Origin of the sequence: Salinisphaera sp. Q1T1-3, from assembly GCF_003602005.1 — a bacterium.
Taxonomy (GTDB): domain Bacteria; phylum Pseudomonadota; class Gammaproteobacteria; order Nevskiales; family Salinisphaeraceae; genus Salinisphaera.
In genome coordinates this window covers 1-55,186 of the sequence record NZ_QZWD01000011.1, presented here as the reverse complement: position 1 = coordinate 55,186, position 55,186 = coordinate 1, and the positions used below count along the sequence as shown (strand labels likewise).

Genomic DNA, 55,186 nt, shown 5'->3' with positions numbered 1-55,186 from the left:
AGGCGACAGAGTATATCCGCTTATCCGGATAAGCGAAAAATTGCGTATTGCGCCCGGCGTGTCGAGCCCCTAGCATGCAGAGCGTCACGGGTGCCGTATCGGGTCGCGATACGGGTAAACGGGAAATCGGTGCGGATGCGTTTTACAGGCGTATCCAAGGCCGATACTGCCCCCGCAACGGTAAGCAACACGAGCGTGGTCTCGTGCGACGCGACAAGCCACTGACGATGCCGTCGGGAAGGTGCGTCCAGGCTCTGGCCTGACTGCGAGTCCGGATACCGGCCGGTGACAAGGGGGCCCGTCCACGCACGGGTCGTGTCTGGGTGTGCGGATGGGCGCGCCTGCCGACCGGAAACTGTTATGAATATTCGTCTGAAGACCAGCCATGTTCTGGGGCTCGGTCTATGCACCGTGGCCGGCCCGGTCTGGGCTGCTCCGCCCATGTCCGATCTCGACGATGTGGTGGTCACGGCCACGCGCACCCCGCAATCCGCCGACGATACGCTGGCCGCGACCTCCGTCATCACCCGCGCGGACATCGAGCGCCGTCAGGCGACCAGTGTGGCCGAGCTGCTCGCCGATACGCCGAGTCTGGCGATCACCAACAACGGCGGTCCGGGCAAGCAGACCTCGATCTACATGCGCGGCATGGACAACAACCAGGTGCTGGTTCTGGTCGATGGCGTGCGCTGGGGTTCGGCAACCAGCGGTCAGGCGGCGATCCAGGATTTTCCGGTCTCGCAGATCCAGCGCATCGAGATCGTACGCGGGCCACGGTCGTCGCTCTACGGTGCCGATGCCGCCGGCGGCGTCATCCAGATCTTCACCCGCGACGGCCAGGGCAGTGCGGGCCAGGGCCCGACGCCTTATTTTTCCGCCACCGGCGGCACCTACGACACCTGGAAGGGACAGGCCGGTGTGTCCGGGGCCACGCCCCACGCGCATTACAACGTGAGCATGACCGGTGCCTACACCGGCGGTTTCGATGCCTGTCGGGGCCGCCCGTTCGCGAGCCCGGCCGGTGGCGCCGGCTGCTATGCCGACCAGCCCGACGACGATGGCTATAACCGTGTCGGCGGCTCGGCCAATGCCGGTTACACCTTCGACAACGGCGTCACGGTCGATGGCCACTATCTGCGGACCGAGGCCGATACCGAATACGATGGCACCACCACGAACGGTGCCCATTCGGTCCAGGAGGTCTATGGCCTCGATCTGGGGGCGCCGCTGACGGCGATATGGCGCAGCAAGCTCTCGCTTTCACGCAGCCGCGATCAGTCGCGCAACGATTTCGACGACCGTCGGGTCAGCCGGTTCGATACGCGCCGTGATGCGCTCAACTGGCAGAATGATTTCGCGATCACCGACGCGCAGACGTTCACGCTGGGTCTGGACTATCGCCAGGACGAAATCACCAGCTCGGCGGATTACAAGGAGACCAAGCGCGACAACACCGGGCTCTACGGCGAGTATCAGGCCCGGTTCGGCGCCCACGAGATCGATCTGGCCGGCCGCGGCGATCACAACGAGGCCTACGGCGATCACGCCACCGGCTCGATCACCTACGGCTATCACATCGATCCGACCTATACCGTCACGGCCGCCTACGGCAACGCATTCACGGCACCGACCTTCAATGATCTCTATTATCCGGACACGCCCGGGTTTGCGCCGGCCTCGAATCCGGATCTGAACGCCGAGAAATCGCGCACCGCGGAGCTGGGCCTCAAGGCACGACCGCGCTGGGGGCACTGGTCGATCCATGCCTATCAGACCGATGTAGACGACCAGATCGCGCTGAATGCGGATTTCACTCCGCTCAACCTGGATTCGACGCGTATCCGCGGTATCGAGGGCGAGGCGACGGCCTATGTCGGTCGCTGGCGTGTCGGTGCGAGCGCCAACTGGCTGGATACCAGGAACGAAACCACGGATGCGGACTACGGCAACGAGCTCGCCCGACGGCCGGACTACTCGGCTTCGCTGAGCCTAGACCGAGACCTGTACAGCCGTTTCTCGGCCGGTGCGGACGCCCAGCTCGTCGGTGCACGCTATAACGATCTGGCCAACACGAATGAGCTGGGCGGCTATGCCCTGTTCGGCCTGCGCGGCGAGATGCGCGTGACGAAGGCGTGGAAAGTCCAGGCTAAGCTATCCAATCTGTTCGATCGCGATTATCAGACGGTCGACTTCTACAACCAGCCCGGCCGGACGGTGTATTTCACCGTGCGCTATGCCCCGGGCGATACGTAATCGACGAGGCCCCATGACGGATTCGAAAAGCGATGCACGCCACAAGAAGGCGATGCAGAAACAGAAGGAAAAAGTCGACTCGGCGATCGCTGCGGCGGACACCGAACGCGGCGTCTTCGTGTTCATCACCGGCAAGGGCAAGGGCAAGTCGAGCTCGGCCTTCGGCATGGTCATGCGCGCGCTTGGCCACGGCCAGAAGGTGGGCGTGGTGCAGTTCATCAAGGGCGTGCAGCTCTCCGGGGAGGAGATGTATATCCGGGATCACTGTCCCGAGGTGACGTTCTACCAGATGGGCACCGGCTTCACGTGGAACACCCAGGATCGCTCGGGCGACATCGAAGCCGCCGAGCGCACCTGGGCCCAGGTCGAGCCGATGTTGCGTGATCCGGCCTACGATCTGGTCGTCATCGACGAGCTGACCTATATGCTCGGCTACAAGTATCTCGACGACGACAAGGTTCTTGAAGCCATCAAGAACCGGCCGGCCGCACAATCGGTGATCGTCACCGGCCGCGGCGGCGGCTCGGCCCTGCGCGAGGCCGCCGATACGGTCTCCGAGGTCGACAACGTCAAGCATGCCTTCAAGGCCGGCATCAAGGCACGTGCCGGCGTGGACTATTGAACCTCGCGCACCGGTCAGGCCGTGGATCGCGGCCATGGTGACGCGCGACACGCTGTGGCAGCCCGGACAGCTGGTCGCCGGCGGGACTTATATGCCGGCCGCTTGTCTACCGAGCGGATGGTGTGGCTATGTCGATGCCCGAGGCGTGCATACCGTGGCCGAGCAGATGCAGCAGAGCCTGTCCTCGGCGCCGCTGCTCGGCGGTGTGTCGCAGGCAGAGGCCTGGTTCAATCACTGCGTCGATCCCGATGAACCGCTCGATATGCTGGCCCCGGATGTGTTGCTCGATCGCGCGGCCGCGATGCGCGGGCTGCCTGCCAGGGTCCTGGGCATGATGACCGCGGCTTCGATGGCCTCCCTGCGGGTGGCCAGCGCGCCGTTGGCCGGTGATCGCACGAGCGTAATGGTCACCTGCGATACGGACAACGCGGCGCGTGTAGGCGAGCCCGCGACGGCGGGCGCGGAGCCGGGCACCGTCAATATGGTCGTGCTGCTGCCGGTGGGCCTGAATGAAGCGGCTCGTGTGGATTGCGTGGTCACGTTGACCGAGGCCAAGACAATCGCCTTTGTCGACAGCGATGTTGCCGGCGCCCGCCGCAGGCGGCAGGCCAGCGGTACGGAGACCGATGCGGTCGGCGTCTTCTGCCCGCAGGTCGGGCCGCGTCTGGTGGCGGCCGGCAAGCATACCGAAATCGGCGAGACGGTTGGCCGTCTGGCAGTCACGGCTCTGAAATCCGCGATCGCGGGCAATCGTCGTGCGTCGGCACATGGTTGAATCGACGATGGCGGCACGCACGCTGATGATCCAGGGCACGACCTCCGACGCCGGCAAGTCCACGCTGGTGGCCGGCCTGGTTCGGGCCTGGGCGCGACGCGGCGTGGCGGTGGCGCCGTTCAAGCCCCAGAACATGGCCCTCAACAGTGCGGTTACTGTCGACGGTGGCGAGATTGGACGATCTCAGTATCTGCAGGCCCAGGCCGCGCGCATCGCGCCGACGACCGACCTGAATCCGGTGCTTTTGAAGCCGTCGAGCGATGTCGGTGCCCAGGTGATCGTGCATGGTCATGCGGTGGCCGCCATGAACGCCGGCGATTACCACCAATACAAGCGACAGGCGATGACCGCGGTGCTCGCCTCGCACGCGCGTCTCTGCGAGCGGTTTACGCGCGTGATCGTCGAAGGCGCCGGCAGCCCGGCCGAGATCAATCTACGCGATGACGACATCGCCAACATGGGGTTCGCCGAGGCCGTCGACTGTCCCGTGATCCTCGTGGCCGATATCGACAAGGGCGGTGTGTTCGCCCAGCTCGTCGGTACACTGGCGCTGCTGTCGGCCTCCGAGCGCGATCGTGTGACGGGTTTCGTGATCAACAAGTTTCGCGGTGATCGGGCATTGCTGCAGCCCGGACTGGACTGGCTGGAAGCACATACCGGCAAGCCGGTGCTGGGCGTGCTGGAACATCTGGCTGGATTGTCGCTGGACGCCGAGGATGCGATCACGACCGATCAGACCGTGGGCGACGAGACGCTGGTCGTCCAGGTGCCGGTCACGCCGCGTATCAGCAACCACACGGATTTCGACGCCCTGCGCGCTCATCCGCGTGTGGATCTGCAATTCGTGCGGCCCGGCGAGACGCCGGGCCCGGCCGATCTGGTCGTGCTGGCCGGTTCCAAGAACACGCGTGTCGATTGCGACTGGTTGCGCCAGGCGGGCTGGGGCGAGCGGCTGAAGCGCCATCTGCGCTACGGGGGCAGAGTGCTGGGTATCTGCGGTGGTTATCAGATGCTCGGCATCGATATCGCCGATCCGGACGGTATCGAGGATACGCCCGGCACCACGGCCGGTTTCGGACTGCTCGACCTGAATACACGGCTCGATGCCGACAAGCATCTGCAGAACGTGACCGGTGAACTGGTCGGTGGCGGCGTGATCGCCGGCTATCGTATCCACTGCGGGCGGACGCAGGGCGCCGGGCTCGCACGGCCGTTCGTGCGACTCGCCGACGGGCCGGACGGCGCGCTGTCGGCCGATGGCCAGGTGGCCGGCACTTACCTGCATGGCCTGTTCGATACCGGGGCCGGCTGTGACGCGGTGCTGGCCTGGGCCGGTCTGCCGGACGGCGGCGCGATCGATCACGCCGATCGTCGCGAGGCCAGCCTCGAACGTCTGGCCGACGCGATCGAGGCCGCGATCGACATCGAGGCATTGCCGTGAAGCCGGCCGGGTTCATCGTCGGCCTGGCGCTTGCCACGCTGCTGGCTTTCATGGCGGCGCTGGTCTTTGGCGCCATCCGGCTGGGACCGGTCGCTGTGCTGGGCGCGTTGTTGCATACCGGCACGGCCTCGTCGAAGACCACGCTGATCGTCGAGGCCATTCGGTTGCCGCGGGCCGTGCTCACGTTGCTGGTCGGTGCGGTGCTGGCGATCTCCGGTGCCGCCATGCAGGGCCTGTTTCGCAATCCGCTGGCCGATCCGTCGCTGATCGGCGTAACCGCCGGTGCCTCGGCCGGGGCCAGTCTGGCGATCGTGTTCGGCGGTGCGCTGGCCGGCTGGGCCGGGCTGTCGCTGGTCTCGATGGCAGCCTTCGCCGGCGGCGGCCTGGCGGTGTTGCTGGTCTATGTGCTGGCCACACGGGCCTCGGGCACCTCGGTGGCCACCATGCTGCTGGCCGGCATCGCCATCTCGGCGCTGGCCGGTGCCCTGACGTCGTTGCTCGAGTTCTATGCCACCAACGACATGTTGCGGCGCATCAGTCTCTGGCAGATGGGCGGGCTCGAAGGCGCGAACTGGTCACGCGTGACCGTGCTCGCCGTCGTGGCCGGCGGCGTGCTCGTCGGTCTGCCAATGCTTGCCCGCGCGCTCAATGCGCTGTTGCTGGGCGAATCGGAAGCGCGACATCTCGGTTTCGCGGTCGGGCGGGTCAAATACGTGCTGATCGGTCTGGTCGCGCTCGGGGTCGGGGTATCGGTGGCGCTGGCCGGTGCGATCACCTTCGTCGGCTTGGTGGTGCCGCATATCGTGCGGCTGGCGATCGGGCCCGATCATCGCCGCCTGTTGCCGGCCTCGGCCCTGGCCGGCGCGTGCCTGCTGCTGGTGGCCGATACGCTGGCCCGTACCGTGATTGCGCCCACCGAGCTGCCGGTCGGCCTGTTGACGTCGGTGCTCGGTGCGCCGTTTTTCATCCTGCTGCTGCGCGGCACGCGGGACTACGCGCTGTGACGCTTGAAATCGATCAGCTGACGGTCGGCCCGGCCGGGCACGAACGGCTCGTCGATGTCTCGTTGCGCGTGGCGCCGGGCGAACTGCTGGCGGTGATCGGCGCCAACGGGGCAGGCAAGTCCTCGTTGCTGCAGGCCATCGTCGGCGACGTGTCGCCTGTGGCCGGGCGTGTGGTGTTCGCCGGCCGTGCCATGGATCGCTACCCGCGTCGCGAGCGGGCAATGCGCGTCGGCGTCCTGGCCCAGGCCAGCCCGTTGGCGTTTCCGTTTTCCGTGCGCGATGTGGTGGCCCTGGCGCGCAGCCCGCATGGCACCGGGCGTCGTGTGGATTGCGAGATCGTCGAAGCCGCCGCACAGGCCACCGATATCGTCGCGCTGCTGGATCGGGCCTATACCCGGCTGTCCGGCGGCGAGAAACAGCGGGTACAGCTGGCCCGCGTGCTGGCCCAGGTCTGGCGCGCCGAGGACGCCGGCACGCGACTGCTGCTGCTGGACGAACCCGTGGCTGCGCTGGATATCGGGCATCAGAGTCTGGTCATGCACACCCTGCGCCGGGTCGCGGCCACCGGCGCGGCCGTGGTGTTCGTCGCCCACGATGTCTCGCTGGCGGCCGCGCATGCCGATACGATGCTGGCGCTGGCCGACGGGGCGTCCGTGGCCTGCGGGCCGCCGGCCGCGGTCGTGACGGCCGAGACCATGACGCGGCTCTATGCAGCCGAGACCCGCATCATCACGCATCCGACCACGGGCACGCCGGTGGTGCTGCATGGGTAAACATCATCTGGTTCTGGGCGGGGCGCGCAGCGGCAAGAGTCGTCATGCCGAAGCCGTGGCGTTGGCCCTGCCCGCAGCCGATCGTCATGTGTACGTGGCCACCGCCCGGGCCCACGACGCGGAAATGGCCCGCCGTATCGCCGCCCATCGGGCCGAGCGCGATCCTCGCTGGCAGACCGTGGAAGCGCCGCTTGCGCTCGGCGATTGCTTGGCGGGCATCGATGCGCCCGGCACCGTCGTGCTTGTCGACTGCCTCACGCTGTGGCTGTCCAACGCGCTGGCAGCCGACTGCTGGGCCACCGAGCGGGACCGTTTTCTCGATGTGCTCGACTGCTGCGATGCGTGTGTCGTGCTCGTGTCCAACGAAGTGGGTTCCGGCGTGGTGCCGCTGGGGCAATTATCCCGGGCGTTCGTGGACGAGGCCGGTTGGTTGCATCAGGCGCTGGCGCGTTCCTGTGAGCGGGTCGAGTTGGTGGTGGCGGGATTGGTGTTGGATTTGAAGCGATCGGCTGGTGCTTGATGAGCACATCGATTGGCGGGCTGTTTTGTCGATGAGCGCGATGACTCGCTTACGGGGCGCCCCTGGCGCCGGTTTCGCGTTGCAGCGCGAGTCACGTTCGTTTGCGTGTCCAAACGAACGTAGCCCAAGGCAAAGACACCCTCTCAGCCGCCCGCTTCGCGGGCCCACACCGATGCTCGGTCCCGGCGGATGCGGCAAAAGCTCAGGCCGCTTGTCGCGCCGGTCCCGTCATGCGGCGACGCCGATGTTTTGTCTCGCACTGGGCCGGCGCAGCCGGCGCCGACCCGGGTGTCTTTTTCCTGGTGCCGTCTTCTGGACAAACGGCAGTACGAAACCGGTGCCAGGGGTCCCGTGTGAGCTGTTTCTCTCGACTTGCGAAGAAAGGCTGAACGGCTGAATTCGGCTGCAATTCCCGACCCACTGAAAACTGCGATCCCATGCCCAACACCGAATGGCTATGCCAACCGACCGCGACACCCAACGAGGCGGCCCGCGCGGCCGCGATCGCTCGCCAGAATGAGCTGACCAAGCCGCCGGGCTCGCTCGGTCGGCTGGAGACAGTCGCCACCGATTTCGCGGCTTGGCAGGGCGTCGAAAAACCGGCGCTGGATACGATCACGCTGGCAGTATTTGCCGGCGACCATGGTGTGGTGACGCGCGGCGTATCAGCGTTTCCACAGAGTGTGACTGCTCAGATGATCGCCAATTTCGCAGCCGGTGGTGCGGCGGTGGCCGTGCTCGCGCGCGAAGCGAGGGCGGCGATGACGGTCGTGAATCTCGGCACCGTCACGCCCACCGACGACATCCCGGGCGTCATCAATCATCAGCTGGCGCCGGGCACGGCTGATTTCACCGCGGATGCGGCGATGCCCCTGGATACGCTTGCAGACGCGCTGGCGGTCGGGGCGGCAGCGATCGATCCCGGGGCGAGCCTGTTCGTCGGCGGCGAGATGGGCATCGGCAACACCACGAGTGCGGCTGCGGTGCTTGCCGCACTCATCGGCCTCGACGGCGCGGCCACGGTCGGCCGCGGGACCGGCGTGGATGATGCCGGGCTTGCGGCCAAGCGGGCCGCGGTCGATGCCGGCCTGGCCCGGCACGCCGCGCGCTGGGCCGGTCTGGATGCGCCCGACGCCGCGCTTGCCGTGTTGGCCTGTGTCGGCGGGCTCGAAATCGCGGCCCTGACGGGCGCCTACGTCGCCGCCCCGCAGGCCGGCGTGCCGGTGCTGATCGACGGTTTCATCAGCAGCGTGGCCGCCTTGGCGGCCGTACGCATCAACCCTGGTGTCGCGGACTGGCTGGTCTTTGGGCATCGCTCGGCCGAGACCGGCCATGCCCGTGCGCTCGCGGCGCTCGGGGCCGAGCCGATCCTCGATCTCGGCATGCGGCTCGGTGAGGGCAGCGGGGCCATGACGGCCGTGCCGGTGATTCGCGCGGCACTCGCCGTTCACGCGAAAATGGCCACCTTTGCCGAAGCCGGCGTCGGGGCCTGATGCCCGCCCGCCGGCCAACGATGATGTGATCCGTCGAGACCAGGCGCCGTGCCCGGCGCCCCGATGTCGACCTGAAAGACGAGAGATGCGCGAATGCCAGAATTCAATATGCCGACCACGCAAGTGGATGTATTGCGCCACGCCGAGTGCGAGGGCGGCAGTATCTTCCGGGGCTCGACCGATGTGCCCTTGTCGGATGCGGGCTGGGCGCGGCTCAAGCGCGTGACCGAGCCGTTGTCCGGCTGGGATACGATCGTGACCTCGCCATTGACACGCTGTCGGGCGTTTGCCGATTGGCTGGCCGAGGCGCGCGGTCTGGATGTGGTGGTCGATCCGCGTTTCCGCGAGATGAATTTCGGCGACTGGGAAGGCGTGCCGATTACCGATGTCTGGAACAGCCAGCCGGAACTGGCCCAGGCCTGGTATGTCGATCCGGGCAATCACGAGCCGCCGAACGCCGAAAAGCTGGTCGATATCCGGGCGCGTGTGGCCGAGGCCTGGGCCGATCTGGTCGCGACCCATGAGGGCCGTCATGTGCTGTTGGTGTGCCACGGCGGGGTGATCCGCAATCTGGTCTCGCACGTGCTGGATCTGCCGCTGGGCGCGACCAACCGTTTCGGCATGCCCTACGGTTGCCGGTCGCGCATCGATGTGACCCATTCGCCGAGCGGCAGCATGGCACGCCTGATGGGCTACAACCTCGACAACGCCGAGTAGCCGTGCGCGGTCGCATAACGCCACTGCTGCTGGCGCTCGTACTGCTGACCACACTGCCGGTCGGCCGCGCGCTCGGGCCCGATGTGTCCGCGCGTGACGTCGGGCGCTCGGTCGCCTGGTACCCGGCGGTTGGTGGCATCATCGGGCTGTTGCTGGCGCTGGTGGCGGCGTTGACGGCCACGGCACCGGCCTCGGTGGCCGGCGCCCTGTTGCTCATCGCCTGGATCGGGCTGACCGGCGGACTGCATCTGGACGGGCTGGCCGATGCCACCGACGGTGCATTGGCCGGGCATCGCAATCGCGATCGGACGCTGGCGGTGATGGCCGAGCCGACGGCCGGGCCCATGGCGGTGATCGGGCTCGTGACGATACTGCTGACCAAATATGCCGGACTCGTCGCGCTTGTCTCGGCGCCGGCGGGTGCCGCGGTGGGTAGCTGGTTCTGTGTGCCGTTATTCGCGCGGGCTGCGGCCGCCGCCTTGATGACGAGCACGGCCTATCGGCGTCGCGACGGTATCGCCCGGGACCAGGCCGCCTGGCGCTCGGCGCCGCGCATCTGGGGGGCGATCGCGATCAGTCTGTTACTCGGTATGCTGCTGCTCGGTCTGTGGACGGCCCTGTTGCTTGCGTGTCTGAGCGGGCTGACGGTCTGGCTCTGGCGTGGTTTCTGGCAGGCCCGGATCGGCGGCTATACCGGCGACGTGGCCGGGGCCCTGATCGAGATCGTCGAGGCGGGGCTGCTGGTCGCGCTGGCCTGGGGCAGCGGATGGGCCTGAGTCTGGCCATACTCGCCGGGCTGATCACCGATGCATTGCTCGGTGAGCCGCGCCGGGCGCATCCGCTGGTGTTCTTCGGCCAGTGCGCCGAACGCTGGGAACGCCACTGGCACGCCGATCGCGTGGCCACCGGCGGCGGGGCGCTGGCCGCACTCGTTGTACCGCCGGTCATAGTCGCGGCATGGATGGCGGCCGTGTTGCCGTTGCCGCTGGCCTGGTTCGTGGTCGCCGTGCTGGTCTGGCTCTCGATCGGTCGACGCAGTCTGGCCGCGCACGCCCGGCCGGTGGCGACAGCGCTGGATGCGGGCGATCTGGCCGGCGCGCGTCGCCGGGTAGCAGCACTTGTCTCGCGCGAGACCGAGGCGATGGACGCCGACGGCGTCTGCCGTGCGACGCTCGAATCGGTGCTGGAAAACAGCAGTGATGCCGTGACCGCGCCGCTTGTCTGGGCCGCACTCGGCGGCGGGCTGGCCGGGCCGGCCGGTGCGGCGGCGGCCGTGGTGGGCCATCGGCTGGTCAATACGCTCGATGCGATGTGGGGTTATCGCACCGCGCGGTTCGGGCGTTTCGGTCGCGTGGCGGCACGCCTCGACGATCTGCTGAACTGGCTGCCGGCGCGCGTGACCGCGCTGGCGTTCGCGGTATTCGGCGACGGGCGCGCGGCACTGGCGTGCTGGCATCGTCAGGCACGGGCCTGTGATAGCCCGAACGCGGGGCCGGTCATGGCCGCCGGCGCCGGGGCACTTGGCGTGCGTCTGGGGGGGCCGGCGATCTATCACGGCGCCTGGCGGGATCGGCCGACGCTCGGCCGGGGGCAGCCGCCGACGCCCGCCGATATCGAGCGCGCCCTGAGTCTGGTCGATCGGGCCGTGGCCGGGCTTGTTGCCGTCGTGCTGCTGCTGGGGCTGGCATGAGCGAAGCCCGTCACGGTGGTTGTCTCAGCGCGGCGGCACGGCGCTGGGGCCTCGCGCCGGCTGCCTGGCTGGACCTGTCGACCGGCATCGCACCGTGGTCCTGGCCGGTGCCGGAGGTGCCGGGCGAGGTCTGGGCGCGTCTGCCCGAGCCCGACGATGGCCTGGAGGCAGCGGCTGCGGCCTGTTACGACGTGCCCCGATCCGATCTGCTGGCGGTACCGGGCAGCCAGTATGCGATTCGGGCCCTGCCGCGCCAGGTCCCGCCGGGCTGCGTGGCCGTGCCGCGTACCGGCTATACCGAACATGCGGCTGCCTGGGCGGCGGCCGGTCACAGGGTCTGTCATTACGACGACACGGCCGCGTTGGCCGGGATGGTGTCCGGGCTCGATCACGCGGTGGTGATCGCCCCCAACAACCCGACCGGTGAATGGCCACCCGCGGATCGGCTCGCGGTCATTGCCGAGGCGCTGGGTCCGCAGCGCCTGATCGTGGATGCGGCCTTTGCCGGCTGCCGCAACGTGCGGCCATCGTTCCCGGAGACAGCGATCGTGCTGCGCTCGGTCGGCAAGTTCTTCGGCCTGGCCGGCCTGCGACTCGGTTTCGTCAGTGCCGCAGCGGCGACGCTGTCGCCGCTGGCCGCGGACATCCGCCCCTGGGGCGTGTCGCATCCGGCCCGCTGGATCGGCGTACGGGCATTGGCCGATGGGCAGTGGCAGTCCATGCAACGCCATCGAATCGCCCGCGCCGAAGACGCGCTCGTCTCGCGACTGCGGGCGACGTTCGGTTCGGCGGCCGGTATTGTCTCCGGCGGGCTGTTCGTGAGCGTGTTCTTCGATGCGCCCGGCCCGGCAGCGGCCTGGCATGAGGCGTTGGCACGGCGCGCGATTCTCACGCGTCTCGGAGACGATGGGCACTGGTTGCGTTTCGGTCTGGCACCGGACGACCAGGCCTCGCGGTTGGCCACGGCACTGGCTGCGGCCGCGGATGAGGCCCCGGCGTCCTGATGACGCGCCCGGGTTTTCCACAGGCAATCCAACTTATGCACAGAGTTGTTCTACATCGCCGTTGGGTGCGATTGGCAACGATCGGGCTGGTCGCCTGGGGCGCGCTCGTGGCGGCTTCAGCCGCCCAGGCCGCGGTTTCAGCGACCGATTTCACCGGACATCGCGTGACGCTGGCGCGTCCGGCCGAGCGCATCGTCGCGTTGACGCCGCATCTTGTGGAAAACTTGTTCACAGCCGGGCTGGGCGATCGGCTCGTCGGCGCGGTGCGTTATAGCGACTATCCGGCGGCTGCGCAAAGGATACCGCGCGTCGGCGGGTATCGGTCGGTAAGCCTGGAAGCGATCGTCGCCCGGCGGCCCGATCTGGTGGTGGCCTGGGCGCAGTCCGATACGGCCGATGTCGTACGCCGGTTACGCGGGCTCGGTATCGCCGTCTATGTCGATGATCCGACCGATTTCGCCGGTATCGCCCGCACGATCCGCGATCTTGGTCGGCTCGGCGGTACGGAGGCGACCGCCGAGACTGCGGCCACGACGTTCACGAACCGGATGCATGCGTTGCGATCCCGTTACGGCAAGCAGCGGCCGGTCTCCGTATTCTATGAGGTGGCCATGGACCCGCTGATCACCATCAGCGGGTCCAGCATGATCGGGGCGGCGATCCGTCTGTGTGGTGGGGCGAATATTTATGAAGACGCACCAACCGCGGCGCCCCATATCGGTATTGAATCGCTGATTGCACGCAATCCCGATGCGATCGTCTCCGCCCAGCCGGCGGACGACGATAAAAGCTGGCAACGCGCCTGGCAGCAATGGCCGACGCTGGATGCCGTGGCCCGCGATCATTTCGTGACCGTGCCCCGCGGCGCGATGAGTCGGCCGACCGTGCGGATGGCCGAGGCCACGACGCGCCTGTGCCAGGGTCTGGAGCGCGTACGCCGCGATTCCCCGAACGCTGATACGCCTGATCAGGCGCGTCCATCATCGCACGACGCGTCCTGATCCCGACATCAACACACGCCGCTCGTCAGGCATCCATGGCGCCGGCACCCTTGTCTCGGCCGCCGCGTTGGCCCATCAATCGAGCCTGAAGCGCTTCCAGCGAAACGCCCTTGGTCTCGGGCATCAGGAACGCCACGAACAGCACCTGCAGGATCATCATGGCGGCAAAGAAGGCGAACAGGGGGCCGCCGTTGAAGGCCGACAACACCCAGGGGGCCACCAGGGTGATCAGCGCGGCGAAGCCCCAGTGGGTCACACTGCCGATCGACTGACCGCGGGCGCGCTCGCGGTTGGGGAAAATCTCGGAGATGAACACCCAGATCACCGTGCCCTGGCTGATGCCGTGAGCGGCCACGAACAGACACAACAGTACGGGCACGAAAAGCCCGCCGAGATTGTTCGTGAAGAACGCGTGCGAGATGCCGGCCAGTGAGATCAGATACCCGATCGAGCCGATATACATCAACGGGCGTCGCCCGACGCGATCGATCAGGAACAGACCCAGCAGGGTGAACAGCAGCATGATCAGGCCGATGCCGGCGGTCGACAGCAACGCGGCCGAGGCGCCGAGCTGAGCGGCCTCGAGAATACGCGGCGCGTAATACAACACGAAGTTGATGCCGGTGAACTGATTGAAGAAGGCCATGAGAAAGGCCAGTACGATCAACGGCCGGTAGCGCGCCGACCAGAATCGGCTGTGGTGCTGTTGGTCGGACTCGTCAGCCTGGGTGATTTCGGCGATCTTGGCCTTGATATCGCCGCGCGGGTCGATCCGGCGCAGGATGGCCGCCGCCTCCTCGCGTCGGCCGGCCTTGAGAATCAGCCAGCGCGGGCTGCGCGGCACGGTCAGCACCAGCAGGGTGAAGATAAGCGCCGGCACCGCCTCCACGCCGACCATCCAGCGCCAGGCATCGGCATCCAGCAGATTGCTCAGCAGTGCGTTGGAGACGTAGGCGATGAAAATGCCCAGGACCACGTTGGCCTGGTATAGCGCGACCAGCGCACCGCGGCGCGAGGCCGGCGCGATCTCCGAGATATAGGCCGGGGCCACGATCGTCGACATACCGACGCCGAGCCCGCCGATCAGACGGAAGATGGAGAACCAGGTCGGATCCGGTGCCAGTGCCGAGCCAACGGCGGAGACGAAATACAGTATGCCGATCACCAGCAGCATGTTGCGTCGTCCGAAGCGGTCGGCCGGCCAGCTGCCGGCCAGTGCACCGATGACCGTGCCCCAGAGCGCCATGGAGACGATCAGCAGGCCGTGCATCAGATCACTCAGGCCCCAGAGCGCCTGTGTGGGCTTGTCGGCCCCCGAGATCACGGCCGTATCGAAACCAAACAGAAAACCGGCAATGGCGACGAACAAAGACCACTGGAATATCGGCGACATGGCGCGCTGTCGTGTTGGGTGCCAATGAAACAGACATTGTCGGCAGTCATTCCGTTTTGATACCCGACATTCGTCGGAAGGCATGGCTTAAAACAACATAAATAAACAAATATTCTTTTTTTGTTTGACTTATGTCGTAGCCCCAGCCGGTGCCATGCTGGTTATGCTGGCCCGGTCATCCGTCAACCCATGAATCGATATGCGACGACTCGGCATTCACTCTTTCGTCTGGACCGCCGGCCAAAGCCAGGACGGGCTGGAAATGGCGCTCGAGCGCTCGGCCGAGCATGGCTATGCCCTGGTCGAGCTGGCGAATCTGCGGGCCGCGGACTTCGATCTAGACCGGCTCGGGAACAAGGCCAGCGACCTGGGGCTGGGCGTGACCATGACCATGGGTCTGGCCCCCGATGCCGATGTCTCGAGCGGAGACGAGACTGTCGCCGCGCACGGTCGGGCCGAGCTGGAGACCGCGATCAAAGCCGCCCGCGACGTCGGGGCGACCTCGCTGGGCGGCATCATCTATTCGGCGCACCAGAAATACACGCACATGCCCAGCCCGGATCAGTGGCAACGCAGTCTGGCGGCGGTAGGCCAGGCCGCCGACATCGGGTGCGAGTGCGGCGTGAGCCTCGTGCTGGAGATCGTCAATCGCTTCGAGACCAATCTGCTCAACACCACGGCTCAGGGGTTGAAGTTCCTCGACGCGCTGGGCGATGACGCGGTCAAGCTGCACCTGGACACGTTTCACATGAACATCGAGGAGACCGATCCGGAAGGCGCGATCCGGATGGCCGGCGACCGGCTCGGCTATTTCCACGTCGGCGAGAACAACCGCGGCTATCTCGGCGATGGCGTGATCGATTTCGACCGGATCTTCGATGCACTGCTGGATATCGGCTACGACGGCGATGTCGTCTACGAGAGTTTTTCCAGTGCCGTGGTCGATGAAAAACTCTCGCGTGCCTGTGCCATCTGGCGTGATACCTGGACCGAGAGCGCGCCGTTGGCCGCCCATGCCAGGCAGTTCCTGGCGTTGAAATACGACGAGGCCCAGCGACGGCGGCGCAACCTGCGGGCAGCAGGCTGAATCGAGCCCGTAGCCGGCCACCGCGCATCGGAGCGTACGTCGCCCCGGATGGGGTCGGTCGTCAATCCAGCGCCAGCCAGATGCCGACGCCGATGATCAGTGTGCCGGCAATACGATTGAGCACGCGCACGTTCGAGCGTTTTTCCAGCAGGGCGCGGGCGGCCGAACCGCCGGTGGCATAGAGCGTCATGCAGATCAGCTCCATGGTCAGGATCATCGACAGCAGTAATGCGAGCTGGGGCGCGAGCGCCCGATCGAAATCGAGAAACGGCGGCAGCAGAGCAATGAAGAACGCCCAGCCCTTTGGATTGGCGATCGCCGTGACGAAGCCCTGACCGGCGAGCTGACCACGGGGCGGCGGTGGCGCGTCATCGTCGATCTCGGGGATCGCCAGATTGCCGCGCGAGCGCCACATACCGATGCCGAGCCAAACGAGATAGGCACCCCCCACCCATTTGAATGCGGTGAACAGCATCGGATAGCGCAATAACACGGTCGCTACCCCGATCACCGATAGAACGGCGACCAGCCCGACCCCGAGCATCTCGCCTATCATCATCCAGCCGGTTCGGCGGACGCCGACGGTCATGCCGAGCGACAGCGCGAGCGTCATGCACAGGCCCGGCGTGAGCGAGACGAGAAAGAAGGTCGGGATGAACACGGACAGGGTTGCAAGAGTCATGACGTCGCAAGCGACCAAAGAACGCGCGCCACTATAAGCGGCCTGCAGCGTGCGTCCAATCCGGGGTGGGTGCGTCGCGCCCGGTCTAAGCCTTAACCAATGCAATGTCAGGTTTTGTTGACACAGCGTTTGATGGCGCTTAATGTCAAGTAAACCTGACACAAGGCGATAATGCTTTTGAAAAATTGTCTACGCGCGTTACGAGCCGAGCGGGGCTGGAGTCAGGCTGCCCTGGCCGAGCGCCTGGACGTGTCACGACAGGCGATCAATGCGATCGAAACAGGCAAATATGATCCGTCGTTGTCGTTGGCATTTCGGATCGGTGCGCTGTTCAAGCGACCGATCGAGACGATCTTCGGTGCGCCGGCCGACGGTGCACCGGACGTTGACATACAGGAGTGACGAGCATGCAGACGCCATCGGAAAACAGTCCGACGACATACCGACGCAAGACACGGAACACCTGGATTCTCATCGGGTCGATAGCCGCCATCGGCTTTCTGACAGGCTATTTCGGCGGTGTCGGAATGGTCGGTGGCATCACGCCGTCGTTGACGCTCGGTCTAGGTGCCGGCGTCTTGCTGCTTGCAGCGCTCTGCTTCTTTGCACATGCGCGAACCGACGAACACGAACAACATCTGGATCGCGTCGCGGTCGCTATCGGCGGCGCACTCGTGATCACGGTCTACCCCGCCTGGCTTGTGCTGTCTCTGGGCGAATGGGTCGCGCCGCCCAGTGCGCTAGGCTTATGGGGGCTGGCCGTCATGGCCATGCTGGGCGTCTTCGCCGTGCTCCGATATCGCCACATGCGAGCCTAGCCGCGTCGTCGTTCGACGCAGGGCGGTGATGCCATTCTGTGAGGTACGCACAGCGAAATACGGGCACGAAAGGGGCGCGGCCGCCATCCGGCGCGGCGATAGCGATCGGTACGACGCCCTAGCGCATCAGCCAGTCCACTGCGGCGAGATAACCATACGCTCCCATGCCGGCCAGTACCGCGTCGGCCCGGGCCGAGATATAAGAGTGATGACGGAACGCCTCGCGCCGATGGATGTTCGACAGATGCACCTCCACCACCCGGCCTTCAAACGCATTGAGCGCATCGAGCAACGCGATCGAGGTGTGCGACCAGGCCGCCGGATTGATGATGATGGCATCGACCGTGCCACGCGCGGCATGGATGCGATCGATCATCTCGCCTTCGTGATTGGTCTGGAGCGCGGTCAGCGCCGCCCCGCGGGCTTCGGCGTGTGCCTGCGTGGTTGCCTCGATATCGGCCAGCGTCTCGTACCCGTAGATGTCGGGTTCGCGTTGACCGAGCAGATTGAGGTTCGGTCCGTTCAGCAGAAGCAGATTCATGACACGGGCGCGTTGGGTCGATACCCGCATGATACGGATCGCGACCGGCACCGGGGCAAGTAGTACGGCGCGACAGCGCCGACGCCATCATCGCGCTCGTCGTTCAGGGGCCGGTGCGATCGGATTTCGGTATCACGAACTCGACCCGGTCACGTTGCCAGTGACCGGGGGCACCGGCGGCGGCGTCGCAGCCGACGCGCACTGCCACAGCCTGCGGGGCGAGTACGGTCTCGAACCGATGCGGGCCGCCGCTCGGCGCTGCACGGCGGCGCAATACGATATGCAACGGGTAATTCTGGGCCTGATTGGCGATATAGAGCGCGCCCGGCGGCGCGCATCCGGGCGCGCTTCGATGCTGGCGCGTCAGGTGCCGGGCCGGATGCGCCGGCATCGGCCCCAGCCGGATATAGGCGGGGGCGCGCTGTGGCTGACTGCCGCCGCCGGGGGCGGCCGAGAACGCAGCCTGAAACGGAGCGCACAGCATCGCGGCGGCGAGAACGAGCTTGCGCGATCGGTTCATCGCTGGCCGCGCGTCAGCAGCGTCTGGACATGAGTCGCAGCCGAGGCCGCCAAGGCATCCAGTGCATAACCGCCCTCGAGCACGCTAACCACGCGTCCATCGCAGTGATGCGCGGCCATATCCAGGATGCGCTCGGTGACCCAGGCGAAATCCTCGGCTTCCAGATTCAGATTGGCCAGCGGATCGGCTCGGTGCGCGTCAAAGCCGGCCGAAACCAGAATCAGCTCCGGCGCGTGGTCATCCAGCGCCCCCAGCCAGTCGCGCTCGATGGCGTCCCGAAAGACACGCCCGGCGGTGCCGGCCCGCAGTGGGGTCTTGATCAGCTTGCCCGGTACGCAGGTGTCGTCGGTGTAGGGAAACAGCGGATTTTCGTACGACGAGCAGAACAGCACACGGGGTTCATGGCGCAATACATCCTCGGTGCCGTTGCCGTGATGGACGTCGAAATCGAGAATCGCGACCCGACTCAGGCCGTGCGCGGCGAGCGCATGGGCAGCCGCGATGGCGATGTTGTCGAAGAAACAGAATCCCATCGCCTTGGCGTATTCGGCGTGGTGGCCGGGCGGCCGCGTCGCACAGAAGGCATTGGCGGCCTGGCCGGCCATCACTGCATCCACGGCTGCGATGGCAGCGCCAGCACTGCGTCTTGCCGCTGGCAACGAGCCGGCCATCAGGGTGGTGTCGCCGTCCAGTGGGACCCGCCCACGCGTCGGGGCGATAGCGAACAGCTCGTCGACGTAGAACGGGTCATGCACGCGTTTGATAGCGTCGAGCGAGGCCTCGGGTGCCGCACAGCGCCACAGCGCGTCCTGAATGCCGACGACTTCCAGGCCCTGTTCGATGGCGGCCAGTCGCCCGGGCTGTTCGGGATGGCCGGCCCCCATGTCATGCCCGCGACAGATGTCGTGGGCCGAGAAATAGGCTGTGGTCACGGCGGCGTGATCAGCTGGCGTGCAGAGCGGTGATGCGATCGACCAGGTTCGCCGAATGTGCTGCGGATGCGGGATACAGGGCCGCGTAGTGCGACTGCATCCACGGTCCGAAGTCGACAGGATCACGCTCGAGCAGCGCCGCCAGCGCGGCCAGATGCTCGCCCTGCCCGCGGGCGGCTTCGCGTTGCAGGGCAAGATGCTGGTTGTCGGCGAAGTCGTGGGCGCGGGCGAGATCGTCCTTGTCGTGCTTGCCCACGATGTAGGCCGTCGTTCCCGCCGTGCTGGCCGTGGTCGTGAAATCGCGCCGATCAAGGGCACTGGCCAGATTCGGCGTCAGGGCGGCGCCGAGTACCGCGATACCCAGCAGCCAGGCAAACCGTTGCATGGTCTTCTCCTCGTTGTCCGATGGGGGCGCGCGCGGCCGACGGACGCCGGCCGCGCGATATCGGTTCTTATTTGTAGAGCTTGTGACCGCCGTCGCGAAATTCGGCGGCTTTTTCCTCGAGTCCGGCCTCGATCGCATCCTCGGCGGAATGAATGCCGCGATCATGGGCGAACTCGCGCACTTCCTGCGAGATGCGCATGGAGCAGAACTTCGGCCCGCACATGGAACAGAAGTGCGCCACCTTGGCGCTGTCCTTGGGCAGGGTCTCGTCGTGATAGCCCTGGGCCTTCATCGGATCCAGCCCGAGATTGAACTGGTCTTCCCAGCGGAACTCGAAGCGCGCCTTGGACAGGGCGTTGTCGCGGATCTGGGCGCCCGGATGGCCCTTGGCCAGATCGGCCGCATGGGCGGCGATCTTGTAGGTGACGATGCCCTCGCGGACGTCATCCTTGTTCGGCAGACCCAGATGCTCCTTGGGCGTGACATAGCAGAGCATCGCCGTGCCGTACCAGCCGATCTGGGCCGCGCCGATCGCCGAGGTGATGTGGTCGTAGCCGGGACCGATGTCGGTGGTCAGCGGGCCCAGCGTATAGAAGGGCGCCTCGTGACAATCGGCGAGCTCCGCATCCATGTTCTCCTTGATGCGCTGCATCGGCACATGGCCCGGGCCTTCGATCATCACCTGCACGTCGTGCTGCCAGGCGATCTCGGTCAGCTCACCCAAGGTGCGCAGCTCGGCCATCTGGGCTTCGTCGTTGGCATCGGCAATCGCGCCGGGGCGCAGGCCATCGCCGAGCGAGAAGGCCACATCGTAAGCCTTCATGATTTCGCAGATCTCCGAGAAATGCTCGTACAGGAAGGATTCCTGGTGATGGGCCAGGCACCACTTGGCCATGATCGAGCCGCCGCGGGAGACGATGCCCGTCACGCGATTCACCGTCATCGGCACGAACGGCAGGCGCACGCCGGCATGGATGGTGAAGTAGTCCACGCCCTGCTCGGCCTGTTCGATGAGCGTGTCGCGGAACATCTCCCAGGTCAGTTCCTCGGCTTTGCCGTCGACCTTTTCCAGTGCCTGATAGATCGGCACCGTGCCGACCGGCACGGGGGCGTTGCGGATGATCCACTCGCGAGTCTCGTGGATATGCTTGCCGGTGGACAGATCCATGATCGTGTCGCCGCCCCAGCGGGCGGCCCAGACCATTTTTTCGACCTCCTCGGCGATCGAGGAGGTGACCGCCGAGGTGCCCATATTGGCGTTGATCTTCACCCGGAAATTGCGGCCGATGATCATCGGCTCGGATTCCGGGTGATTGATATTGTTGGGGATGATCGCCCGGCCGGCCGCGATCTCGTCGCGCACGAATTCCGGCGTGACATAGTCCGGAATGTGGGCGCCGTAGCCCTCGCCGGGATGCCGGCGCAACAGGCGCGAATCCTTGATGGCCTCGATGCGGGCGTTCTCGCGGATCGCCACGAACTCCATTTCGGGCGTGACGATGCCTTGTCGCGCGTAATGCATCTGCGAGACGTTGGCGCCGGCCCTGGCGCGACGCGGGGCGCGCACGTCGGGAAAGCGCAGGTGCCCGGTCGCGGCATCGGCGGCGCGGTCGCGGCCGAACTGTGAGGACAGGCCGGGCAGCACTTCGGTGTCGCCGCGCTCGTCGATCCAGGCCGCGCGCAGCGGCGCCAGGCCTGTGGTCAGGTCGATCGTGACCGCCGGGTCGGTATAGGGCCCCGAGCAGTCATAGATCGTGATCGGCGGGTTCTTTTCCACGCCGAAGGTCGCCGGTGTGTTGGACTGCGAGACTTCGCGCATCGGCACGCGAATGTCCGAGCGCGATCCGGTGACGTAGATTTTGGCGGACTGGGGAAAGGGCACACGCATTTCGTCGGCAAGACGTGCGCCAACCGCGAGATCCTTGGGGACGGCACTCATGGCAAGACACCGGGCTGTGGAAAGGGACTAGTCTAGTCGCAATCTAACAAGCCCGAGACCCAAGTAAAACACGGACATGGCCGCGTCGTGGGATTGACGCGTGGCGATTCGCGGATTCCACCCGTGGATGCGCGGTTGCTCGGTGCGGAATACGCGCCGCGTATCGTCGGCGTATGGGCCGGAATTGGCGGTGAGGCTATTCTGATGTGCCGGCCCGGTCGGTATATCGGCTGCACTCGGGAGAATCGATGGAAAACCCGATGCCAACGAGCGGTCTGTCGTCGGTATCGCGTGACAGCAGAAGCGGCTCTTCGACGAGGTACGTACCGCCATTCTGTGCTCGATCGATCAGGCAGATCGCGAGATCTGCGAGGGCCTGTTGATGTGTCGTTCGAGCGCCGCGTTGGCGTTCGCAAATCGTGTCCCGCAAGGCGCGAGTCGACGCGTCGCGGCGTGCCACGGCCAGGACTGGCAACCCCGCAGGCAGGGTTTGTCGCACAACAGCGCTTGGTGCGGACTCGTATGAAACATCAACAGGCCTTGGACGGTCCCCGTTGAAATCGCCGCGTTTGAAGTCGGTCAGCGCGAAATACCTGTCGGACGAATCGAAGACCGGCGCGTCGCCGGTTTGTTTCGAGGGCCGCATATCGAGGTCCGCGACGTGATGATCGCCGGCGGTGCGCCGCGGACCCAACGCGCTTCTGAATGACCCGATATCCGGATATCGATCGACGAAGGCGCCGAGATCGTGAGCCGGGACGTGCGAAGTCTGTATCTCGGCCGGGTCGCCTGCGGCCAGGGCCGGGATGCTCGCGCTCGTCACGGTACGGCCGCGAGCATGCCGGATGCGAGGTGGTACCGCGTGCTCAGGAGATAAGCTGTACCGTGGTGCCGATCCTGGCGCCGGCCTCGTGCATGAGCTGAATCGCGGCGTCGGTATCGCCGGCGGTCATGTCGACGCCGCGCACGCCGTCGGTGATCAGCGTCACGACAAACCCCTCGGCCAGCGCGTCGAGCACCGTGAATTTCACGCATACGTCTGCGGCCAGGCCCATCACGAACAGATGGCGACTGCCCCGCGCGTGGAGCGTGTCGGCCAGGCCGGTGGCCTTGCGATGGCCGTTGTCGTGAAAGGCCGAATAGCTGTCGATACGGGCGTCGTCACCCTTGCGCACGACGTGGTCGATGCGAGCGATATCCAGGCCGCTGGCAAACGAGGCGCCGGGCGTGTGCTGCACGCAGTGGGTTGGCCAGAGGATCTGTTCCAGACCGTCGAGTTCGCCGATATCGAAGGGTTTCGTGCCCGGATGATGCGCCGCGAACGAGCCGTGATCGGCGGGGTGCCAGTCCTGGCTGGCCACCACGTGGCTGAAGTGCGGCATCAGCCGGTTGGCGATCGGCACCACGGCGTCGCCTTCGGGCACCGCGAGGGCGCCGCCCGGCAGGAAATCGTTCTGGATATCGACCAGCAGCAGGGTGTCATGCATCGGTACCACCTTCGCGGAAGGACGCGCCGTCGGTGTGCCGCCAGGCGAGCCAGTCGCGCAGGGCATCTGTGGATTCGTCCAGATAATGATCGATCAGCGCCGGATAATTCGGACGTGCAGCGAAGTAGGCGAACTGCGACTGGGCGTAATCGCGGATGGTCGACAACGCCGGGGCGGCCTCCAGGCGAACGCCGTCGCGCACCATGGGCTTGAGCAGGTCGACGTGCGGATCGTCGGCGGCGAAATGGCGTTCGTACTCGGCAACGCCGCCGGCCCAGGCGGTCGACCAGGAGGCTTCGTCGAAGAGCAGATCCGCGACCGGCTCGCCCGATGTGTCGGTGAAGCGACGCACCTGCTGCAACCCGGGCCGGGTGAGCTTGCCGGGCGTGTCGCTCATCTTCATCCGATACGACCAGCGCCCGGAATCCTCGCGGATCGCGCCGAGCTTGTAGACCCCGTCGAGGGCGGCATCCGGCTGGGCAGTGATCAGTTTGGTACCGACGCCCCATAGCACGATCGGGGCCCCGCGAGCCTTGAGATCCGCGATCACGCTTTCGTCGAGGCTGGAACTGGCCGCGATCTTCGTGTGGTGGAAGCCGGCTGCGTCCAGGCGACGCCGTGCCCGACGCGACAACTGTGCGAGATCGCCCGAATCCAGGCGAATGCCGGCCATGTCGTAACCGTTGGCCCGCAGTTTCTCGCCGGCACGAATGGCGTTCTCGATACCCTCGACGGTGTTGTAGGTATCCACCAGAAACACGCAGTTGTTGGGCAGGGCCCTGGCATACGCATCGAAGGCATCAATCTCTTCATCGAAGGCCATGACCCAGCCGTGGGCGTGCGTGCCCGAGACCGGTACACCGAACAGCCGTCCGGCCAGCACGTTGGAGGTTCCCGCGCAGCCCCCGATATAGGCTGCGCGGGCGGCCGAGACGCCGCCATCGATGCCCTGGGCCTTGCGCAGGCCGAAATCCAGCACCGGGTCGCCGCCGGCGGCGTGCGCGATGCGTGCGGCCTTGGTGGCGACCAGGGTCGGAAAGTTCATCAGGTTGAGCAACGCGGTTTCCAGCAGCTGGGCCTCGATGATCGGGCCACAGACGCGCAGCATGGGCTGATGCGGGAATACCGCCGTGCCCTCGGGGACGGCATGGACCTCGCCGGAGAAGGCGAAATCGCGCAGATAATCGAGAAAGCCCGAGTCGAACAACGGACCGCCCGCGTTGTCCTTCAACGTGGCCAGATAGGCGACGTCTTCGTCGGTGAAGCGCATTTCCGTGACGTAGTCGATCGCGGTCTGCACGCCGGTGGCCAGCGCGAACCCGTTATCGAAGGGGGCCTGACGATAGAACAGGTGAAACACGGCCTCGCGCTGGCCGGTGCCGCCTGCCCAGTGGGCATAGGCCATCGTCAGCTGATAGAGATCGGTCAGCAGGGCGGGCGCGTGGCCGTAGAGTTTTTCGATTGCGGACATGCAGGGCGCTCGTTTGCGGCACGATCGGCAGTCTGTCGGGGGCCGGTCGGCGATCGGTTAGTCTATGGTCGGTCTGGTCCCCGCGTGGCGAACGAGCACCGCGCGGTTTACACGAGCCCCAAGTCTAACGAGTTCACCGGCCCGCATCAGGGTCGCGATCCAAGGTTGGTATGAGTCGTCAATCCCGCGCGCATCAGCAACGCACTGCCCGCACCGCCCTGTCGAGACGCCAGCGCGTGTTTGTCGCCGTCATGGCACCGCTCGTCCGTGGGCTCGCCCGGTTGCTGGTGGCCACGCTGCGTCCTGTCGGCGTGCGCGGTGCATCGCATCTGGACGCCCTGACGGATGCCGGGCAGCCCGTGCTGCTGTGCTGCTGGCATCAACGGCTCGTCTACAGCGTCGGCTGGCTGCTCTCGCGACGGAGCGCGGGTCTGCAGCCGGGATTTCTGGTCTCGCCCTCACGCGATGGCGAGTTGATCGCTGCTGTCGTCGACGGCTTCGGCGCCCGGGTGATCCGCGGCTCGGCCAACCGGACCGGAGCGCGCGCGCTGCGCGACATGTACGGCGTGATCCGCGAGGGGGTATCGCCGATCATGCATCCCGACGGCCCGCACGGGCCGGCTAAGGTGGCCAAGCCGGGTACGCCCAGTCTCGCCCAGCTCACGCGCACGCCGATGCTGCCGATGAGTTTTGCCGCGGACCGCTACTGGCAGCTCGGCTCATGGGATGCGCTGATCATCCCGAAACCGTTTGCCCGCGTGGTCATCCATATCGGCGCGCCGATCGAGATGACCCGGGGCGATGACGCCGAGGCGCGTGCCGCGGTACTCGGCGACCGGTTGGCCCGGCTGGACGTCGCCGCCGACGGGGAATTCGGCGTCAGCCCCGCGCCCGGCCGGCGCTGATCCGGGCGGCTTCAGGCCGTCGTGCGATCGTCGAGAAAGTCCGCGAGATCGTTGATCGTCGGGTAATCGAACAGATCGGTGACTTCAAGCCGGTCCGGCCAGCGCGCCTCGATGCCTTCGTGGATCTGCGCCAGTTCCAGTGAAGACAGGCCGATTTCGAACAGACTGTCGTCCGGGCCGATCTGCTTGTCCGGAGCCACCTCGTCGCAGATCGTCTTCAGGATCGCCGCGGTGTCGGCCCGGTCACCGGCTGTCGGGGCGTCTTCGCTGTCGGCGGGGGCCATCAAGGCGGCCAGTTCGGCGACGACCGCGTCGTAGTCGCCGCGTGCGGCCTCACGGGCCAGCTCGGCGCGTTGCGGTTTGCCGCTGGTGGTCTTCGGGATCTGGCGCACCGGGATCACGCGGTCGACCGCCAGGCCGGTGCCCTGGTTGACCGCTTGGGCGACGTCGCGAGCGATCGGTACGAAGTCCGGCGTGTGCCCGCGAAAGACCACGAACAGCACCAGCGCGTCGGCATCGGCGCCGGGCGCCCGGATGCCGGCGGCGGCGATCTTGCCGGCTTCCACGGTCTCGGCGTTGGCGGCCACGGCCTCGATGTCCTGCGGGTAGTGGTTGGCGCCGTTGACGAAGATGATCTCTTTCGCACGGCCCGTGATGAACAGATGGCCTTCGTGAATGAAGCCGAGATCGCCGGTATCGAGCCAGCCGTCGCCGACCAGGGCGGCCGCATTGGCTTCGGGATTCTCGTGATAGCCGGCAGTGACGTTCGGGCCGGTGATCCGGACGCGACCGACCGTATCCTCGGTGAGTGGCATCCCTGCGGCATCGGCGATCCGTAGATCGGCGCCGACCACGGGTGTGCCCAGATCGACCAGCTCGATGGCCTGTTCCGAATCATCGAAGCGGACGTTATCGCCCACACCCAGCTCGTCACGGGCGACGCGCACGCTGGTCAGCCCTCCTCCGGCCGGCGGGAACGTCGCCGCCAGGCTCGCCTCGGCCAGCCCGTAGACACAGAACATGACGTTGTCGGCCAGGCCGGCCGGTGCCAGCGCCGCCGTGAATTCGCGGGCCAGAGCGGCCGAAACCGGCTCCGCGCCGTTGTAGATCAGGCGTACGGCCGATAGATCCAGATCCTCGGGCATGCCGCGGGCTGCCAGCGCGCGCAGGGTGTGGCGATAGCCGAAATTCGGCGAGCACAGCAGCGTGGCCCGTTTCTCGCTGGCCTTGTCCAGCCACAGCAGCGGGCGCCGGGCGAACAGATCCGGGGCCATCAGATAGTGGTTGAAGGCCTGTACCACGAGCGTCAGATGGAAGCCGATCAGGCCCATGTCGTGGGTCAGCGGCATCCAGGAGACGGCGACTTCGTTATCGGCGAAGTCCGACCCTCGGGCGATCGCCTCGATATTGGCCAGTACGTTGGCGTGCGAGAGCACCACGCCCTTCGGATCGCCGGTCGAGCCGGAAGAGAACTGGATGAACGCGGTGTCGTCCGGCGCTGGCGTGGCGCGCCGTGCCGCGCTCTCCACACCGGGTGGCTCGTCGGAAAGCGCCCGGGCGGCCAGACGTTCGGCGGCTTCGGCATCCCCTTCGGCTTCGAGGTGGGCCCGTACACGGGCCAGATGCTTGGCATCGATCACCACGCGCGCCTCGCCCATGTGGCGCCATACCTTGACCAGCTTGGCCAGATGCGCCGGCGTGGCGCCGGCGGCGACCGGCACCGGCGTGATGTTGCCGTAGATCGCCCCCCAGAAGAATTGCAGGAAACGCAGATTGTCCGGCACGAACAGGATGAGCGGCTCACCGGCTGTCGCCCCCTCGGCCTGCAATACGGCCAGCATGCGCTCGGCCGCGCGCGAGAGCAGGCGGAAGCTCAGGCGACGCTCGTCGTTGGCGCCGTCGATGAAGCCGATCTCGGCGTCGGTCTTGGCCGCGGCGTCGAGCGCCTCGGCGAGTGTGGAAAACGAAGTCATGGGCGGCTCACCGGTGGGGTCGTCCTCAAGGCGTGTCTGATGGCATGCCCGCGACACTCGCGAAACCGGTCCGGCCGGGGTGCAGGCATGCCCGTGCCGACGTCGTTCGTGTGCCGCAGGCACTCGGCGCTCCCGATGTCCTGCCGGTCGCGGAACCGGCACGTTGCCACCAGAAGTGCCTCAACGGGACGACAATTGTAAAGGGATTCCGTCGGCGGGCCGTAGATTGATCGCGGATTCGAGCCGCGGCGTCGTCCTGCCCCGCCATTCGGGGGTGAAACGGGACAGCAGCGTGGCCAGATGCACGCGCATTTCGGTGGCGGCCATGTGCTCGCCGACGCAGTGGCGCGGCCCCGCGGCGAAGGGAATGTAGGCCAGGCGATGACGATTCGTATCGGTCGCAGCGAAGCGATCCGGATCGAAACGGTTCGGATCCGGCCACTGCGCCGGATGGCGATGCAGCATCCACGGACAGATGAAGACCTGCGTGCCGGCTGCGACGGGGCGCCCAGCCAGTTCGTGCGTGCGCGTGGCCCGACGTGACAGCAGCCAGCCGGGTGGGTAAAGGCGCAGGACTTCGGCGATTACGTGATCGGTATAGGCCAGCGTGTCGCGCGCCACACCGCCGGTTTCGCGCAGGCGTGTCAGGTCGGTGGCATCGGCTTCGGCCTGGAGTCGGTCCCGTACCGTCGGATGGGAGGCGATCAGATACCAGGCAAAGGCCAGCGCGCTGGCTGTGGTTTCATGGCCGGCCACGATCAGCGTGAGCACCTCGTCGATCAGCGCCGCCCGGCTCATCGACTCGCCGTCGCGCGTGCGTGCGGCCAGCAGATAGCCCAGGAAATCGAAGTCGGTCTTCGGCTCGGCCAGGCGACGCTCGATGAGATCGTTGACGACCGGTCGCAGGCCACGAAAACGCGCAGCGAACTTCAGGTCACGCGTGGATTCCTCGGTCAGCAGGGCGAACGGGTCGCGACCGGCGGCCACGAGCTGTTCATAGTCGGCGCCGAAGATGGATTTCAGCACGATGATCAGCGTCAGTTCGCTGGTTGCGGCTTCTGCCTCGACGCTGTGGCCGGCGGTGGCCGCCTCGGTCCAGCGCTCGGCCAGTGCCATGTTCTCGTCGAAGATCATGGCATTGAAATCGGCCAGACGCGTCGGGCGGAAGGCCGGCTGCATCAAGCGCCGCTGACGGGCCCAGAAATCCCCCTCGCTGACCATGATGCCGTTGCCGAGCAGGATCTTGACGCGATCCAGCCCCATCCCCTTGGTATAGGATCCGGCCTGTCGGACCAGCACCTGCTGGACGAGCGCCGGCTCGTTGACGACCCAGTGGGGCATGCCGCCGCGCATATCGGGCACGCAGAAGACATCGCCGTAGCGGCGCTGCCAGCCGGCGAGCGCATCACGCGTGGCATCGTCCGGGGCAATGGGAAATGGCTCGGCCGGCCCGGGGGGGCGGCTCAAGGTGTCAGAATGGCTTGTTGTCATCATCGGGACGAATCGCGCGGCGGCCACGGTCGATGAATTGTAGGCACCGCGTAAAGAAAACGTTAATCAATGCGTGTATTCTACATCCTGCTCAATCAGGCGCGCGAGGCCCGGTTTGCCGCCACGGCGTCCGAGACGCTGCCCTCGGCCTATCGTGATCGGGTCGCTGCGATGACGAGTCCGGCCGCTCGGGCGCGCACCGTGGCCGGGCTCTGGTTGCTCGGGCGCGGTCTGGCCGCCACCGGCGACGACGCGGCGCGGCTGGCCCGGATCGGTTTCTCGGCGACCGGTCGGCCCGAGATCGCCGGTGGGCCGTGGTTCTCGATTTCGCACTCCGGCGCGCTCGTGGCCTGTGCGGTGAGCGCGATCGGCCCGATCGGGCTCGATGTAGAACAGCGTCGCGACGGCATCTCGTCGCGACTGGTCTCGGCGATCGCTGCCGAGACGCACGATTTCTTCGCGGCCTGGTGCGCCCGAGAGGCCACGGTCAAGGCCAGCGGCCGCGTGGGGCTGGCGCGGGTGCGCGCCATCACGCTGACCGCGGATCGTGCACGGCTCGACGGCCAGGACTGGCCGCTGGCGGCACTCGGTCTATCGTCCGGTTACGCCGGCTGTCTGGCCGTGGCCCCGGACGCCGGCGCCGCGCTTTCGCGCACGCCGGCGTGTGTCGATCTCACCGGCGCCTCATGAAGCGGTCTCGGGCCGGCATCGAATGAAGTACAGCCCGGTATAAACCTTCGGATCGACCGGAATACCGGCGGCCTCGCGTTCGGCCAGCCAGGCATCGACGTCGTCCAGGCCGATCGTGTGCACGGTGATGTCCTCGCTGTCATCGCCGCCGCCGTCGCCCACGCGGGTCAGCGAGATGGCCCGAAAGAACCAGAGTGTCTCGCCGGACAGACCGGCACTGGGCGGGCCGCCGGTCAGATAGCGCATGCGGTCCGGCCGCCAGCCGGTTTCTTCCTCCAGCTCGCGGGCGGCTGCCGTCGCCCGGGCCTCGTCTTCGGCGCCGGGTATATCGCCGACCAGCCCGGCCGGCAGCTCGATGACCGGTCCGCCGAGGGCCGGTCGCGGCTGTTCGACGAGCAGCAGCTCGTCGTCCGGGGTGACCGCGACGATCACCGCCGCCCCCTGGGCATTCACGCGCTGGACGTATTCCCATCGTCCGGTGCGGCACAGACGCAAGAAGTCTCCGGAGAAAAGCGTTTCCTGTTCGGACATCGATCGGTCCCGAAAAATCGTGAGGGCCTATCCTAGGGTCTGTCGTCGGTACATACGAGACCGGCGTGTCGACGACCGAGCCCGGCAGGCTTTTTGCTACCCTTTGCGCCGCCAGACCACACAACAGGCCGGATCAGGGCGAGTGATGAACCAATCGACGCAGCGCATTCTCATCGTGGGCAACGGCGGGCGCGAGCATGCGCTGGCCTGGAAGCTCGCCGCTTCGCCACGCGTGGAAAAGATCTATGTCGCGCCCGGCAATGCGGGGACGGCGATCACGAACGGTGTGGAGAACGTCAATATCGCGCTCGATGCGCTCGACGCTCTTGTCAACTTCGCCCAGGACGAAGCGGTCACGCTCACCGTCATCGGCCCGGAAGCCCCGCTGGCCGCCGGCATCGTGGATGCGTTCGAGGCGGCCGGCCTGGCCTGTTTCGGCCCGCGTGCCGCGGCTGCCGAGCTCGAGGCGAGCAAGACGTTCTCCAAGGATTTTCTGGCGCGTCACGCGATCCCGACGGCCGAGTATCGCAACTTCGCCGACTATGCTGCCGCCGAGGCTTATATTCGGGAGCGCGGCGCACCGATCGTCATCAAGGCCGACGGTCTGGCCGCGGGCAAGGGCGTGACACTTGCTCGTGATATCGAACAAGCACTGGCTGCGGCCCGCGATATGCTGCAGGACAATGCCTTCGGGGATGCCGGCGCCCGGATCGTTGTCGAGGATTTTCTCGAAGGCGAGGAAGCCAGCTTCATCGCTCTGGTCGACGGGACGAACATCCTGCCGTTGGCCAGCTCGCAGGATCACAAGGCGGCCTTCGATGGCGACGTCGGGCCGAACACGGGCGGCATGGGCGCCTATTCGCCGGCGCCGGTGGTCACCGATGCGGTGGCCGAGCAGGCGATGCGGGAGATCATCGAGCCGACGGTCAAGGCGATGGCAGCCGAAGGACGGGCCTTCACCGGCTTTCTCTATGCCGGCCTGATGGTGGAGCCGGACGGTGCCTCGAAAGTGCTCGAATTCAATGTCCGCCTGGGCGATCCGGAGACCCAGCCGATTCTGATGCGGATGGATTCGGACCTGCTCGATCTGATCGAGGCCGCGCTGGCCGGCCGCCTGGATCAGGCCAGCGTGCGCTGGCACGACCGGGCGGCAGTCGGTGTGGTTATGGCGGCCGGCGGTTATCCCGGCGCCTATGCCAAGGGCGATGTGGTGCAGGGTCTCGAAGCCGTGGGCGATGCGGATACGGCGGTCTTTCACGCCGGGACCAAGCTCGACGAGCTCGGCCGCGTCGTCACGGCTGGCGGTCGCGTGCTGTGCGTCTGTGCGCTGGGCGACGATGTGGCCGAAGCCCAGCAACGTGCCTACGAAGGGGTGGCGGCCATTGAATGGCCGGGGGCGACGTATCGCCACGATATCGGCCATCGCGCGATCGATCGCGAGCGCTGATCCGATCGATGGCGGCATGGCCGTTGCGGTTGTCGCCTGGAACCGGCAGAAGGCAACCGACCGCCGAGCCAACTGATCATGGCTGGTCGATGTCAGGCCCGGATTCCGCGTTGATGCGAGCCGGGCGATAGGCCAATCGATCGGCTGTCTCGGTACGACGGGCGGTTCGGGGACAGGAGACGTCCTGTGTGTGAGGTCGACAGCCTGCTCGGTCGTTCAAGTCTTGCGTGTACCGGCCTGTCCCGGCCTGCATCGAGCGCCGCGGCCGGCATGCGTCAATCGTGTTCTGCAAGGCGCGAGTTGCCGCCCCGTGGCGTGTCATGATCCAGACCCGCAACGCTGCGGGGCGCCCATACCCGAATCGTCATGGGCGGCCCAATTCGTCGGGACTAGTCTTCAATCAAGAACACGACGGCAATGCTGCGTTCCTGCAGACCGGCGCGGCATCACTGTACGAGGTGTGCTACGCCTCATCTAAGGAACCTCTGATCTATTCATCTACGGTCGCGCCGGTGTCTTTTGCGCGCGTCTGACAAGACGCCGCGAGCGCCGTTTGCTGAATGCAAATGAGCGAGCGGCAACGCCGCTCAGGCGCGCGCAAAAGCCCGGCCGCCAAGCGGTTTGGCCCAAAAGGCCGCGCTACGGCGTTGCATGGCTGGATCATAGAGTGGCTATGACGCGGCGCCATGCGCCTTGTATCGTGGCCTTTTGGGACTCAAACGCGACCGTGGATGAATAGATCAGAGGTTCCCTAACTGCAAACAGCTATTGGCGTGGGTCGGCAGGCCCCATCAGCAGGCAAAAAAAGGGCGTCCCCGATGGGACGCCCCTTGTTCTTGATCGAGTCCGTCGGCTGTGGCCGACGGGTCAATCGATCGCTTACTTGACGAGATCGCCGTCGAAGTAGATCGCAGCCGTCAGGTTGAAGCGCGGATGCCAGTCGCCGTCGTTCGGACCGACGAAGGTCATGGCCGAGTTCTTGCCGATCAGCATGTCGGCCCAGATGTAGACCGGGCCGGCAACCATCTCGCCGCCCACGGCATTGAACTGGACGTCGCCGATACGATTGCCGAACTCGTCGTAATCGCCTTCACCCGAGTGCAGGTAGCTGTAGTTGTTGTAGACCTGGAACTTGTCGATCGGGCCCATGTTCTGGACCGGGAAATCACGTGCGACGTTGAACGAGTAGATCTCGCCGCTCGCCGGCACCTGATAGCCAAAGCCGTAGTTCTCGACCGTGATGGCCTGCGTCGACAGCGCCGCACCGTTGAACGAGCGATCGTCCGGGATGTTGTACTTGTAGCCGACGACCTGGCCCTGCACCGTCCACAGGCCGATACGCGCATCGGCGGCGACCGTGGCTGCCCAGCGCGTGCCGTTGTCGTTGGAGTTGCCGACTTCCAGCTGGCCGCCACGGGCCGCGGCCGAGACGTCGACCCAGTTGTCGCCGTCCTTGTTGAAGGTATAGCCGATACGGCCGTTACCGCCGTTGATCTGCTGGTAGCCCTGGAACGGGTTGGAGCCGTACAGGCTGTTCTGCTGCAGGTCGTCGTTCTTGAAGGCATCGAGATCGACGCGCCAGCCGCCGTTCTCGTACTTGTAGCCCAGACCGGCTGCCTGGTTGTCGGTGAACCCGGCGAAGTAGGTCAGGTTACCCCAGAAGGTCTGGTACCCGATGTCCTTGACCATGCCGAAGGGAACCTGGAAGTAGCCGCCCTTGAGCTGATTGTGGTCGTTGAAGTCGTAGGCGGCCCAGCCGTAGTGGAGGAAGCTCGAGTCCGCGAAGTTGACGGTCGAGAAACGTTCCTCGGCGGCGTAGGTCAGCTTGCCGTACTGCCCGGAGAAGTTGAGCGAGAAATAGTCGAAGATCAGGTTGCCGCCGTCACGCTGGTCGGGCGCGGCATCGTGATCCTGGACCTGATACTCGACCGCGACACCGCCGCCGACGTTGAGCGATTTCTTCGGCCCTTCGCTGGAAGCCTGCTGCGGCGCGGCACCGTTGTTCGACGAGCTGGTCGAAGCTGCCTGCGTCTGCTGGTTCTGCTGCTGGGTCTTCATGTCCTGGACCTGCTGCTGCAGCTGCTGAATCTGCTGCTGGAGCTGTTCCAGGCTCGGCTGGCTGCTGGTCTGCGCGCTGGCCTGAACCGACCACAGGGCGGTGCAGCCGGCCACGGCCAGGGCCAGGGTCGTTGCTGGGTGTTGACGCATGATTGTCCCTTCTCCCTCGGTGACGATGACGCGGAGCGACATCAGATCCCCCGCTCCGTCGTACAGTGTGCGACGCCATCCGAGGTGGGTTCGAAGCGTGTTTCCCCGCTTGCAGCGTGTGCTGCGCGCTTCATGGGCACACGCAAGTCGCGTGGCGATGAAGCGCCCGGCGTGGTGCCGGATGCGATTCTTGCCCCCTGGCATGGCGCGCGGATCCCTAATCCGCTCGGTGAATATAGCACTAAAGTTTGATCTGTTTGAAGTTTTTTGATGTCGGCCCAGTCATTTCCGACAGACGGTGCCGTTTCACGGGGCCGTACCCGGCACGTATCGCGTCGTGCCGCAGGCGGTTACGAGCGGCACGACGACCGCTTTTCAAAAGATCGTCCGGTCGCCAGGGGCGCGCTGATGCGGATACGGATGTTCGGCCGGTGATGCGCGCCGATGGCGACCGCCGGGGCGTCGGTTGTATGTCGTCGCCCGCGCCGGGATACTGCGTTCATGCCTGCCTTGATCGAACCCACCGATCGCGGCCTTTACTGTGCGGCCGGCGATTTCTATATCGACCCGTGGCGCCCCGTTGAGCGCGCCCTGATCACGCATGCACACGCCGATCATGCCCGGGCCGGGCACGGTCATTACTGGGCCGAGGCCAGCGGGGTCGCACTGCTGAGGCATCGTCTCGGCGCGAATATCGCGATCAGCGGCGTGGCCTACGGTGAGGCGCTGACATTCGGCGAGACGACGGTGTCGTTTCATCCGGCCGGCCACGTGCTCGGCTCGTCCCAGATTCGGGTCTCCGACGGTCACGAGACCTGGGTGGCCTCGGGCGACTACAAGCGTGACCACGATCCGACCTGTGCTGATTTCGAGGTCGTGCCCTGCGATACGTTCATCACCGAGGCCACGTTCGCACTGCCGGTCTATCGCTGGGCGCCCTGTGCCGAGGTCGCAGCCGAGATCGTGGCCTGGTGGGCGGATAACGCGGCCGCAGGCCGCACCACCGTCGTGTTCTGCTATAGCCTCGGCAAGGCACAGCGGCTGCTCGCCGAGATCGGCCGGCTGACCTCGGGCATGGCGTATCTGCACGGCGCGCTGGTGCCGCTGACCCGGCTCTATCGCGAGGCCGGGGTCGAGATGCTGGCCAGTTGCCCGGTCAGCGAGTGTCCGAAGGAACATGATTTCTCGCAGGATCTGGTGTTGGCGCCGCCCTCGGCCGCGGGTTCGCGCTGGATGCGGCGTTTCGGCGAGCATCGCACCGGATTCGCCTCCGGCTGGATGCGCATTCGCGGCAATCGCCGACGGCGTGGCTACGATCGGGGCTTTGTCCTGTCCGATCATGCCGACTGGCCGGGCCTGATCGATACCATCGCGGCCACGGGGGCACGACGCGTGCTCGCCACCCATGGGCGAACCGATGTACTCGTCAATTTCCTGCGCCAGCGCGGTATCGATGCGGCGCCGCTGGCCACCGATTATGCCGATGGCCCGGAGGCGGCCGAGTCGTGACAACAGACCCTAGGGTATGATCGAAGCCTCGATGCACTGTGCGAGGGGCTTTGCATGACCAGTGCCACGTTTGCCATGGGTTGTTTCTGGAAGCCGGAAGCCATCTTCCGGGCCCGGCACGGCGTTCTGGATACACGCGTGGGCTATGCCGGCGGTCACGTGGAAAATCCGACGTATCCGCAAGTCTGTGGCGGCCAGACCGGCCATGCCGAGGCGGTGCGTGTGGTCTTCGATCCGACGCTCGTCGGCTACGCGGATTTGTTGACGGTCTTCTGGGCCCACCACGATCCCACCACGCGCAACCGGCAGGGCCCGGATATCGGCCGCCAGTATCGGTCGGTCATCTTCGTCGTCGACGAGGCGCAGCGAGCGCTGGCTCGTGCCAGTCTCGACGCCGAACAGGCCCGGCTGAACCGGCCGATCACGACCGATATCGAGACCCTGACGGCCTTCTATCAGGCCGAGGCCTATCACCAGCGCTATCTGGAAAAGACCGGCGCCGTCTGTCTCTGAGCGTGACGAGCACAGTACGAGTCAACCGGGACGCGGCCGTCGGCCGGCCGACATGACGGATAACCGGGGTGACGAACGCGGCCGGCTGGCGCTGCAGCGCATGGAGCGCGCGCTCGTGCGGGCGCGTCGCGCGTTGCCGGACCGGATCGCCGATACCGACTATGCCGCGCTGCGCTATGCGCTGGGCCTGGCGCGCATGCATCGGTTGTGTCTGCCCGACGGCACGGATCTGACGCTCGATCCACAGCCCATCGATTCGCTGCGCGACTGGCTGCTCAATCACCTCCACGATGCGCTGCGCAGCCCGGCGCCTGAGGAAGAGAAGCTCGCGGTGGCCGTCGAGGCGGCCGGCGACGTCCGGGTGCGGGCCCGACTCGCCCGGGATGCGCTCTTGGCCAGCCATGCCGCGGTGTGTGATGCCGAGACCATTGATCGCGAGGCCGCGCAGCGCGCGCTCGTCGTGGTCGCCGGCGGTGGCGGCGGTGCCGGCTATGTCTATGCCGGTGCGTTCGCCTGTCTCGACGAGGCCGGGTTGATCCCGGATTACATCGTGGGCAATTCGATGGGCGCGGTCCTCGGGCTGATGCGGGCCCAGCGCCGCCACGCCGATCTGGCCGAGCACGTCGACTTTGCCGCTGCGCTGACCAATCGGGATCTGTTCTCCGCGGCCCGTCGCCGCGCTGAATTCGGCATGCCCGGTCTGTTGCATCTGCATCTGCGCGCCCTGCATCAGCGATTGTCGGTCGGCGAATTCCGGCGTCCGGTCCGGCTCGACGAACTGGAAATCCCTCTCGATGTCGTGGTTGCCGGGCTCAAGCGCCAGCCCTATGAGCGTGTGATGACCGATCAGCTGCGCAGCGAGGGCCGAGCGACGCGCTGGCTGCCGCTGCGGCTGCGCGTGGCGGCGCGGTTGACCCGTCTGCTCACGTTCTTCCGTTCGGACATGGTCGAGCCGATCGTGCTCGGGCGCGATGCGCTCACCCGCTCGATCCATGCGGTCGATGCGGCCGGCTTCTCGGCGGCGGTGCCGTCGATACTGCAGTACGAGCCGAGCCCTCGGGCCGGTGTCACACGCGAGATATTCGCCGAACTCATGTCGCGCGACGAGCTGGCGGCGATCGTCGATGGCGGGGTGGCGGACAACGTCCCGACCCGCGCAGCCTGGCGCGGCGTGGCGAATGGCCGGGCCGGGCTGCGCAACGGCTATTACCTGGCCTTCGACTGTTTCGTCCCGCGCATCGACCCGAAGAACGCCTGGCTGTGGCCGATTACCCAGACCGTGCAGATGCAGATGCGCATCAATCGGGTCTACGCGGATACGATGGTGCGCTTTCGGCGCACGCTGTCGCCGATCAATCTCGTACCGGGCCGATCGGGCCTGGAACTGGCTGTCAACTGGGGCTATCAGACCATGGAAAGCCAACTGCCCGAAGTCCGTGCCATGCTCGAGACCGTGTCCGTCGAGGCGGCCGGAGTTCGTTCGTGACCATGCGCGAGCGCACGCCGACGCCGGCCGACATGCTCGACGCCCAGCGCTCGCCGGCCGAACGCGTGCTGTTGATCTGGGATCTGGCCATCGTGGCGCTCGTCTGTATCAATCTGGCGCTCATCGTCTTCGATCTGGCCTATAGTCTCGGCCCGGTTGCAGACGGGCTGAATGCCATCGCGCCGAATGCAACGCACTGGTACGGCGAGACCATCCATGCCCGCTTCGGCCAGATCGATCTGTTCTTCGTGGCGGTCTTCGTGGCCGATGTGCTGGCCGGCTGGACGTTGGCGATCGTCCAGAAGCGTTACCACCGCTGGTATTTCTATCCCTTCGCGCGCTGGTACGACGTGCTGGGCTGTATCCCGGTCGCAGGGTTTCGTTTTCTGCGCGTTCTGCGCGTGATCTCGATCCTCATGCGGTTGCAGCGCTTGTCGGTGATCGATATCCGCACGTGGTGGGTGTATCGCCAGCTCATGGTCTATTACGACATCGTGGTCGAGGAGATCTCCGACCGGGTGGTCATCAACGTGCTCAGCGGAGCGCAGGAGGAAATGCGCTCGGGCGGCCAGACCATGACCCGCCGCGTCGTCAGCGACGTGATCGCGCCGCGACAGAATCAGCTTACGGCGGCCATCAGCAGCCAGCTGGAAAACGCCGTGGTCGCGGCCTATCAGGACAATCGCGAACAGATGCAGGCGTATGTGGCCCGCGTGGTCAATCGGGCCGTGGACGCCAATCCGGCGCTGGCGGGTCTCGAGCGCGTGCCGATGCTGGGCCGTTTCGTCTCCGAAGCGCTCGATGCCGCCATTCGCGACACCGTCAATCACGTGCTCGACGAAGCCGTCAGCGGTCTGAGCTCGGCCGAGTTCGATGCCCTGGTCGCCGATGTGGTGGACAGCGTCATCCAGCGCACCCTGGCCGAGAACGCCGAAGGCGCATCGGATGAAGTGCGGGATGCCCTGATCGAGACGCTGGAGCTGGTCAAGGATCAGGTCGCGATCAAACGCTGGCACGCGCATTTCGAATAGCCCAGCCGCCAGAGCGACGCGAGACGCGGCATCTGTCCACAGGCTGTGGATCGTTTCGTCGGCAGATAGGGCCGGCTGAAATGGCCGGACCGGCCTATCCCGGCCCTAAGGAACCGCTGATCTATTCATCCACGGTCGCGTTTGAGTCCCCGAAGGCCACGATACAAGGCGCATGGCGCCGCGTCATAGCCACGCCATGATCCAGCCATGCAACGCCGTAGCGCGGCCTTTTGGGCCAAACCGCTTGGCGGCCGGGCTTTTGCGCGCGCCTGAGCGGCGTTGCCGCTCGCTCATTTGCATTCAGCAAACGGCGCTCGCGGCGTCTTGTCAGATGCGCGCAAAAGACACCGGCGCGACCGTAGATGAATAGATCAGAGGTTCCCTAAGTCTGCATCATGGCGGTCCGGGCCGATGGCGTGTCACCAGCGCGCCGCCACGCCACGAACATCGGTGTGCACGAACGGGCCGTGTGCCGAATTCGCCGAATAGGCCGAGAGGCCACCCGCGAAGTCGGGATGGACCTTGGCGAGTCCGGCGATCAGATCGGCCAGCCAGTCGGCATCGTCGACGTCGACGGTGCCATCGCCGTTGAGATCGTCCATGCGTCCGTCGCCGTTGGTATCGACATAGATATCGGCTGCACCACCGTAGAGATGCCGGCTGTAGGTCGTGGTGTTGCCGATCGCCTTGTTGTAGGCCGGCGTCCGATAGCCGCTCATCACGGTCAATGTCTGGGCCTTGATGCCCCGTCGTTGCAGTTCGGCGACGATCGCCTCGAGCTTGGCCACCAGCATCGGTTTGACGCGCACGTACTTCGGCCAGTGCCCGGGTTGGGCATGGCAGAGGAACTGACCGATGGTGAAGTGGGGCGAGAGATGGGTATCGAGCCCGTCTTTCGTGACCGGCATCAGCGCCTGGGGCGGCTCGTAGATCTCGCGGCCGCGCAGCGGCTCGAGCTCGTAGTGACCGATGCGATACCCATCGAGTGTCGCCGTGTGCGGGTCAAAGCGCTGCATTACGAACAGGTTCAGGCGTCGATCGGTGGCGTCGTCGCTGCGGTTCAGCACGATCGGATAGACGCCCGGCGCGGACGGCGCCTCGATACGCCACGTATTGTCGCCGGTGCGCCGGGCCGACAGTCCGGCCGCCCCGGCTTCGAGCGAGACCCGGGCGCTGGGCGGCAGGTCGCGGGCCGCCACACGGATCGCCTCGTCGGGCATCACGAAAGCACTCGTGATCGCCCGGTCGACGAGCCGATCGTTGATGCGAACCGCGAATCCCTCGTCCGCGGTCCCTTCATTGCTGGCGGCCACGGCCCCCGCGGGCAGCCCTGTCAGACTGGCCACGAGGCAGGCTAGCGCGATCAACCCGGCTCGGGTCGGCGTCACAGGGTGACCTGGGACGTGTTGTCGAGAGCGTTGGTCAACGTCTCGTCGTGGCCATACAGATCCTTGCGGAAATTGACCGTGCCGTCCTGCCCGACAAAGGCCGTCCAGTACATCATGTAGACCGGGACCGACTGGGCCAGGTCGACTTTCTTGCGCCCGCCGCTGTGCATGGCCTGTTCGATGCGTGACCGGTCCCAGCCCGGCTTGCCGTCCAGCACGTAAGAGGCCAGCGCGACGGGATCGGCCACGCGGACGCACCCATGAGACAGGTCGCGATCGCTGCGCTTGAATAGCGATTTGGCCGATGTGCTGTGCAGATACACCGAGTGATCGTTCGGGAAGATGAACTTGACCAGCCCGAGCGCGTTGTTTTTGCCACCGGCCTGGCGAATCAGCAGATCGCCGTTGGCCACGGCGTTGATGTGCGCCGGGGTGACGGCCAGCGGCTGCGCATCGGGGCCGAAGTTGCGCACGATCTGGTAGTTCTTCGAGGCCAGATAATTCGGGTTCTTGCGCTGTTTCGGCACGATCTCGTCGGCGGCGATTCCCGGTGGGACGTTCCAGTACGGCCGGAAGACGAGATAGCGCATGGTATCGCCGAAGATCGGCGTTTCCTTGTCGTTGTAGCTGCCGCCCACGATGACGTTCATGTGCAGGGTCTTGCCGTCCTTGTCCACGGCCTTGAGCTTGAACGCCGGGACATTGACCGCGATGTAACGCTCGCCGAACGAGGCCGGCATCCAGCGCCAGCGCTCCATATTGAGCTTGATCTCGTCGATGCGCTGGCCGACGGACACGTTCAGCGCGGAGCGGGTCTTCGGGCCCAGCAGGCCATCGACCTTGAGGCCGTTGCGCGTCTGGTAGTGACGCATGGCCTTCATGATCGTGTCGTTGTATGTGCTGGGCGCCGACGTGTCGGCCGGGGCATCGCCCGTGGCCTGCAGACGCGACCAGAGCGTGGCGATCCGGGGATCGGACATGCCCTGTTTGAGCACCTTGCCGTCGCCGATGGTCGACCAGCCGCCGTTGTCGGCGATCTGGCGGTATTGCGCCAACGCCTTGGTCAGATTGGCGTACTGGGTCTGTTGCGGTGCCAGTGCGTTCAGGACCTGGGCCGGATTGCCGTCGGTGCCGCGTGCCAGCGCCTGCTGGTAGTCGGCCGGCGGATTCGGCGTGCGCCAGGTCACACGGATCGAGTCGTCGTCGATCACGCCGTGATGCAGGTCATGGCCCAGTGCCACGAACGTGCGGCTCAGCGCCACGTCGGCTGCGGCCAGGCGGCGCGGGTCGTCCGACGAGACGTTGGGCACGCCGTTGGCGAGCGGGCTGTCGAAATAGGCCGAATCCGCGATGCCCTGCTGCGACAGCTGGTGCAGATAGTCGATGAAGGCACCGGCCTGTTCATTCGGATCGCCCTCCGTATCGAACCAGGCCGGCCGGTCCTGACGCGCCTTGTAGAAGGCCTTGATGGCGGCCAGGCGGTCGTTGCCGTCGGCCATGCTGTCCAGCTGGTCTGCGATCGCCCGGGCCGTCGGCGACTGCGGCTGGACCGTGTTCGTGTCCGTGTCGGTAGCCGTATTACTGCCCTGACCGGTATCGGTAGCCCCGAAAGCCGTGGTGCTGGCCAGCGTCATGCACACGATGGCCGCGCGCGATGCGCGTCGCCAGCCGCGGCCTGTCTGATCCCCTCGTTCTCTCATCAACGAATTCCTTGTTCAGTCGGCGCTGCGGCCGGTGTTCTCGATTTCAACCATCGGCCGGATGCGGCGCAGTCTCTCGATCGGATCGTCGGTGGACAGCAGCTGATGCTTGGTGGCGGCATCGAACGGCAACAGCTCGGTCAGACGCGCGGACAGCCAGCTCGCTGAGCTGTAATCCGTGCTGGCCGTCGTGTAGGGCAGCCCGGTCTGCTCGATGAGGGCCGCGACGATGTCCTTTAACGCCGCGAACTCGATCGGACAGGGGCCGTCCGCGCTCTCGGGCAGGGCCGCGATACGCCCCCACCAGAGACCGTCCGCGCCGCAGCGCGCGTCGTGAATCGACACGCGCTCATGGCCGTGGACCGTGATGCCGAGTGCGCCATCGTCCAGGCGATCGAAATCCGCGATCGAGACTCGTGTACCGCTGGCACGCGGCGCCGCGAACCCGCCGGATTCCGCCGGACGGGCCGCACAGACGACAAAGCCCGTAGCCTGTCGCATGCAGTGCGAGACCATGTCCAGATAACGGGGCTCGAAGATCCGCATCGGCAGAATGCCGCCGGGAAACACCACCGTGGACAACGGAAACAACGGATGTTCGGTCGGGTCCATGAACGTTGCGCGTGATCGTGAAGGCCGAATGGTTCTGATCCCAGTCTACGTGCCATGGATGCGCCGTGTCGGCGGGGAGAAATACCGAGGCGCGCAATCGGCATGACACCGCTGCGCGCGCCCGCTATCTTGAGGCAATGATCGAATCGCACCACCAGATCGACCCGGAAGCATGGGCAAGGCTTGCCCAGCGTTTCCATGCCGCCATTCCGCACAGTCTGGCCATCGGGCTGACGCTCGTTGATGCGGGACCGCCGTCGGTCCACATGCGCCTGCCGTATCGCGACGTATTTCTGGGCGATATCGATGCCGGGCTCTGGCATACCGGCATCGCGGCCGTCGCAGCCGATGCCACCTGCGGATTGGCGGTCTTTCTGACTCTGTCGGCCCGCTCGGCCATCGCCACGCTCGATCTGCGCATGGATCATCTGCGCCCGGCAGTTGCCGGGTCGGCGCTGGATGTCGTGGCCGACTGTCATCATGTGACACAGCGCATGGCCTTCGTCACCGCCGTACTGCACCAGGACGACCCGACGCGCCCGGTCGCGCGGGCCACGGCCACATTCGCCCGGACCGGCCGGCTGGCGCCCACATGAGCGTGCGTGGCAGTACCCTGGCCTCGGCTCTGGCCGCCGGCGACGACGAGGCAATGATCGCCGCCGTGCCATATGCGCGCTATCTCGGTCTGATCGTGCGGACCGATGCGCCCGGGCGCCGCGCTTATGTCATGCCGTATCGGGACGCACATATCGGTAACGCCAGCCTGCCGGCGTTGCACGGCGGCACGCTGGCGGCCCTGCTGGAACTGGCAATGCAGTTCGAGGCCCTGATCGACACGCCGGCGCCGCGCTTGCCGGACCCGGTCGATTTCACGATCGACTACTGGCGCTCGGCAGGGCCGGCCGAGTGCATTGCTTCGGCACGCCTGATCCGGGCCGGTCGCCATGTGGCCCAGGTTCAGGCGCAATGCTGGCAGGACAACCCGGACAGGCCGATCGCCTTCGCGCGGGCGACATTCGTACTGCGTGAGGCTTCGGCGGCCACCTGAGTCGACCATACGGTCTCGAATTGTGGCACTTTGGTGATCTTGAGGCGTGTCGTCACGAGATAGACCGTCGCACCCGCGGCCAAGCGGCAGCAAGACAAGGCATCGTGAGCCTGGTGTGGCCCAGGCCACATGAGCGCGCGATAACGCCGGAGGGTCGTCGCCTGGCTGCGGGCTCTTAGGGCTGCGTATCTCGTGACGACACGCCCTGGACTGAAGGTTTTTAGCCGGACAGGAATTCGCCCATGACCGCGTCGTCGCAACGGGTCGCCGACCTGCTCGCCCAGCTCGATCTCGAAGTGCTCGAGGACCGATTGTTCCGCGGCAGTTCCCGGGATCTCGGGGGGCGCAGCGTGTTCGGTGGCCAGGTTGCCGGTCAGGCCCTGGTCGCGGCGACGCGCACCGTCTCGCCCGGGCAGCTGTGTCATTCACTGCACGGATATTTCCTGCGTCCCGGGGACATGGCGAAATCGATCGTCTACGAAGTCGACAATATCCGGGAGGGGCGCAGTTTCGCGGCGCGCCGGGTCCAGGCGATCCAGCACGGGCGGCCGATCTTTTCCATGCTCGCCTCATTCCACGTGCCCGAGTGCGGCTACGTGCATCAGAGCGAGATGCCTGATGTCGCGCCCCCCGAAACCCTGGCCAGTCACGACGAGCTGCGCCATGAATGGGTGGATGCACTGGACCGTGTCCCGGAATCCCTGCGCGAGGCGGTCGGGCGCGAGATCGCCATCGACATGCGGCCGGTCTCGCCCTGGAACATGCTGGCGCCCGACAAGCGCGAGCCGCGCCAGTACGTATGGTTTCGGGCCAAGGACCGGTTGCCCGACGACCAGGCGTTGCATCGGGCGGTGCTGACCTACGCCAGCGATTTCAATCTGTTGACCACGGCCCAGCTGCCGCATGGTGTATCCTTCTTCACGCCCGGCATGCAGATGGCCAGCATCGATCACGCCCTGTGGTTTCACGGTGACGTACGTGTCGACGACTGGCTGCTCTATGCCATGGAAAGCCCGGGCGCACAGGATGCGCGCGGGTTGTCACGGGGGTTGATCTTCACGCGGGACGGCCGCCTGGTGGCCTCGGTGGCACAGGAGGGCCTGATCCGCCAGCGAGAGACCTGACGCCGCCACGCCGCCACGCTGGCGTGGCGGCGGCCGGCGCATGAAGCCGGGCATGGCGATGCGATAACGCTTCATTGATTGATCGTTGATCTTCGTTCCAGGGACAAGAACAACCCCGGTTACGGTGGCGGCCATCATTCATCGAGCAGGCAGCGGCCGGCATGACCCAACGGACGGCGTATCGTGTGACAGAACCCTGGTTCCGACGTTTGGCAAGCCGTCGGCTTTCACCGCGCCAGGTGTTCGTGCATGCCGCAGGGCTGGCTGTACTGGCCTTGGCGGAACCGGACGTCGGCACCTTCATTTTCGGGTCGTTGTTCGTGCTGGGCGGCCTGATGCTGCGGGCCTGGACATTCGGTCATCTGGAAAAGAATCATCGGCTGGCCACGACAGGTCCCTATGCCCATTCCCGTAACCCCGCCTATCTCGGGACATTCGTGATCCTTCTGGGAATCGCGATGGCGGCCGGCAACAACGACACGTCGCTGGGCGTTGCGATCTGGGTGGCCGGGGCGCTGGGAATCGGCCTGTTCTTTCTGGGGTATCTGCCGCGCAAGTTCGCGCGCGAACATGCGCGCATGGCCGAGCTGTTTCCGCAGGATGCCGCGCGCCACGCCGCGCACGTGCCGGCGTTCTGGCCGCGCCTGTCGCCGTGGCGCAGCGGCGACGGCCAGCGCTTCTGCCTCGTGCGTTTGCGGGCCAACCACGAGCTGGCGTGGTCGGTGATCTGTGTGACCGGCCTGGCGGTCATGTGGTTATAGCGACCCTTTGAGGATGGCCCGGAAAATCTGGGCGGGCGCGGCGCGTATTCAGCGCTTCGGCCGCCGGATCGTGGGCCGAAAGCCCGCCGGCTTGTCGGCGATCCAGTCCGCGAATGCCGCGATGTCCGGATGGGCACGCAGCGCCTCGCCCGTGTTGTAGACCTCGGCCAGGGCCTTTTCGCTCAACACGGCATGAATATGGCTGTGACAGGGGCGACAGACAGACAGGATCCGGCCGAGCCGGTCGTCGCGATCGAAACGTTTGCGGATACGTTTCTGGCGGTGGGTGCGCCGCGGAATGAGATGATGCCGCGTGGTCTTGACGCCGATGCGCCCGCAGATCCGGCACGTTGTGTCGTCGCTGGCCATGCTGTGTCTACGCCTGGCCGGCTGGCGTGGTTGCGCGCGCCGTTCGGTCGACCTTTGTCGCGCTGGCTCGCCCCGGCTCTCGGCCGGCCACAGGCATTACATCGTGCCGGGCGGCGGTGGCTCGGTGGCCGACGAGGCGTCATCGAGTGCATCGAGCGCTTCGCCGAGATACTGGAGCAGGTTCTGCATGCTCGGCACCGATCGACGACAGGCAATCAGCCCGAATTCGATGGCATCGGCATAGCTCGTCAGGCTGATGTTGAGCGCCTGGCCGTCGAGCACCACCGACAACGGATACATGCCCACCATGCGTGCTTCACCGAGATAGCGTGGCTCGGCCGGCCCGGGCACGTTGGAGATCACCACATTGAAAGCCTGGTGGCGTGGGGCGGCGCCGGTGAGCAGATTGAGTCCGGCCGGGGCCGACAGCGTGGCCGTGAAAGCCATGATCTGTGCCGGCGACATCGTCTTGTAGCGGCGTTTCCAGTAGGCCACCGAACGCTGGATGGCGGATAACCGGTCGAGCGGATCGGCGACGTTGGTCGCCAGGTTGGTGTAGATCGCGCCGACCTTGTTGCCGGTCGCATCGTGTTTGTCGTCGTGCAGGGACATCGGCACGAGGGCGATGAGCGGCCGGGCCGGCAGCCCGTCGTTATCGATCAGATAAGCGCGTAGCGCCGAGGCACACATGGCGAGCACGATGTCGTTGACGGTGGCATCGAAACGCGCGGCCACGGCACGGATCCGGGTGAGCGAATAGCCCTGGGCAGCCACGCGCCGCGAGCCGCTGATCGGGCGATTGAGCATGCACGCCGGTGCACGCATCGGACCGGTGAAATCGGCATCCTGGCGCGCATCGTGCCAGCTCTGATAAAGCGCGCCCGGCACGCTCGGCAGGGCCAGGGCCTGTCGTGCGCCGGCCTGAATCGTCTGCCAGCTGTCGGCGAGCCGGCCGCTCGTCTGGCGGCTGCGTTTACGTGGCAGCGACCAGGGCATGTGAACGGTCTCGGCATCGGGCGTCTGCGATACGAACCGATGCATCAGACGCATGGCCGAGACGCCGTCCATCATGGCGTGATGAAACTTCGTGTAGATCGCGAAACGATGGTCGGCCACGCCTTCGATGATGTACATCTCCCACAGCGGGCGGGCTCGATCGAGCAGGGCGCCATGCAGCATGGAGACCAGTGCCAGCAGATCGCGTATCGCACCCGCGGCCGGCAGAGCCAGATGACGGACGTGATATTCCAGATCCAGCCCTGTATCGGCACGCCAGAACGACTGACCCAGGCGTTGCACGAGTCGGCGATCGAACGGCGGTTGGACCATGTCGAAACGCCGGGCGCGCTCGACCAGCCGCCGGACATAATCGACCGGGGCATCATCGGGCAACTCGAACAACTGCAGCCCGCCGACGTGCATCGGCTGGTTGCGTCGTTCCAGATGCAGGAACAGCTGGCCGATGGGGTCGACGACAGTCATTCGTCGGCGCCTGTCAATGCGGTGGCGCGAACGGGCGGGATCCCCGCGGGTACGTGCTCATCACGTCGTGTCGAAGCCGCCATCGATGCCGCCTACGACAGGTCGATCGCATGTCGTTTCAGAGCCGCGAGAGCCACGATCTCGAGGGCGGCCTCGTGTGTGGCCGTCAGGGCCACACGCGGGGCGACGCCGGCCGCCTCGGCTTCGGCCCAACGCGCCGCACACAGGCACCACCGGTCGCCGGCGGCCAGACCGGGGAAGTCGAACTCCGGTCGTGGTGTGGCGAGATCATTGCCGCGAGCAGCCGAAAATGACAGGAAGTCGTCGGTCATGACGGCACAGACGGCGTGGACGCCGTGATCCTCCGGGCCGACATGACAGAAGCCGTCGCGATAGAAACCGGTGATCGGCGCGCTGCAGCAGCCGGCCAGCGGCTCGCCGAGCACATTGCGGGCCGTACTCATTGCTGCATCTCCTGCTTGCGCATGGGCATCTGATCAATGGAATCGAGCAGGCTCTGGATATTGAGTCCGCCGAGCTGGCTGGCCTTGAGCTTGCCGTCCTTGCCCACGAGCACGGTCTGGAAACCGTCGACGGTATGCAGTTTCTCCAGGCTGGCGCGCGACGGGACCTTGTCGTCCGCCAGATTGGAGGTGATGTGATCCGGGCCGACGACGAACCAGGCGATGTCGCGCTCTTCGAGGCCCGGCGAACTCTGGAAGGCCTGCTGCATGCGCTGTGCCTGATCGCCGCTCTCGGGGAACGTCGCGATCACGCGATAATGCCACTGCATGTCGGGCAGGGCGGTGTCGGCATCGGCACTACAGCCGGCGAGCATGATCGCGATCAGCGCGAATGACAGGAAAGCGAGATGGCGCATGGCATGAAACGCATCGAGGGAATCGACGCGTCCATGATATAGATCGTGTGTCGATACGCCATGTTACGCCTTGGCGTCATTGCGGCGACTGGCCCACGGGCTGGTGCAACAGATCGCTGTGGACGTTGGCCGAAGCCGGATCGATACGGTGCCAGGTCTGGGTTTTGCCGATCAGGCTCAGACCGATGTAGCCGCGCGCATCCAGAGTATCCGGGCCGGTCATCTTGGCCTTGGCGCTGTAGGACTTGCCGTTGTTGGGGTCGTAGATCTCGCCGCCGTCGTAGGCGCCGTCCTCCTCGGGCTTGAGATGGTCGAGAATCACCACGCCGAGCAGGCGACGTTTGCGTTTTTCGGGATCGGGGTTGTTCTTGTCGTAGCGCGCCTTGCCGTCGACCGAGCCGACGATGCGACCGTCGTACACATCGCCGTCGCGATAGATCTGGACGTAGCCGCCAGACTTCGTGCGCCATACGCCGGTGATGTCGTCGGCCTGGTTGCTGGCGGCCATGACAGTGGTGGTGCTGGCCAGCGTGCCTGCACCGAGCACGAGCGATGCGATGAGAAAGCGCTTGATCATACGGATACTCCTCGGGACGTTCTTGTTCTGACTCGAGCATCTCCGCTTGAACCCGTCCCGTCGATGAATGCGCGCCCTGGACGAAAAAAAGCCGGTGCCATGGCATCGCATGGCACCGGCTTGTGCGCGTCATGCCCCGAGACGGGGCCGACGGGCGTCTTACATGCCGTTCGAGGACATGTCGTTATCGGACATGTCGTTGTTCGACATATCGTTGGACATGCCGTTATCCGACATGCCATTGGAGGACATGCTGTTGTCCGACATACCGTTGGAGGACATGCCGTTATCCGACATGCCATTCGAGGACATGCTGTTGCCGGACATACCGTTGTCGCTCATGGAATTCGAGGACATGCCGTTGTCCGACATCGAGTTGTCAGACGCGCTGTTGTCGCTGCTCTGGCCACAGGCCGACAAGCCGACAGTCAGCAGAGCGGCGGCGGTAACCATCATCAGTTTCTTCATTTTCAAAGGCCTTTTCTGCATTTGGAGTACTGAATGTACGCGCTATCCAGCCTGCGCGTCGATGCGTGATATTACTCTAGAGGCAGCGACCGTCCGGTCGCTGAACAGCGCGTGGTAATGAGCCTGCATCCATCTTGCAAGGGCTCGATTGTCGGATTTGCCCAATAACAGCCCGAGCGCGTCGATATCCTCACCGCCGCCGGCCGCGGCCTGACGGGCGAGCTGAGAGCGCTGCGATTCGAAGAAATCGGTCGCCTCGGCATAGCGCGGCGTATCGGGCGCGGTAACCGAAGCCCGCCCGCTGGCGCGAAGCGCGTAGGCAGTCCCCTTCAGGCTGGCGGTGGTGGCCTGCATGCCGCGATGCGTGGTGACATCGGTGGCGGCACAGCCGGTGAGCGCGCAAAGCGCGAGCGCCAAGCCGGCGCCGATCGCGCCGCGGCCACTCGTCGCATGGCTTCGAGTCGTTATCGTCATGTGCGATAAGCTAGCGTGGCTGTACGTCGGCCTCAAGCCGAATTCGCACAATACGCCGTCTTTGACACGCCTGTGCCCGATCGATCGGGCTGTTTCGAGGTTCGTTCGCCGAGCGCGAGCGTCCACGCGCTCGGCTCGGCGGGGGTAGAAAAGCTCAGGCAAGCTCGCGATAGAGCGCGCGATACTGGCTCGTGGCCCGACTGCGCGGCGCATATGTGGCGACAGGGGCACGGTGGGCGCCCATCTGCTCAATCACGCTGGCGTAGTCGACAAATGTCTGCGCGCTGTCGGCCATGGTCGCCGGGGGTTCGGCGAGCAGATCCCGATGCAGCCGGCGTCGTCGGTCGGCCATGGAGAAGAACGGCTTGAGCCGTGTCTTGCCGACTTTCTTCTCGGCGACGTGATCCCGGACTTCATCGAGGGCGCGCAACGACAGCGGAGTGGGCACCACCGGTACCACGATCCGGTCGGCGGCGCGCAGGATGGCGGTCGACAATGGGCCAATGCCCGGCGGGCAATCGAGAATCATCAGCGAATAGGTTTCCGAGAACGGCTCGATCAGCCCCTCGAGCACCTTGCGCGGCGACTTGGCCTCGTGAATGCGCACGTCCCATTGACGATAGCCACGATTGCCGGGCAAAACGGACAGCCGCGCATGGGTCGTGGCGCATACATGGCGACCGAGGGCCGTCTTGCCGGCCACGATCTTCTTCGGCGAGAGCTCGGTCTGATCGTCGATGCCCAGATACCAGCTCGCCGCCCCCTGCGGATCGAGATCCCACAACAGCACGTGCTTGCCAGCGCGTGCGGCCTCGTAGGCCAGATTAACCGCTGCGGCCGTCTTGCCGACGCCGCCCTTCAAGCTGTAGAGCGCCCATGTCTTCATTCCGGCATGGTAGAAGGCCACCGAATGCATTGCACGCTGTTCGGTTTTTCATGAACTTTTTATGACAGTAAGCCCATGCGCGTCGTGATTCTTGCCGATACCCACGGATTTCTGGACCCGCGCATCGCGCGCGATGCCGCCGGCGCCGATCTGGTCGTCCATGCCGGCGATGTCGGGCCGGGCATGGCCGAAGCCACGGCAGCTCTGGCCGATGAATGTCTGATCGTGACCGGCAACAACGACCCGGCCGACAGCGTCTGGCCGGCCGAGATCGTGCGCGATCTGCCCGGCGGCAGGCTGGCGGTCATGCACGGCCATCAGTGGCCGGCGAAGAACCGCCATCGCCGGCTGGCGGCGCGTTTCCCCGACGCGCGCGCCATCGTGCTCGGGCACAGCCATCGGCGGGTGATGGCCACCGACAGCCGGCCGTGGCTGCTCAATCCGGGGGCGGCGGGCAAGACACGCGCCTACGGCGGGCCGGGTTTCATCGAACTGATCGCCACGGATGACGACTGGCAGATGACGCCGTATGTGTTCGAGCGACTGGCGCGTCGAAAATGAGCCGCGACCGGCACGCGTTCTTGGCGTGTCGGTGGCTCTGCCCGGTCGTCTGTCACGCGGGTGGGTGCACCTGTTGCTTCACGACGGTTGGTGTCGGCCATCAATCGAGTCCGGGGACGTGATATGCCGCGGGCAGCAGAAACGGAGATCGCGCCGGCGCTCATTTTTTGCAAGACACGGCATCGGGCGCGCACGGCCGTCATTCTGCCGTAGCGAACGATAACGCCGGATTGCGGAAAAATGACCGCCGTCCCGTCGGGTTGCGCGTAAAAACCGGCCATGCGGCGTTGCACGGCTTGCCTGGCCGGTTTTGGGGCAGCAACGCGGTCACGTGCGACGTGTTATTAATCCGGTACCAAAACAGCTGACGACGTCAGCTGTTTTCAACGCCATCGAAAGAAATGCCGGCACTTGTCCGTCTTTTTATTTTCAATGGCTTCACGGCCGTTGGCCGTGGCGCGCGTGCTTTCGCACACGCGCGTTATCAACCCGAAAAATCATCTATTTTTATGCCGGGTTAATAACAGGCCCTGGAGGAAGCGCTATGGCGCGGCGTCGCTTGTCTGCCGGGTGCGCGGTGAGACGAAACGTGCGGGTATCGTCGTACGGCGCAACGGACGTCGGCTATGCGACGTTGGCAGACGGTATCCGCTGATGCCGCCAAGCGGCCGGTCGCGTGATCGGGCCAATCTGGATCGTGTGTTGGCGGCGCCGGCGCTGTTCGATGTTGAGGGCGCCGAGGCGGGCCGGCAGCGGCTGATGGCCGTCCGCGATCGTCTGGCGGGCGTGGCGCGCCGTGACGCCGGACGCATCGATGATTGCCGGCCCGCGCTCAGGTGATTGCTGTCGTCGGCTCTGTTTGATCGGGCCCTCGACTTCGGTGATGCGCTCGATCACGCAGCGCGCCCGGTGATGTGGGTCTCGTGCGGCCCGGCGCTCACAGAGGGCGCCATTGGCCAGGCGCCAGATCGCCGAGGTGCCAGTCGCCGATCGCGACCCGGACCAGACGCAGGGTCGGAGCGCCCACGGCCGCGGTCATGCGGCGAACCTGTCGATTGCGGCCTTCGGTGATGACGATTTCAAGCCATGTGGTCGGCACGGTCTTGCGGTAACGCACCGGCGGGTTGCGCGGCCACAGTGTCGGGGGCGTCAAGCGCCGTACACGCGCCGGTCGGGTCGGGCCGTCCGAGAGCGTGGGACCGGCGGCGAGCGCGGCCAGGGCGTCGTCATCCGGCGCGCCGTCGACCTGGGCCCAGTACGTCTTGGACTGATGGGATCTCGGCTGCGTGATCTTCGCGTTGAGCCGGCCGTTGTTGGTCAGCAGCAGCAGGCCTTCGCTGTCGCGGTCCAGTCGCCCGGCCGGGTAGACGCCGGGCTGGTCGATGTAATCGGCCAGTGTGGCGCGGTCGGCGGCGTCGGTGAACTGACAAAGGACATTGAACGGCTTGTTGAAGGCGATCAGCCGGCTCGGCTCGCGGGCCGAGCGATCGGCGCGAGGCGTGGGCTGCGATCGGCTTCGAACGCGGGAACGACGACGTGACATGGCCGCATGCTACCGATGTTGTCAGTCGCAAGCGACGGCCACCAGAGCGAGCGATGGGTCGTAAGGCAAGGCAGGGTCGGGGCCCCGTGCTTGCCGCTGGACGGTCGAGTCCAACGTATTCGATGCGCGCTGTTCGGTCAGCCGGCCGGGGCTCGGAGTCTCGTGCTTGCCGCGTGATGCACGGCCGCAGTCAGCGGCGCCAGCAGCGGGCCGAGTCGGCGTGGGTAATGCCAGTAGAGCGCGATATCGAGCGGCGTGTCCGGGATCAGCTCCACGAGCCGGCCGTCGGCCAGCGCGGCGGCGATCAACGGTTCCGGGTTCAGGCTCCAGGCGCTGCCGGCCAGGGTCGCGGCTACGAACGCCTCGGCCGAGGGCAGCCGATGCCCGACGGCCGGCTCGATCGGGCCCAGCCGGGCGGCAAGCCAGCGTGCCTGCAGCCGATCGGCGGTGTTGAAGGCCAACGCCGGCGCTCGAGCCATGGCGGCCGGCGTGATGTCCGCGCCCAGCCAGCGGGCGATGAAGGCCGGCGTGGCGACTGCCCGATAGCGCAGCGTCCCTAGCGGCTCGCACGCACAGCCGGTGATCGGGTCGCCGGCCGCGCCGATGGCCGCGCTCACGTCGCCGCGGCGCAACCAGTCGATGCTGTGATCCTCGTTGTCCAGCGTCACATCGAGATGCTGCGACAGGGGCTCGGCCAGCACCGGCGCGAACCAGCTCGCCAGCGAATCGGCGTTCACCGCGATCGATAGGCGCGTCGTGGCCGGGCCGGCCAGCCCGAGGGCACCCAATGTGTCCTGTTCGAGGGCAGCCACGCGTTCGGCGTGTGCGACCAGCCGACGCCCGACGCCGGTCGGGCGTACCGGGGCGCCGCGTACCACGAGAACCTGGCCGAGCCGATCTTCGAGCCGAGCGATGCGCTGTGAGACGGCCGACGGCGTGATGTGCAGGTCTGCCGCAGCGCGTTCGAAGCTGCCGGCCTGGACGACGGCGGCCAGGGCGGCAAGCTGCGCGGTATCGAGTGTCATGAGAAAAACTTAATCAGCAACAGTATCTTTAGCTTTGCTGTTGTTGGCGTCCCGGGCAACCTGCCGGTTCAATCGCTTGCCGGACATGACAGCGCATGGTGTTTTTCAGCGGCCTGATCGCCGGGCTGGGTTTGATCGTGGCCATTGGTGCCCAGAACGCGTTCGTACTGCGCCAGGGCCTGGCGGACCGCCATGTTGGGCTCGTGGTGGCGCTGTGTGTGGTATCCGATGCGGTGTTGATCAGTGCCGGCGTGTTCGGTCTCGGCGCGGCGCTCGCCGGCATGCCGCGGTTGTCGGTGTGGCTCACGCTGGCCGGTATCGTGTGCCTGGTCGCCTATGGTCTACAGGCGCTCCGACGCGCGATCGGCGGCGGTGGCCTGCTGGCCGACGAGGGGTGCGGTGGTGCTTCGGCGATCCGGGTCGCATCCACCACACTGGCGCTGACCTGGCTGAACCCGCACGTCTATATCGATACCGTGATGCTGCTCGGCACGCTCGGTCAGGCGCATCCGGCAGCGCGCCCGGCATTTGCCGCTGGCGCGATCACGGCGTCGCTGCTGTTCTTCGGCGTGCTGGGCTACGGCGCGCGCGCGGCCGCGCCCTGGCTCGCGCGACCGCGGACATGGTGCGTTCTCGACGGGCTGATCGCGCTCGTCATGTTCGGGTTCGCGCTCCGCTTGGCGGCAACGCTGTGAGCCGCCCGACGTGAGCGCGCCAGGACCAGCCCGATGGGGATCAGGACAATACCGGTCAGCACGACGGCGGCGAGTGCTGTCAGCGGATGTGGGGCCCAGACCAGCGCCAGACCGACCGACTGAGACAGCGCCAGGCCGGGCACGAGCCGTCGCGAGCCGCTGCGCATCAGTGGCCGGCCCGCAACGCGGCACGGCGCGAGGACAGGCGCGGCGAGACGCGTTGCAGCCACAGCCAGAGGCCGGTCGCGATCACCACCATCATCGTCAGATCCAGCAGGGCCCAGACACACTTGAGGGCCAGGCCGCCGAAATCGCCGAAGTGCAGCGGTTTGATGCTCATCAGAAGTGACATGAGCAGGCCGAGCGGTAGGCCCTGTGTGTGCGTGGCCGTGCCGGCGTCGACCCAGACCGCATGGCGGGCCAGGGTCAGAGGGCCCGGTCCGCCGGCCAGGTACACCACGTACCCGTTGGATGTGGCATAGCGGCTACCGGGCAGGGCGATGAAATCCACCGTTGCCTGTGGATATCGTTGGCGTGCCGCGGCCGTGACGGCATCGAGATCGATCCGCGACGCGCGTGCGGGAGCGGTATCCGTCGTGGCAAGCAGGTGGGCGAAGGCGGTTGCCCGCCAGTGCGACTGGATCGGGCCGGCGAGGGCGAGCAACCCGCCCGTGACGGTGAGCACGAGCATCCACGTAACGAGCAGCATGCCGACGAGATTGTGTCGATCCAGCCAGCGAAGCCGTGCCGATCCGCGACCGCGGGCGGCGAGCGGCCCGGCCCGCGGGACGAACGGCGCATGCACGAGCAGGCCGGTAACCAGGGCCACGCCAAGCACACTGGCCACCGCGGCCAGCAGGAGCTGCCCGTTGGGCCCGGCCAATAGTCGGGCATGCAGTGCCAATAGAGTGGCCATCAGCCCGGTGCCCGACGCGTGATCCATCACCAGATGCCCGGATGGGTGCCGGAACATCAGACGATGCCATGGCCCTGTGGCATCGCGGGCGCTGATGAACCAGTGCTGCGAGTCGGCTTGGCCGGCATAGCGGATCTGTGCCCCCGGATGGCGGGCACGGGCGACATCGGCCATGCCCGCCAGCGTGGCCGGCTGGGCATAAGTCGCGGTTTCCGGCGCATGCCGCCAGACATCGATATCGGTAGCGAAGATCAGAGGCAACCCGGTCACGCAGACGACCAGCGCGAAACCGCCGCTGAACAGGCTCGACCAACGATGCAGCGATAGCAGCAGGCGGAAACGGGC

The 55,186-nt window shown here is 66.1% G+C and carries 58 protein-coding genes and 1 riboswitch; of the genes, 30 read left to right on the top strand and 28 right to left on the bottom strand.

What is annotated here, in order from left to right:
* The first annotated feature begins 71 nt into the window (after positions 1-71).
* Positions 72-302, top strand: a riboswitch (cobalamin riboswitch).
* 58 nt (positions 303-360) lie between these two features.
* The 13 genes from D3260_RS11400 (at position 361) to D3260_RS11340 (ending at position 13,293) form a co-directional block, all read left to right on the top strand.
* Positions 361-2,253 carry a TonB-dependent receptor domain-containing protein gene (locus D3260_RS11400; RefSeq protein WP_120098727.1) on the top strand — a complete coding sequence of 631 codons (1,893 nt, stop codon included), beginning with the start codon at positions 361-363 and terminating at the stop codon, positions 2,251-2,253.
* A gap of 13 nt (positions 2,254-2,266) precedes the next feature.
* Positions 2,267-2,875, top strand: coding sequence for a cob(I)yrinic acid a,c-diamide adenosyltransferase (cobO, locus tag D3260_RS11395; RefSeq protein WP_120098726.1), 609 nt, complete (start codon positions 2,267-2,269; stop codon positions 2,873-2,875).
* 34 nt (positions 2,876-2,909) lie between these two features.
* Complete coding sequence (locus tag D3260_RS11390; protein ID WP_158583508.1) at positions 2,910-3,650, top strand: adenosylcobinamide amidohydrolase; 741 nt, start codon at positions 2,910-2,912, stop codon at positions 3,648-3,650.
* A 7-nt stretch (positions 3,651-3,657) separates the two neighbouring features.
* Positions 3,658-5,091, top strand: a complete 1,434-nt coding sequence (locus D3260_RS11385) for a cobyric acid synthase (protein WP_120098791.1) — start codon at positions 3,658-3,660, stop codon at positions 5,089-5,091.
* Complete coding sequence (locus D3260_RS11380) at positions 5,088-6,095, top strand: iron ABC transporter permease (RefSeq protein WP_233544046.1); 1,008 nt, start codon at positions 5,088-5,090, stop codon at positions 6,093-6,095. The genes D3260_RS11385 and D3260_RS11380 overlap by 4 nt, the downstream gene beginning before the upstream one ends.
* Entirely contained in the window at positions 6,092-6,868 is a 777-nt protein-coding gene (locus D3260_RS11375) for a heme ABC transporter ATP-binding protein (RefSeq protein ID WP_233544045.1), read from the top strand. The genes D3260_RS11380 and D3260_RS11375 overlap by 4 nt, the downstream gene beginning before the upstream one ends.
* Positions 6,861-7,388: a bifunctional adenosylcobinamide kinase/adenosylcobinamide-phosphate guanylyltransferase gene (gene cobU, locus D3260_RS11370; RefSeq protein ID WP_120098724.1), complete on the top strand. Its 528-nt coding sequence runs from the start codon at positions 6,861-6,863 to the stop codon at positions 7,386-7,388. The genes D3260_RS11375 and cobU overlap by 8 nt, the downstream gene beginning before the upstream one ends.
* A gap of 437 nt (positions 7,389-7,825) precedes the next feature.
* Positions 7,826-8,881 (top strand): nicotinate-nucleotide--dimethylbenzimidazole phosphoribosyltransferase, encoded by a 1,056-nt coding sequence (gene cobT, locus D3260_RS11365; protein ID WP_120098723.1) that lies wholly within the window; start codon positions 7,826-7,828, stop codon positions 8,879-8,881.
* A gap of 93 nt (positions 8,882-8,974) precedes the next feature.
* Entirely contained in the window at positions 8,975-9,598 is a 624-nt protein-coding gene (locus D3260_RS11360; RefSeq protein WP_120098722.1) for a histidine phosphatase family protein, read from the top strand.
* Between the two features lie 2 nt (positions 9,599-9,600).
* A complete protein-coding gene (locus tag D3260_RS11355) occupies positions 9,601-10,374 on the top strand; it encodes an adenosylcobinamide-GDP ribazoletransferase (RefSeq protein ID WP_158583507.1) in 774 nt (257 codons plus the stop codon).
* The gene (cbiB, locus tag D3260_RS11350) at positions 10,365-11,288 is read left to right on the top strand and encodes an adenosylcobinamide-phosphate synthase CbiB (protein WP_120098720.1); all 924 of its coding nucleotides are present in this window, start codon (positions 10,365-10,367) and stop codon (positions 11,286-11,288) included. Before D3260_RS11355 ends, cbiB begins: the two co-directional genes overlap by 10 nt.
* The gene (locus D3260_RS11345) at positions 11,285-12,292 is read left to right on the top strand and encodes an aminotransferase class I/II-fold pyridoxal phosphate-dependent enzyme (protein ID WP_120098719.1); all 1,008 of its coding nucleotides are present in this window, start codon (positions 11,285-11,287) and stop codon (positions 12,290-12,292) included. Before cbiB ends, D3260_RS11345 begins: the two co-directional genes overlap by 4 nt.
* A 35-nt stretch (positions 12,293-12,327) precedes the next feature.
* Entirely contained in the window at positions 12,328-13,293 is a 966-nt protein-coding gene (locus D3260_RS11340) for a cobalamin-binding protein (protein ID WP_158583506.1), read from the top strand.
* A gap of 25 nt (positions 13,294-13,318) precedes the next feature.
* Here the strand turns inward: D3260_RS11340 and D3260_RS11335 are convergent, their stop codons facing one another.
* Positions 13,319-14,686 (bottom strand): sugar porter family MFS transporter, encoded by a 1,368-nt coding sequence (locus D3260_RS11335; RefSeq protein WP_120098717.1) that lies wholly within the window; start codon positions 14,684-14,686, stop codon positions 13,319-13,321.
* Positions 14,687-14,885: 199 nt separating this feature from the next.
* On the opposite strand from D3260_RS11335, the gene D3260_RS11330 reads away from it, so the two are divergent.
* A complete protein-coding gene (locus D3260_RS11330; RefSeq protein WP_120098716.1) occupies positions 14,886-15,773 on the top strand; it encodes a sugar phosphate isomerase/epimerase in 888 nt (295 codons plus the stop codon).
* Positions 15,774-15,834: 61 nt separating this feature from the next.
* Here D3260_RS11330 and D3260_RS11325 read toward each other — a convergent pair whose 3' ends face one another.
* On the bottom strand, positions 15,835-16,455 hold the full coding sequence (locus D3260_RS11325) for a LysE family translocator (RefSeq protein WP_120098715.1): 621 nt from the start codon (positions 16,453-16,455) through the stop codon (positions 15,835-15,837).
* Positions 16,456-16,632: 177 nt separating this feature from the next.
* On the opposite strand from D3260_RS11325, the gene D3260_RS11320 reads away from it, so the two are divergent.
* Both D3260_RS11320 and D3260_RS11315 read left to right on the top strand, forming a co-directional pair.
* On the top strand, positions 16,633-16,857 hold the full coding sequence (locus D3260_RS11320) for a helix-turn-helix transcriptional regulator (RefSeq protein ID WP_120098788.1): 225 nt from the start codon (positions 16,633-16,635) through the stop codon (positions 16,855-16,857).
* Between the two features lie 5 nt (positions 16,858-16,862).
* Positions 16,863-17,273 carry a hypothetical protein gene (locus tag D3260_RS11315; RefSeq protein ID WP_120098714.1) on the top strand — a complete coding sequence of 137 codons (411 nt, stop codon included), beginning with the start codon at positions 16,863-16,865 and terminating at the stop codon, positions 17,271-17,273.
* Positions 17,274-17,391: 118 nt separating this feature from the next.
* Here the strand turns inward: D3260_RS11315 and aroQ are convergent, their stop codons facing one another.
* From aroQ to D3260_RS11275, 8 genes are all read right to left on the bottom strand, one after another.
* Positions 17,392-17,814, bottom strand: a complete 423-nt coding sequence (aroQ, locus tag D3260_RS11310; protein WP_120098713.1) for a type II 3-dehydroquinate dehydratase — start codon at positions 17,812-17,814, stop codon at positions 17,392-17,394.
* A gap of 103 nt (positions 17,815-17,917) precedes the next feature.
* Complete coding sequence (locus D3260_RS11305; RefSeq protein WP_120098712.1) at positions 17,918-18,334, bottom strand: hypothetical protein; 417 nt, start codon at positions 18,332-18,334, stop codon at positions 17,918-17,920.
* Entirely contained in the window at positions 18,331-19,218 is an 888-nt protein-coding gene (locus D3260_RS11300; RefSeq protein ID WP_120098787.1) for a histone deacetylase family protein, read from the bottom strand. Before D3260_RS11300 ends, D3260_RS11305 begins: the two co-directional genes overlap by 4 nt.
* Positions 19,219-19,276: 58 nt before the next feature.
* Positions 19,277-19,651 carry a DUF3015 family protein gene (locus D3260_RS11295; RefSeq protein ID WP_158583505.1) on the bottom strand — a complete coding sequence of 125 codons (375 nt, stop codon included), beginning with the start codon at positions 19,649-19,651 and terminating at the stop codon, positions 19,277-19,279.
* A 67-nt stretch (positions 19,652-19,718) separates the two neighbouring features.
* Entirely contained in the window at positions 19,719-21,590 is a 1,872-nt protein-coding gene (gene thiC, locus D3260_RS11290) for a phosphomethylpyrimidine synthase ThiC (protein WP_120098710.1), read from the bottom strand.
* 196 nt (positions 21,591-21,786) lie between these two features.
* Positions 21,787-22,413 (bottom strand): hypothetical protein, encoded by a 627-nt coding sequence (locus D3260_RS11285; protein ID WP_120098709.1) that lies wholly within the window; start codon positions 22,411-22,413, stop codon positions 21,787-21,789.
* A gap of 43 nt (positions 22,414-22,456) precedes the next feature.
* Positions 22,457-23,077 carry a bifunctional nicotinamidase/pyrazinamidase gene (gene pncA, locus D3260_RS11280; protein ID WP_120098708.1) on the bottom strand — a complete coding sequence of 207 codons (621 nt, stop codon included), beginning with the start codon at positions 23,075-23,077 and terminating at the stop codon, positions 22,457-22,459.
* Positions 23,070-24,548, bottom strand: coding sequence for a nicotinate phosphoribosyltransferase (locus D3260_RS11275; RefSeq protein ID WP_120098707.1), 1,479 nt, complete (start codon positions 24,546-24,548; stop codon positions 23,070-23,072). The genes pncA and D3260_RS11275 overlap by 8 nt, the downstream gene beginning before the upstream one ends.
* A gap of 170 nt (positions 24,549-24,718) precedes the next feature.
* Here D3260_RS11275 and D3260_RS11270 point away from each other — a divergent pair, with 170 nt between their 5' ends.
* Complete coding sequence (locus D3260_RS11270) at positions 24,719-25,453, top strand: lysophospholipid acyltransferase family protein (RefSeq protein ID WP_120098706.1); 735 nt, start codon at positions 24,719-24,721, stop codon at positions 25,451-25,453.
* Between the two features lie 11 nt (positions 25,454-25,464).
* Here D3260_RS11270 and D3260_RS11265 read toward each other — a convergent pair whose 3' ends face one another.
* Positions 25,465-27,426: an AMP-binding protein gene (locus tag D3260_RS11265; protein WP_120098705.1), complete on the bottom strand. Its 1,962-nt coding sequence runs from the start codon at positions 27,424-27,426 to the stop codon at positions 25,465-25,467.
* Positions 27,427-27,606: 180 nt separating this feature from the next.
* Positions 27,607-28,893, bottom strand: coding sequence for a cytochrome P450 (locus D3260_RS11260; RefSeq protein WP_158583504.1), 1,287 nt, complete (start codon positions 28,891-28,893; stop codon positions 27,607-27,609).
* A gap of 93 nt (positions 28,894-28,986) precedes the next feature.
* On the opposite strand from D3260_RS11260, the gene D3260_RS11255 reads away from it, so the two are divergent.
* Positions 28,987-29,607: a 4'-phosphopantetheinyl transferase superfamily protein gene (locus D3260_RS11255; protein WP_120098703.1), complete on the top strand. Its 621-nt coding sequence runs from the start codon at positions 28,987-28,989 to the stop codon at positions 29,605-29,607.
* Here D3260_RS11255 and D3260_RS11250 read toward each other — a convergent pair.
* Entirely contained in the window at positions 29,602-30,138 is a 537-nt protein-coding gene (locus tag D3260_RS11250; protein WP_120098702.1) for an NUDIX hydrolase, read from the bottom strand. The genes D3260_RS11255 and D3260_RS11250 overlap by 6 nt on opposite strands.
* 145 nt (positions 30,139-30,283) lie before the next feature.
* Here D3260_RS11250 and purD point away from each other — a divergent pair, with 145 nt between their 5' ends.
* On the top strand, positions 30,284-31,585 hold the full coding sequence (purD, locus tag D3260_RS11245; RefSeq protein ID WP_120098701.1) for a phosphoribosylamine--glycine ligase: 1,302 nt from the start codon (positions 30,284-30,286) through the stop codon (positions 31,583-31,585).
* Between the two features lie 879 nt (positions 31,586-32,464).
* Here purD and D3260_RS11240 read toward each other — a convergent pair.
* Positions 32,465-33,793, bottom strand: a complete 1,329-nt coding sequence (locus D3260_RS11240; protein WP_147418181.1) for a hypothetical protein — start codon at positions 33,791-33,793, stop codon at positions 32,465-32,467.
* Positions 33,794-34,294: 501 nt separating this feature from the next.
* Here D3260_RS11240 and D3260_RS11235 point away from each other — a divergent pair.
* The 4 genes from D3260_RS11235 to D3260_RS11220 are packed head-to-tail and all read left to right on the top strand — an operon-like array spanning position 34,295 to position 38,332.
* Positions 34,295-35,302, top strand: a complete 1,008-nt coding sequence (locus D3260_RS11235) for a ligase-associated DNA damage response exonuclease (RefSeq protein ID WP_120098699.1) — start codon at positions 34,295-34,297, stop codon at positions 35,300-35,302.
* Between the two features lie 54 nt (positions 35,303-35,356).
* Entirely contained in the window at positions 35,357-35,815 is a 459-nt protein-coding gene (msrA, locus tag D3260_RS11230) for a peptide-methionine (S)-S-oxide reductase MsrA (protein WP_120098698.1), read from the top strand.
* Between the two features lie 52 nt (positions 35,816-35,867).
* Positions 35,868-37,301, top strand: coding sequence for a patatin-like phospholipase family protein (locus D3260_RS11225; RefSeq protein ID WP_120098697.1), 1,434 nt, complete (start codon positions 35,868-35,870; stop codon positions 37,299-37,301).
* Positions 37,302-37,303: 2 nt separating this feature from the next.
* Positions 37,304-38,332, top strand: a complete 1,029-nt coding sequence (locus D3260_RS11220) for an ion transporter (protein ID WP_120098696.1) — start codon at positions 37,304-37,306, stop codon at positions 38,330-38,332.
* A 419-nt stretch (positions 38,333-38,751) separates the two neighbouring features.
* Here the strand turns inward: D3260_RS11220 and D3260_RS11215 are convergent, their stop codons facing one another.
* The 3 genes from D3260_RS11215 to D3260_RS11205 are packed head-to-tail and all read right to left on the bottom strand — an operon-like array spanning position 38,752 to position 42,032.
* Entirely contained in the window at positions 38,752-39,678 is a 927-nt protein-coding gene (locus D3260_RS11215; protein ID WP_233544042.1) for a D-Ala-D-Ala carboxypeptidase family metallohydrolase, read from the bottom strand.
* 38 nt (positions 39,679-39,716) lie between these two features.
* Complete coding sequence (locus tag D3260_RS11210) at positions 39,717-41,420, bottom strand: murein L,D-transpeptidase (protein ID WP_120098694.1); 1,704 nt, start codon at positions 41,418-41,420, stop codon at positions 39,717-39,719.
* A gap of 15 nt (positions 41,421-41,435) precedes the next feature.
* On the bottom strand, positions 41,436-42,032 hold the full coding sequence (locus tag D3260_RS11205) for an LON peptidase substrate-binding domain-containing protein (RefSeq protein ID WP_120098693.1): 597 nt from the start codon (positions 42,030-42,032) through the stop codon (positions 41,436-41,438).
* 137 nt (positions 42,033-42,169) lie between these two features.
* Here D3260_RS11205 and D3260_RS11200 point away from each other — a divergent pair, with 137 nt between their 5' ends.
* The 4 genes from D3260_RS11200 (at position 42,170) to D3260_RS11185 (ending at position 44,965) form a co-directional block, all read left to right on the top strand.
* Positions 42,170-42,628, top strand: a complete 459-nt coding sequence (locus D3260_RS11200) for a PaaI family thioesterase (protein WP_120098692.1) — start codon at positions 42,170-42,172, stop codon at positions 42,626-42,628.
* On the top strand, positions 42,625-43,080 hold the full coding sequence (locus tag D3260_RS11195; protein WP_233544041.1) for a PaaI family thioesterase: 456 nt from the start codon (positions 42,625-42,627) through the stop codon (positions 43,078-43,080). Before D3260_RS11200 ends, D3260_RS11195 begins: the two co-directional genes overlap by 4 nt.
* A gap of 242 nt (positions 43,081-43,322) precedes the next feature.
* On the top strand, positions 43,323-44,204 hold the full coding sequence (gene tesB, locus D3260_RS11190; RefSeq protein ID WP_120098691.1) for an acyl-CoA thioesterase II: 882 nt from the start codon (positions 43,323-43,325) through the stop codon (positions 44,202-44,204).
* 161 nt (positions 44,205-44,365) lie between these two features.
* Positions 44,366-44,965, top strand: coding sequence for an isoprenylcysteine carboxylmethyltransferase family protein (locus tag D3260_RS11185; RefSeq protein WP_120098690.1), 600 nt, complete (start codon positions 44,366-44,368; stop codon positions 44,963-44,965).
* Positions 44,966-45,013: 48 nt separating this feature from the next.
* Here the strand turns inward: D3260_RS11185 and D3260_RS11180 are convergent, their stop codons facing one another.
* The 8 genes from D3260_RS11180 to D3260_RS11145 form a co-directional block, all read right to left on the bottom strand.
* The gene (locus D3260_RS11180; protein WP_120098689.1) at positions 45,014-45,334 is read right to left on the bottom strand and encodes a hypothetical protein; all 321 of its coding nucleotides are present in this window, start codon (positions 45,332-45,334) and stop codon (positions 45,014-45,016) included.
* A 96-nt stretch (positions 45,335-45,430) separates the two neighbouring features.
* Positions 45,431-46,816 carry a wax ester/triacylglycerol synthase family O-acyltransferase gene (locus D3260_RS11175; protein WP_120098688.1) on the bottom strand — a complete coding sequence of 462 codons (1,386 nt, stop codon included), beginning with the start codon at positions 46,814-46,816 and terminating at the stop codon, positions 45,431-45,433.
* A 92-nt stretch (positions 46,817-46,908) separates the two neighbouring features.
* The gene (locus tag D3260_RS11170) at positions 46,909-47,280 is read right to left on the bottom strand and encodes a DUF2237 family protein (protein ID WP_120098687.1); all 372 of its coding nucleotides are present in this window, start codon (positions 47,278-47,280) and stop codon (positions 46,909-46,911) included.
* Positions 47,277-47,696 (bottom strand): DUF4174 domain-containing protein, encoded by a 420-nt coding sequence (locus D3260_RS11165; RefSeq protein WP_120098686.1) that lies wholly within the window; start codon positions 47,694-47,696, stop codon positions 47,277-47,279. The genes D3260_RS11170 and D3260_RS11165 overlap by 4 nt, the downstream gene beginning before the upstream one ends.
* A 76-nt stretch (positions 47,697-47,772) precedes the next feature.
* Complete coding sequence (locus D3260_RS11160; RefSeq protein ID WP_120098685.1) at positions 47,773-48,273, bottom strand: DUF2147 domain-containing protein; 501 nt, start codon at positions 48,271-48,273, stop codon at positions 47,773-47,775.
* A 159-nt stretch (positions 48,274-48,432) separates the two neighbouring features.
* Positions 48,433-48,741, bottom strand: coding sequence for a hypothetical protein (locus D3260_RS11155; RefSeq protein WP_120098684.1), 309 nt, complete (start codon positions 48,739-48,741; stop codon positions 48,433-48,435).
* A gap of 42 nt (positions 48,742-48,783) precedes the next feature.
* Positions 48,784-49,215, bottom strand: a complete 432-nt coding sequence (locus tag D3260_RS11150; protein ID WP_158583503.1) for a DUF3015 family protein — start codon at positions 49,213-49,215, stop codon at positions 48,784-48,786.
* Between the two features lie 154 nt (positions 49,216-49,369).
* The gene (locus tag D3260_RS11145) at positions 49,370-50,131 is read right to left on the bottom strand and encodes a ParA family protein (RefSeq protein WP_233544040.1); all 762 of its coding nucleotides are present in this window, start codon (positions 50,129-50,131) and stop codon (positions 49,370-49,372) included.
* 45 nt (positions 50,132-50,176) lie between these two features.
* Here D3260_RS11145 and D3260_RS11140 point away from each other — a divergent pair, with 45 nt between their 5' ends.
* Together D3260_RS11140 and D3260_RS17305 are read left to right on the top strand one after the other, a co-directional pair.
* On the top strand, positions 50,177-50,662 hold the full coding sequence (locus D3260_RS11140; protein WP_120098682.1) for a metallophosphoesterase: 486 nt from the start codon (positions 50,177-50,179) through the stop codon (positions 50,660-50,662).
* A gap of 411 nt (positions 50,663-51,073) precedes the next feature.
* Positions 51,074-51,502, top strand: a complete 429-nt coding sequence (locus D3260_RS17305) for a hypothetical protein (RefSeq protein ID WP_147418179.1) — start codon at positions 51,074-51,076, stop codon at positions 51,500-51,502.
* 97 nt (positions 51,503-51,599) lie between these two features.
* Here the strand turns inward: D3260_RS17305 and D3260_RS11130 are convergent, their stop codons facing one another.
* Positions 51,600-52,205, bottom strand: a complete 606-nt coding sequence (locus D3260_RS11130; protein ID WP_120098680.1) for a pseudouridine synthase — start codon at positions 52,203-52,205, stop codon at positions 51,600-51,602.
* Between the two features lie 137 nt (positions 52,206-52,342).
* Entirely contained in the window at positions 52,343-53,230 is an 888-nt protein-coding gene (locus D3260_RS11125; protein WP_120098679.1) for a LysR family transcriptional regulator ArgP, read from the bottom strand.
* Between the two features lie 95 nt (positions 53,231-53,325).
* Between D3260_RS11125 and D3260_RS11120 the strand changes: the two genes are divergently transcribed.
* The gene (locus D3260_RS11120) at positions 53,326-53,925 is read left to right on the top strand and encodes a LysE/ArgO family amino acid transporter (protein ID WP_120098678.1); all 600 of its coding nucleotides are present in this window, start codon (positions 53,326-53,328) and stop codon (positions 53,923-53,925) included.
* A 166-nt stretch (positions 53,926-54,091) separates the two neighbouring features.
* Here D3260_RS11120 and D3260_RS11115 read toward each other — a convergent pair.
* On the bottom strand, positions 54,092-55,186 hold a 1,095-nt coding region (locus D3260_RS11115), incomplete at its 5' end, for a PepSY domain-containing protein (RefSeq protein ID WP_120098677.1).

Excerpts from the sequence above, each read along its gene's own strand:
- D3260_RS11400 (WP_120098727.1), top strand. The coding sequence starts at position 361 with ATGAATATTCGTCTGAAGACCAGCCATGTTCTGGGGCTCGGTCTATGC.
- cobO (WP_120098726.1), top strand. The coding sequence starts at position 2,267 with ATGACGGATTCGAAAAGCGATGCACGCCACAAGAAGGCGATGCAGAAA.
- D3260_RS11390 (WP_158583508.1), top strand. The coding sequence starts at position 2,910 with ATGGTGACGCGCGACACGCTGTGGCAGCCCGGACAGCTGGTCGCCGGC.
- D3260_RS11385 (WP_120098791.1), top strand. The coding sequence starts at position 3,658 with ATGGCGGCACGCACGCTGATGATCCAGGGCACGACCTCCGACGCCGGC.
- cobU (WP_120098724.1), top strand. The coding sequence starts at position 6,861 with ATGGGTAAACATCATCTGGTTCTGGGCGGGGCGCGCAGCGGCAAGAGT.
- cobT (WP_120098723.1), top strand. The coding sequence starts at position 7,826 with ATGCCCAACACCGAATGGCTATGCCAACCGACCGCGACACCCAACGAG.
- D3260_RS11360 (WP_120098722.1), top strand. The coding sequence starts at position 8,975 with ATGCCAGAATTCAATATGCCGACCACGCAAGTGGATGTATTGCGCCAC.
- cbiB (WP_120098720.1), top strand. The coding sequence starts at position 10,365 with ATGGGCCTGAGTCTGGCCATACTCGCCGGGCTGATCACCGATGCATTG.
- D3260_RS11345 (WP_120098719.1), top strand. The coding sequence starts at position 11,285 with ATGAGCGAAGCCCGTCACGGTGGTTGTCTCAGCGCGGCGGCACGGCGC.
- D3260_RS11340 (WP_158583506.1), top strand. The coding sequence starts at position 12,328 with ATGCACAGAGTTGTTCTACATCGCCGTTGGGTGCGATTGGCAACGATC.
- D3260_RS11335 (WP_120098717.1), bottom strand. The coding sequence starts at position 14,686 with ATGTCGCCGATATTCCAGTGGTCTTTGTTCGTCGCCATTGCCGGTTTT.
- D3260_RS11330 (WP_120098716.1), top strand. The coding sequence starts at position 14,886 with ATGCGACGACTCGGCATTCACTCTTTCGTCTGGACCGCCGGCCAAAGC.
- D3260_RS11325 (WP_120098715.1), bottom strand. The coding sequence starts at position 16,455 with ATGACTCTTGCAACCCTGTCCGTGTTCATCCCGACCTTCTTTCTCGTC.
- D3260_RS11315 (WP_120098714.1), top strand. The coding sequence starts at position 16,863 with ATGCAGACGCCATCGGAAAACAGTCCGACGACATACCGACGCAAGACA.
- aroQ (WP_120098713.1), bottom strand. The coding sequence starts at position 17,814 with ATGAATCTGCTTCTGCTGAACGGACCGAACCTCAATCTGCTCGGTCAA.
- D3260_RS11305 (WP_120098712.1), bottom strand. The coding sequence starts at position 18,334 with ATGAACCGATCGCGCAAGCTCGTTCTCGCCGCCGCGATGCTGTGCGCT.
- D3260_RS11300 (WP_120098787.1), bottom strand. The coding sequence starts at position 19,218 with ATGGGGGCCGGCCATCCCGAACAGCCCGGGCGACTGGCCGCCATCGAA.
- D3260_RS11295 (WP_158583505.1), bottom strand. The coding sequence starts at position 19,651 with ATGCAACGGTTTGCCTGGCTGCTGGGTATCGCGGTACTCGGCGCCGCC.
- thiC (WP_120098710.1), bottom strand. The coding sequence starts at position 21,590 with ATGAGTGCCGTCCCCAAGGATCTCGCGGTTGGCGCACGTCTTGCCGAC.
- pncA (WP_120098708.1), bottom strand. The coding sequence starts at position 23,077 with ATGCATGACACCCTGCTGCTGGTCGATATCCAGAACGATTTCCTGCCG.
- D3260_RS11275 (WP_120098707.1), bottom strand. The coding sequence starts at position 24,548 with ATGTCCGCAATCGAAAAACTCTACGGCCACGCGCCCGCCCTGCTGACC.
- D3260_RS11270 (WP_120098706.1), top strand. The coding sequence starts at position 24,719 with ATGAGTCGTCAATCCCGCGCGCATCAGCAACGCACTGCCCGCACCGCC.
- D3260_RS11265 (WP_120098705.1), bottom strand. The coding sequence starts at position 27,426 with ATGACTTCGTTTTCCACACTCGCCGAGGCGCTCGACGCCGCGGCCAAG.
- D3260_RS11255 (WP_120098703.1), top strand. The coding sequence starts at position 28,987 with ATGCGTGTATTCTACATCCTGCTCAATCAGGCGCGCGAGGCCCGGTTT.
- D3260_RS11250 (WP_120098702.1), bottom strand. The coding sequence starts at position 30,138 with ATGTCCGAACAGGAAACGCTTTTCTCCGGAGACTTCTTGCGTCTGTGC.
- purD (WP_120098701.1), top strand. The coding sequence starts at position 30,284 with ATGAACCAATCGACGCAGCGCATTCTCATCGTGGGCAACGGCGGGCGC.
- D3260_RS11240 (WP_147418181.1), bottom strand. The coding sequence starts at position 33,793 with ATGCGTCAACACCCAGCAACGACCCTGGCCCTGGCCGTGGCCGGCTGC.
- D3260_RS11235 (WP_120098699.1), top strand. The coding sequence starts at position 34,295 with ATGCCTGCCTTGATCGAACCCACCGATCGCGGCCTTTACTGTGCGGCC.
- msrA (WP_120098698.1), top strand. The coding sequence starts at position 35,357 with ATGACCAGTGCCACGTTTGCCATGGGTTGTTTCTGGAAGCCGGAAGCC.
- D3260_RS11225 (WP_120098697.1), top strand. The coding sequence starts at position 35,868 with ATGACGGATAACCGGGGTGACGAACGCGGCCGGCTGGCGCTGCAGCGC.
- D3260_RS11220 (WP_120098696.1), top strand. The coding sequence starts at position 37,304 with ATGCGCGAGCGCACGCCGACGCCGGCCGACATGCTCGACGCCCAGCGC.
- D3260_RS11210 (WP_120098694.1), bottom strand. The coding sequence starts at position 41,420 with ATGAGAGAACGAGGGGATCAGACAGGCCGCGGCTGGCGACGCGCATCG.
- D3260_RS11205 (WP_120098693.1), bottom strand. The coding sequence starts at position 42,032 with ATGGACCCGACCGAACATCCGTTGTTTCCGTTGTCCACGGTGGTGTTT.
- D3260_RS11200 (WP_120098692.1), top strand. The coding sequence starts at position 42,170 with ATGATCGAATCGCACCACCAGATCGACCCGGAAGCATGGGCAAGGCTT.
- D3260_RS11195 (WP_233544041.1), top strand. The coding sequence starts at position 42,625 with ATGAGCGTGCGTGGCAGTACCCTGGCCTCGGCTCTGGCCGCCGGCGAC.
- tesB (WP_120098691.1), top strand. The coding sequence starts at position 43,323 with ATGACCGCGTCGTCGCAACGGGTCGCCGACCTGCTCGCCCAGCTCGAT.
- D3260_RS11185 (WP_120098690.1), top strand. The coding sequence starts at position 44,366 with ATGACCCAACGGACGGCGTATCGTGTGACAGAACCCTGGTTCCGACGT.
- D3260_RS11180 (WP_120098689.1), bottom strand. The coding sequence starts at position 45,334 with ATGGCCAGCGACGACACAACGTGCCGGATCTGCGGGCGCATCGGCGTC.
- D3260_RS11175 (WP_120098688.1), bottom strand. The coding sequence starts at position 46,816 with ATGACTGTCGTCGACCCCATCGGCCAGCTGTTCCTGCATCTGGAACGA.
- D3260_RS11170 (WP_120098687.1), bottom strand. The coding sequence starts at position 47,280 with ATGAGTACGGCCCGCAATGTGCTCGGCGAGCCGCTGGCCGGCTGCTGC.
- D3260_RS11165 (WP_120098686.1), bottom strand. The coding sequence starts at position 47,696 with ATGCGCCATCTCGCTTTCCTGTCATTCGCGCTGATCGCGATCATGCTC.
- D3260_RS11160 (WP_120098685.1), bottom strand. The coding sequence starts at position 48,273 with ATGATCAAGCGCTTTCTCATCGCATCGCTCGTGCTCGGTGCAGGCACG.
- D3260_RS11155 (WP_120098684.1), bottom strand. The coding sequence starts at position 48,741 with ATGAAGAAACTGATGATGGTTACCGCCGCCGCTCTGCTGACTGTCGGC.
- D3260_RS11150 (WP_158583503.1), bottom strand. The coding sequence starts at position 49,215 with ATGACGATAACGACTCGAAGCCATGCGACGAGTGGCCGCGGCGCGATC.
- D3260_RS11145 (WP_233544040.1), bottom strand. The coding sequence starts at position 50,131 with ATGCATTCGGTGGCCTTCTACCATGCCGGAATGAAGACATGGGCGCTC.
- D3260_RS11140 (WP_120098682.1), top strand. The coding sequence starts at position 50,177 with ATGCGCGTCGTGATTCTTGCCGATACCCACGGATTTCTGGACCCGCGC.
- D3260_RS11130 (WP_120098680.1), bottom strand. The coding sequence starts at position 52,205 with ATGTCACGTCGTCGTTCCCGCGTTCGAAGCCGATCGCAGCCCACGCCT.
- D3260_RS11125 (WP_120098679.1), bottom strand. The coding sequence starts at position 53,230 with ATGACACTCGATACCGCGCAGCTTGCCGCCCTGGCCGCCGTCGTCCAG.
- D3260_RS11120 (WP_120098678.1), top strand. The coding sequence starts at position 53,326 with ATGGTGTTTTTCAGCGGCCTGATCGCCGGGCTGGGTTTGATCGTGGCC.